The sequence below is a fragment of the Mesorhizobium sp. B2-5-3 genome, from assembly GCF_006441005.1.
Lineage (GTDB): Bacteria > Pseudomonadota > Alphaproteobacteria > Rhizobiales > Rhizobiaceae > Mesorhizobium.
Genome location: NZ_VFUS01000004.1, coordinates 454,044 through 509,197 on the forward strand (window position 1 = coordinate 454,044; position 55,154 = coordinate 509,197).

The window sequence follows — 55,154 nt, forward strand, 5'->3', positions numbered from 1 at the left end:
CACGAGCTCGGACGAGGAAAAGCCGGTCGGCGGCGGCAAGGCGGTCGCGACCTGACGCGCGACCCGAAGGGCGGATCGGCAGGGATGGCCAAAGGCATCGTCATCCGCGAGGCGCATTTCCCCGGCCGCGCCCCTATCGAGGCGTATGGCAATGGCGGCTTCCGCTTCGCCGACATGTCGCATCGCGGTTCGCTTCTGTGCCTGCCGTCGGGTATCCATGGCTGGGAGCCGGCGGACCCATCTGCGCTGACGGTGGCGGATTTCGAACGGCTGCTGGCCCAGGCCGAGAAGATCGAAATCCTGCTGGTCGGCACGGGCAAGGATTTACGACCCTTGCCGGCGGGGCTTCGCGCCGCCTTGAAGACCGCGGGCATAGCCGCCGACCCGATGGCGACCGGTGCAGCGGTGCGGACATATAATGTCCTGCTCGCAGAGGATCGCGCGGTAGCCGCCGCGCTGATCGCCGTCGACTGACGTGGACCAAAAGGGCGAAATCGTCATGGGCGCCGTGCGCGCCGCCGACCATGACCGCTATCTCAGCGCGCTCTACGCGCCGACGGACAAGCGCGAAGCGCTGTTTTCGCTCTACGCCTTCAATGCCGAAATCGCGGGCATTCGGGATCGCATCCGCGAGGCCTTGCCGGGCGAGGTGCGGTTGCAATGGTGGCGCGATGTCATCGCAGCCGAAGGGTCCGAGACGGGCCATCCGATCGCGGATGTGCTGAAGGCCACGATTTCCAGGTACGGCCTGCCGAAACAGGCATTCGAGAATATGCTCGAGGCCCGCATCTTCGACCTCTATGACGACCCGATGCCGTCGCGAACCGATCTCGAAGGCTATTGCGGCGAAACGGCAGCCGCGCTTATTCAACTGGCGGCAATGGTGCTGGATCCAGGAGTGGCGCCACGTTTCGCCGAACTGGCCGGTAGGGCCGGTTGCGCGCAGGCGATTACGGGACTGTTGCTCCTGCTGCCGCTGCACCGCAGTCGCGGACAGTGTTTTGTTCCGGCCGATATCCTGGCCGCGGCGGGTTCGTCTCCGGAGGAATTCGTCACCGACCATGGTGGACCAGGTGCGCAGCGCGCCGTCGCCGCCATGATCGCGCTGGCGCGGGAGCATCTCTCGGCCTTCGAGAAAGGCGCATCGGATTTGCCGGCTTCGCTGCGCCCGGCCTTTCTGCCACTGGTCCTGTCACGAGCCTACCTGACGAAAATGGAACGCGGTCCGCCGCTCAACGGCACGGTGCGACTCTCGACCATGCGCCGCCACTGGCTCATGCTGCGTCGCGCCATGGTGGGCTGGCCAGCAGTTTGACGTAAACGTCAATTGTGATAAGGGATCGCTCAACCGGAACTGTTGCCAAGACAACAGGCCGGCTGGAGGAGATGCCTGTCCATGAGCCTGCCCGTGCTGGTCGTGATCGTCGTATTCGGCATCGCGTTGTCGGTCGCCGCCGTTCATTTCACCGGCGGCAGCCGCAAGGCCAGGCTGGCCGATGCAGAGCAGGCGCGAGAGCGTTTTGCCGAGGATTTTCCGGATGAACCGGCGGCCGCCATCCACCTCACATCCGATGGCCGAACCGCGTTCCTGGAACTCGGGCGAGGGCGCCTTGGCATCGTCCATGCCATCGGAGATCGTTTCCTGACGCGTATCATCACGCCGCGCGATGTATTGGCGCGGAGTGACGATGGTGCCGGGACGATTGCGCTGCGCCTTGCCGATTTCACCTGGAAAGGCGGTCACTTCACCTTCGCTAACGCTGCCGACGCGCACGCTGTGCTAAGAGTTCTTCAGCCGCAGCATCCTAGTTCGACCAAGGAGGCCGCGTGATGGGCGATTACAATTTCCCGCAGGTTACCCAGCTCGCCATCCCGTTCTTCGTTGCCGCCATCCTGATCGAGCTGTGGCTGGTGCGCACCGGCCGGGCCAAGGGCTCGTTCGAGACGCACGACACGCTGACCAGCCTGATGATGGGCACCGGCAATGTCGTCGCCGGGCTGCTGCTCGGCGTCGTCTCCTACTGGGCGCTGCTGTGGCTCTGGCAGTTCCGTTTCTTCAACCTCGGCCTGTCGATCTGGGTGTTCCTGGCGGCCTTCCTGCTCGATGATTTGCGCTACTACATCTACCACCGCATCGCGCATCGGGTGCGCTGGGTGTGGGCCGAGCACGTCAACCACCATTCCAGCCAGCACTACAATCTGTCGACGGCACTCAGGCAGAGCTGGACGGGCCTGTTCACCTTCATGTTCGTGCTGCAGGCGCCGCTGGTGCTGCTCGGCTTCCATCCGGCGGTGATTGCCTTCACCTTCGGCTTCAACCTTATCTGGCAGTTCTGGATCCACACCGAGACGATCGGCAAGATGTGGGGCTGGTTCGAATTCGTCTTCAACACGCCCTCGCACCACCGCGTCCACCACGCCACCAATCCGCGCTACCTTGACGCCAACTACGCCGGCACGTTGATCATCTGGGACCGCATGTTCGCCACCTTCGTCGAAGAGTTGGAAGAGGACCGCCCGCGCTACGGCATCGTGAAAAATCTTGGCACCTTCAATCCGCTGAAAGTGGCTTTCCACGAATGGATCGGCATGTTCAGGGATGCCTTCGCACCTGATCTGACCCTGAGCGACCGCCTGAACTACCTGATCAAGCCGCCCGGCTGGAGCCATGACGGCTCGCGCGAAACCTCCGAGAGCCTGAAAGCAGCCTATGTCAGGCGAAATCCGGGTGAGGCCGGGAAGCCCGGGCTGCGACCGGCGCGTGCCGAGCCGGCCGAGTAGTTATTTCGTAGCCCTTTCTAGGAAAGGCCACTCGATCCGCCATCTCGCATCAATGTCTCGTAGTCGCGGCCACTGTAGAAGATGTTGACGACGCGAATGATGTCGCTCTCGATTATAGGCTATGACGGCGGAGTGCTCGAACGGAACGGTTCGCAGTCCCGGCACGATGTCGTCGCGCAGGCGACCGCCACGAGGTGCGTTGCCGATGTTTTGACAATGGTCTTCAATTCGAAGCACGAATCTCAGCGCCGCGTTGGGGCTTCCGCCCGACTCAACTATGTATCTGAAAATGTTGGTAAGATCGTCTTTGGCACTTTCGCGATACTCGACCTCAAGCCGCCGAATCATCAATGCGGCTCGAATATTGCTCAGCGAATTTCTTAAGCTGGTCGCGAACCTCTTTTCCGGAAAGGTTCGGCCTTGTGTCCTCAATCGAAGATTTTACCCGCGCCCGGATCGACGCCATGCGTTCGGCATGCTCGTCCTCTTCGCGCTGGAAAGCGCGAAGTGCTGCGCGAATGACTTCGCTCGCCGAGCCGAAGGAACCGTCCTCGACTTTTTCGCGGATCATGCGCGCCATGGCGGGCGTGACGGTGACGGACAGTTTCTCGGCTGGTTCCAAGCGATGACTCCAATGATCGAGCGAGTAGGATACTATCCTACTTTCCGCGGCAAGCCAATCTGAAAGGCTATTCCGCCGCTTGAGCTTGCGCCGGCAGCCCCAGCCATTGCCGGCAATCACCCAGCGCACGCGACGTGATCGCGTGCCTTTTGGCGACCGTCTTGTCCTTGCCGCGCAGGCGCTTGCCTTCGATCTTCACCGCCTCGACAGGCGGGAACAGGCCGAAATTGACGTTCATCGGCTGGAAAGAGCGCTTTCCCGGCTCGTCGTCTGAAACAATGTGTCCGCCGGTGATGTGGTTGAGCAGCGCTCCGAACGCCGTGGTGAGTGGCGGCAGCGACGGCGCGTGGCCGAGCCGCTCGGCAGCGGCGAAGCGGCCGGCGAGCAGGCCGATGGCGGCGCTTTCAACATAGCCTTCGCAACCGGTGATCTGGCCGGCGAAACGCAGGCCCGGGCGCGACTTCAGCTGCAGCGAGGCGTCGAGCAAGGTCGGCGAGTTGATGTAGGTGTTGCGATGCAGGCCGCCGAGGCGGGCGAATTCGGCGTTCTCCAGACCAGGAATCGTGCGGAAAATGCGCACCTGCTCGGCGTGCTTCAATTTGGTCTGAAAGCCGACCATGTTGTAGAGTGTGCCCAGCGCATTGTCCTGCCGCAGTTGCACGACGGCGTAGGCCTTGACGGTTGGATTGTGCGCATTGGTCAGGCCCATCGGCTTCATCGGCCCGTAGCGCAGCGTCTCGACGCCACGCTCGGCCATGATCTCGATCGGCAGGCAGCCGTCGAAATAGGGCGTGCCTTCCCATTGCTTGAATTCTGTTTTCTGGCCGTCCACCAGTGCCTGCACGAAGGCAAGATACTGGTCCTTGTCCATGGGGCAGTTGATGTAGTCCTTGCCGGTGCCGCCGGGCCCGACCTTGTCGTAGCGCGACTGGAACCAGCAGGTGTCCATGTCGATCGTGTCGAAATGAATGATCGGCGCGATGGCGTCGAAGAAGGCGAGCGCATCGGCGCCGGTTGCCTCGGCGATCGATTGGGCAAGCGACGGTGCGGTCAGCGGGCCGGTGGCGATGATGGCCTGGTCCCATTCGACCGGCGGCAAGCCGGGAACCTCCTCGCGCTGGATGGAGATCAGCGGATGGGCCTCGATCCTGGCCGTCACCGCGTCGGAAAATCCGTCGCGGTCCACGGCCAGCGCGCCGCCGGCTGGCACCTGGTTGGCGTCACCGGCGCTCATGATCAGCGAGCCGGCCAGCCGCATTTCGGCATGCAAAAGACCGACGGCGTTGTTCTCGGCGTCGTCGGAGCGGAAAGAATTGGAGCAAACGAGTTCGGCCAAGCCGTCGGTCTTGTGCGCCTCTGTGCCGCGAACGGGCCGCATTTCGTGCAGCACAACGGGAACGCCGGCTTGGGCTGCCTGCCATGCTGCTTCGGATCCGGCGAGGCCACCGCCGATGATGTGAATAGGTTTTTTGCTCATGAGCGCCGGAATAATCGCTTGGCGGGACGATTGCAATTGCCGCACCTGGAACATGCCGCGGCGGCGAAGGCGAAGGCTGCCCTGAAAACAACAACACCCGCCGGGGGAGGAGGTCCGGCGGGTGTCGTTTTGGGGGTCGACCCTCGGGAGGAGGTGAAGGCCGACCGTATTCGTCATCGCCGGGGAGGAGGTCGGCTTTGACGAAATTCCTTTCGCCGTTTGAAAAGGGGCGAAGCCTCTGGAGCAAAATTCGTTTTGCTCCGGGGAAACAACGCCCGCCGCGGGAGGAGGTGCGGCGGGCGCCGTTTGGGTGGCCAACCTTCGGGAGGAGGTGAAGGTCGGGCCTATCCGTCATCGCCGGGGAGGAGGTCGGCTTTGACGAAATTCTTTTCGCCATTTTGAAGAGGGGCGAAGCCTCTGGAGCAAAACTCGTTTTGCTCCGAGAAACAACGCCCGCCGCGGGAGGAGGTGCGGCGGGCGCCGTTTTGGTGGTCAACCCTTGGGAGGAGGTAAGGGGTGACCGTATTCGTCAGGGTCGGGGAGGAGGTCGACCCTGGCGAAATTCCGTTGTTAGATCGCCTGGCGGGCGATGATCTTGATTTCGTCGCGGACGATGCCGAGATCGTGCAGCTGGCGGTTGGAAAGGCGACCCAGCTCGGTAACCGTCTCGCGATAAACGCGCCAGTTACGATAGTTGCGGATCAGGTTCATTGTCATGCTCTTCTCGAAACTGGTTCGGACCATTCGCGGTCCGAAGGATTAGACCGCCTTGCGAGCGACGTAAGGAATGTCGCTGCGGCTGATGCCGAGGTCGGTCAGTTCACGGTTGCTCAGGCGGCTCAGCTCGGAAACTGTGTCCCGGTAGCGGCGCCAGTTGCGGTAGTTGCGGATCAGGTTCATGGTATTTCTCGTTTCGTCTTTTCTTGCGGATCATTCCGTTTGTGTACAAACCATAAATAGGCGGGCCCATATCGATTTAAAAGCGCTATGGCTGCATGGCAGCAATGCAAATTGTGCAATGCAACATTAACAAGCCTTCGCGGACCTGACACAAAGAAGCCAGAATCAGAAAGTGCCGTGACGTCAACGGTTTGGCAGCTCCAGCTGAAAAACCGACCAAGCAGCAGGGGGAAGCATGGCGGGCTACGCGACACGGGTCAGGTCGGACATTGCGCGATGGCTTGAGGCCGGACTGATCGACGCCCCGACGGCCGATGCATTGCGGCGCGACGTCGAGATCAACGCGCGCCAGTCGTTGAGCTTCGGTTCGATCCTGGCGATGATGGCGGCGCTGCTGTTCGGCGCGGCCATCCTGATCTTCGTCGCCGCCAACTGGGAAGCCATCCCGCGGCTGGCGCGCGTTGCCGCGCTCTTTGCCGTCATCCTTGGCGGCTATGTCGGCGGTGCAGTGCTGAAAACCCGCGACCACGGGGCGATCGGCGAGGCGTTGTGGATCGTGGCGGCGGCGGCTTTCGGCGGTTCGATCGCGCTGATCGGCCAGATGTACCATCTGTCGGGCGACGAGGCCTCGGCCTTGATCACCTGGGGCGCCGGCACCGCATTGGCGGCGGTGGCGCTGCGGTCCAACCCGCTGACCGTCGCCGCGGTCGGCATCGCCGACGCCTGGCTGTTCCTGAAAGGGTTCGACTATTTCAATCGCAGCGAATTTCCGCATCTCTTCCTCGTCATGGCGGCTGTGCTGTTTGCCGTCTCGTTCTGGACCCGCAGCCAGGCGGCGCGGCACCTGATCATCCTGTCGCTGCTCTTCTATCTTGTGCTGGTCGCCGTGGATCACGAGACGCTGCCGGTGGCGATCCCGCTGGTCATCGTATCGGTATTGTTGTTCGTGGCTTCCCTCTTCGCGCCGGAACCGGTAGACCGGATCGTGCAGCTTGGCGGCCGCTTGCCGCTGCATGCTCTGCTTGGCTTCCTCACCGGACTGGCCATCATCCAGTTCGAACTGGCCGGCGAAAGCAGCTACGACAGAGGCTTCGCCATTGCTTCGGTCGTCGCGCTGGCCGGCATTGTCGCCGCCATTGTGCTCGCGGGGCGCGAGAGCCGTGGCCTGCGCTGGCTTGCCTATCTCGGCTTCGCCTTCGAACTCGCCATGATCTATGTCGTGACCCTGCAGTCGATGCTCGACACCGCCGGCTTCTTCCTTGCCGCGGCGGTGCTGCTTGGCATCCTGGCGATCGTCATCATCCGCGTGGAGAAACGCATGAAGGATCCGGCCACCGGAGGAGCCACGGCATGATGACCGGAAAGAGGCTCGTTATCTTGGCGCTGGTGCTGGCGCTCGTCCAGATCGGCTTTCTGGGTTGGATCATCGCCGGCCGGGCGGCGATCCTGCGCAGCGGCAAGGAAGTGCTGCTGAAGATCGAGCCTGTCGATCCGCGCGACCTGCTGCGCGGCGACTATATCATCCTCGGCTACGACATCTCGCGCATACCGGTGAAGATGATCGCCAACATCCCGGCCGGAAAACTTTCCAGCGACGACACCTCGATCGTCGTCCGTCTGAAGAAGAACGCCGACGGCTACTGGACGCCGAGCGCCGCGTGGTTCGGCGCGGCGCCGACACCGACCGGTGCCGACGAGGCCGATATTCGCGGTCATGTCGCCGGAGGCTGGGATCTTCGCGGCGAGGGACTGACGATCGCGCCGGATTACGGCATCGAACGGTTCTACCTGCCGGAAGGCGAGGGGATGGCAATCCAGAACGACATGCGGGTACGCCCGTTCGGGATCCGTCTTGCACTGGCCAGCGACGGCACCGCCCAGATCAAGGCGCTGGTGGACGGCGACAAGACGCTGTTTCAGGAGCCTCTATATTAAGGTGTGCAGGGGTGGGCTGCCATCCATAGCTTGAACGGGGAGGGCGGTGCGGCCTCGAAGGCTCAAGCCTTGGAAGCTTACGTCTAATCGACCTCAGGGGCGTCCTTTAGGCGCTAGCGTCTCGCCACTGGATTGTGTTGCGTGGTAGGTATATTCTCGACGCTGGCGGTGGCATTCAGAAAGATGGAAAGCCCATGGCGACCGGGTACTTGGATCACCAGTTGGAGTGTCCTTTTTGCGGCACAATAAGGCTGCGGATTCCTGCCGATGCCGAACCTTCGACGGGCATCCGGTGCGACGACTGCGGTCAGTATCTTGGCACATGGGACGAATTGCAGGATGATTTCCAGCGCCAAGGCGGTAACGATGGCATCTTCCGCCTCGACAAGGGACGTATCAAGAAGCTCGCCTAGGCAGTGTCCTGATTTCCTGCCAGCGCCTGTGCGCTAGTGGACTATCCGATGCCATGCGGCAGTGGTGCGCGTGAAGGGACTCGAACCCCCAAGCCTTGCGGCGGCAGGACCTAAACCTGCTGTGTCTACCAGTTCCACCACACGCGCCTCGGGCGGGCTGTAGCAGAGCCTCGGCGGCCTTGTCGAGGTCTTGGGAGTGAGGTGGAATACCGCATCGTCCTTTGAATATCGCGGCAGCCGCCAGCCGCGACCTGAGGGTCTGGCAATTCCGTCACGCCCGCACGGTCTGGCGATCCCATTAGCCATCATTCTGTCAATGTCAGGGCCGAAATGATGGTTGTTCGCCTAAACGCGAAGATGGTTGAAAATTGGCCTCGCCTGTGACAAAAGGCGTGTCGAATGTGACGGGACGCGACGATCCGCTTCTGCAAAATGTGATAAGAAGTAGGAAAAACAAAGACTTATTCACATTTTGGAACGCAGTTTGGAAGAGTTTGAGCCGTATTTCAGGTCAAATCGCCAGGTTCCGTACCAAAAGCCATTCCCGGCAAGATTATACCGGCAGGCTGTGAACGGCAGAGAGCCGTTTGGCAGCCTCATTGGTGAAAACAAAGGTTTTACGATGCAGGTCACCGAAACACTCAATTCCGGTCTCAAGCGCGAGATCAAGATCACCGTGCCGGCTGGTGACATGGAAGCCAAGCTGATGGCGCGGCTGACGGACGCCAGGAATAAGGTTCGCATCAACGGCTTCCGTCCCGGCAAGGTGCCGGTGCAGCACCTGCGCAAGGTCTATGGCAAGTCGTTCATGGCCGAAGTGGTCAACGAGATCCTCAACGATTCGACCCGGTCGATCATTTCGGGCCGCGGCGAAAAAGCCGCCATGCAGCCCGAAGTCATCATGACCGAGGACGAGAAGGAAGCCGAGAAGATCCTGGCCGGCGGCGCCGACTTCGAATTCCGCCTTAACTACGAGATCATCCCGCCCATCGAGATCAAGGATTTTTCCGACATCAAGGTGACGCGCCAGGTGTTCGACGTCCCTGACGCGGAGATCGACGAGCAGGTCAAGCGCGTCGCCGAATCGGCGCGCAGCTACGAGCCGAAGACCGGCAAGGCGGCCGAAGGCGACCGCGTCACAATCGACTATGTCGGCAAGATCGACGGCGAGGCCTTTGCCGGCGGCGCCGGCACGGATCAGCCGCTGGTGCTTGGCTCCAAGGAATTCATTCCGGGCTTCGAGGATCAGCTCATCGGCGCCAAAGCCGGCGATGAAAAGCAGGTCACCGTGACCTTCCCGGAAAACTACCAGGCGGCGCATCTGGCCGGCAAGGAAGCGACTTTCGACGTCACGGTCAAAGAAGTGTCCAAGCCGGGCGAACTCGAAATCAACGATGAGACCGCCAAGAACCTCGGCCTGGAATCGCTGGAGCGCCTGCGCGATGTGGTGCGTGGCCAGATCGAGAGCCAGTTCGGCTCGATGACGCGCCAGAAGGTCAAGCGCCAGCTGCTCGACCAGCTTGACGCGGCTTATTCGTTCGAGGCGCCTTCGAGGCTTGTCGAGGCCGAGTTCAACAACATCTGGGCGCAGGTCAACCGCGATCTGGAAGCGGCCGGCCGCACCTTCGCCGATGAAGAGACGACCGAGGAAGAAGCGCGCGCCGAATATATGCGGCTCGCCGAGCGCCGCGTGCGCCTTGGCCTCGTGCTGGCCGAGATCGGCGAGAAGGCCGGGGTCACCGTGTCGGACGAGGAATTGCAGCGCGGCCTGTTCGAGCAGGTTCGTCGCTTCCCGGCCAACCAGCAGCAGGAAGCCTTCGAGTTCTACCGCAACAATCCCGAGGCGCTGAACGCGCTGCGCGCGCCAATGTTCGAGGAGAAGGTGGTCGATCACCTGCTCGGGCAGATCTCGGTTACCGACGTCAAGGTCAGCAAGGAAGAGCTGATGGCCGACGACGAGGAAGCCGAGACGGCGACCAAGGCAAAGCCGGCGAAGAAGGCCGCGTCGAAGAAGACTGAAGACAAGAAGAGCGACGACGCGGAAGAGCCGAAGAAGAAGGCAGCGCCGAAGAAAAAGGCCGCCAAGGACGCCGAGTAAATCCCGAGTTGATGGAACTGACGAAGGCCGCCCCTCGAGGCGGCCTTTTTCGTTGCGAAACTGCAACAGCCAATCCGTTTCGCGGACGGTGACCATTGTCGATACCAAGCATTGATCACTATCTGCGCTCCTGCTGCAAACCACAGGGTTGTTGGAGGGGCGGTTGAGCCTATTCTTCGAAACGCGACGCGTCGTCGCCTTGGCGATCGTCCTGGCCCTTGCCTGCGATTTCGCCCAGGCCGATGCCGGCACCTGGCGCATCGGCACGGACGATGACGGCCTTGTCACGGCTTCGGTCCATGCCACCAACAAGCTGATCACCGGCGGTGGCGCCCTGAGCTATAGCCCGATCCTGACCATCGCCTGCCGCCCGGAAAGCCAACCGCGCTGGACCGAATGGCTGCAATTGAACGACACCGTCTCGGCCAATCGCAAGATCACCATGTCGGTCACCGTCGACGGCGACAACAAGTTCGACGAGAGCTGGTTGGTCGGCCCGCGCGGCCGCATGCTGGTGCGCGATGGCGCCGACGGGATAAAGCGCCTTGCCGCCGCGAACCGGCTCCAGCTTTCGTGGCGCTTCGGGCTGCTGTCGGGGCGGGGCCACGCCGATTTCGATCTGACCGGATTTGATGAAGCGGTCAGCCAGCTCGCCGGCAGCTGCAACACTGCTATGCCTTGATCCGCTGCGGACAACCTAAACCTTTGTAGGTCGACCTCTTCTACCTGCCGGCCAGATTCCGTGGTATATAGAGGCCGCAATTTCATATGGGAGAAGTGGACAATCTGTTCTGCCGTACAAGGCGCTTCGCTGGCGATGCTGGCTTATACCAGATCGTCTCAGGCGCATTTGACGATCAGGGAGGAAAAAGTCATGCGCTTAGCCGCATTTTTCGCCGTCGTGTTTGTTGCAACCTTCGTCGCCAATCCATCGCAGGCTCAGGATACTGCGGCTGGCGAGAAGGTCTTCACCAAATGCAAGGCCTGCCACATTGCGGACGAGGACAAGAACAAGATCGGTCCATCGCTGCACGGCGTCATCGGCCGCACTGCCGGTACGCATCCCGGTTTCAAATATTCCGACGCCATGATTGCGGCCGGCAAATCCGGCGTCAAATGGGACGAACCAACACTGATGACCTATCTTCACGATCCCAAGGCTATGGTCAAAGGCACCAAGATGGCGTTTCCCGGCCTCAAGAACGATGCAGACGTGACCAACGTCATCGCCTATTTGAAAACGTTCTCCAAGTGACTTTCTCCTCCGCCATGCGTCTATCCTCTCGTTCGCCGTGATCTCGTCCGAACCCGAAGGGGCCGCGTAAGCAAAAACCGGGTTTCAATTTCGCTCACGCGTGCCTTCGGTTCGGGATCATGGCCTAGGTTTCTTGCTTCCATCGGTCTGAGATGTCGACTAGGGAAAGCCGCCTCAAGGATATCGTCATCCGCCTTCCGGAAGCGACGGCGGGTGATTTCTTCGCGCTTTTAAAACCGCGGGTCATGGCGCTTGCCGTATTCACTGCTTTCGTGGGCCTAATGACGGCGCCTGGCCCGACGAATCCGGTCATCGCGGTGATCGCCATCAGTGCGATTGCGATGGGAGCAGGCGCGGCCGGGGCGCTCAACATGTGGTACGACGCGGACATAGATGCGTTGATGTCTCGCACGTCCAACCGGCCAATCCCGTCGGGCCGCGTCGCGCCAGGCGAAGCCCTCGGCTTCGGTCTGGTGCTTTCCGCACTTTCGGTGACGGTGCTCGGCGTGCTGGTGGGGTGGCTTGCCGCATCGCTGCTGGCATTCACCATCTTCTTCTACGTCGTCATCTATACGATCTGGCTGAAACGCTCGACACCGCAGAACATCGTCATAGGTGGCGCGGCAGGCGCTCTTCCTCCGGTGATCGGGTGGGCTGCTGCCACCGGCGCCATCGGCATTGAAAGCATCATTCTGTTCCTGATCATTTTCCTCTGGACACCACCGCATTTCTGGGCGCTAGCCCTGTTCAAGGTCGGAGAGTACGCCGCGGCGGGCATCCCCATGATGCCGAACGTGGCTGGCCAACCCTCGACCAGAAAGCAAATCTTGGCCTATTCGCTGGTTCTGGCGCCAATCGGCGTGCTTCCCTGGGCCTTTGGATTCGCGAGCGGATATTACGGGACTGTCTCGACCGTCTTGGGTGCGGGATTCGTCTGGCGCGCCTGCAAGGTGCTCACCATCCCCGACAAGGAGATGAAGCAAGCAAAGGCGTTGTTTTCTTATTCGATTTTCTACCTGTTCGCGATCTTTGCAACGTTACTTGCCGACACTACTGTAATGCGTACGATCGCATCAGCCGGCCGTTGACGCCGGCGCAAAACATTACGTCGGCAGTGCGCAAAAACCCAGCAGCAGCAGAACAACGACGCCAAGGCCGAGTATGAGAACTGTCCTTCCGTCCATGACCCTTCACCTTCGACTTGAGGAGAATATCGAAGAAAGGCGTCCAGAGCTAGACAGGCGACCGGGCCTTCTTACCCAACCTTCTTACAAAGCGCGACAAGTCGCTCGCATGAGAGTATATTGATCCTGGTGCAGGTCGCGGTTTGCGTGGCCAGTCATGCAGAACGGCAGCACCGTGAAACCGCGGCCTTACCAGACCTGTCTGGAGGAATGGTCATGGCAAGCTTTCACGTCATAGCAGGCGCCAGCGAGACGCTGGAGCACACCAGAATTCGCAAGATCGGTGTCACCGACCTTTTCGATGCGCTCAGGCGCGGCGTCGACGATTTCATGGTCAAACCGTCGCACATCATTTTTCTCTGCCTGATCTACCCGCTTGCGGGGGTCGTGCTTGCAGTCTGGACATCAGGCAATAACACGCTCCCATTGTTGTTTCCGCTCGTGTCCGGATTTGCGCTAATTGGTCCATTCGCCGCAATCGGCCTCTATGAGATCAGCCGGCGACGGGAAGCCGGGCTAGACGCCTCATGGAGGGCCGCCTTCGAGGTCAGGAATTCTCCGGCGCTGCCAGCCATCGCCGCGGTTGCGATCATGCTGCTTGCAATCTTCATCGCCTGGCTTTTGACTGCGCAGGCGTTTTACCAACACCTGTTCGGCCCCGCCCCACCGCAATCCTTCTCCAGCTTCATCAATGACATATTCGCCACAGGACGCGGCTGGACGCTCATCATCCTGGGGCACGCCATCGGCTTCGTCTTCGCTGCGATCGTGCTGTGCACGACGGTCGTCGCCTTCCCGTTGTTGCTCGAGCGAGATGTCGGCGCCTATGAAGCCATCCACACCTCGGTGCGCGTGGTGCTGGCGAACCCGATCGTGATGGCGGTATGGGGCCTGATTGTCGCCGTCGCCCTGATCATCGGCACGCTGCCAGTATTCGCGGGGTTGGCGGTCGTGCTGCCGATCCTCGGTCACGCTACCTGGCATGTCTACCGCAAGGTCGTGGAACCGCCGCCGACGGCCGGACCGGCGCCTCGATGAACTCCCTGCCGCGCCGGCAAGAGGACCGGTGCGTGCAGGTTGATCAGAGCCCTTTCCCGCTTCAGTAAGCCGGATGGCTGAAGCGGGCCTGGTGGGCGCCCATAGTCAGGTTACAGAAATCCTTGCCGCTGACACGCACCAGCGTCCTGTGATCGCCGCCCTCGAAATAGATATCGGCGGCACTGCCAAGGCTTTCGTCAAGGACTACCGGCACATCGTAGGCCGCGCCGATCGGCGGAATGGCGCCGGTATCGCAATCGTCAAAGAGCGAAACCGCTTCATCTTCGGTGGCGAGTCCAAGACTCTTGTCCATGACCTTCTGCAACGCGCCGACCTCGATCCTATGTGTGCTGGGGACCACGGCCAGCGCATAACCCAGATCGTGGTGAACGAGCACCGATTTGGCCATTATGCTGCCGGGCACGTGCGCGGCTATAGCGGCCTGCCTGCTTGTGGCCGTGCGATGATGCGCGACAGTGTCGTAGGAAATCCCTTTCCGGTCGATATAGTCCTTCAGTTTGTTTGCGATTGTCATTTTGGGCGTCCCTTGCTGAGTTCGCGACGCAGGTCAAAACGCGGCAATCATTTCGCTTCCGTCGTTTCGGTATGAATAAAGATGGCCCAACCGTCGATTGTTTCAAGGCGAGGGTGGCGGCACCGGACCGCCCGCAGCATCGTCGGAATCCTGATCGGCCATCGACAAGGTCTGAACTCCGATTTGGCGTCAGGGCCCAGCCCCGAAAAACGCCATCCGGGTGAGAAGCGTGTAATCCGCTTCAAAGACCATCATCGCCACGAATACCAACACCAGCACGGGCGGCAGGATGATTGCGTATGTCAGCGCCAGCCGTTCCCAGGCCATGTGCATGAAAATGGCGACGATGAGCCCTGCCTTGAGGATCATGAAGATCAGGATCAGCGACCATCTGAGATAGCCGTGCAGACCGAAATAATCGATCAGATAGGAGCAGGTGCTGAGAATGAACAGCCATGCCCAGACCACCAGATAAAGCTTGATCGGGTGCTCCTGATGAACTTCTGCCGGGGGGGCGCCGGTCGTCGCCGCGTCATGAGTAGCGTGCAGCGTGTGTTGCCCGAGGCCGTTTGCGGTTGCTTCAGCCATATCTGCCTCTCACCAAAGATAGAAGAACGCGAAAATGAAGACCCAGACCAGGTCGACGAAATGCCAGTAGAGTCCCATGATCTCGACGTTCTCGTAGCGGCCCCTGCGGCTGGTAAAGAAGCCGGGCCGCCCAAAGTCAAAATCTCCACGCCACACCTTTCGCGCCACGATGATCAGGAAGATCACCCCGATTGTCACATGCGTGCCGTGGAAGCCGGTGATCATGAAAAAGGTTGACCCGAACTGGGCAGCGCCCCAGGGATTGCCCCAGGGCCGCACGCCTTCGGTGATCAGCTTGGTCCATTCGAAGGCTTGCATACCGACAAAGGTCGCACCGAGTGCTGCGGTCAGAAGCATCAGGATTGCCGTTTTGCGGCGGTCGCGGCGATAGCCGAAATTGACCGCCATGGCCATGGTTCCGCTGCTTGAGATCAGCACGAAAGTCATGATGGCAATAAGGATCAGCGGAATATCCGAGCCGCCGATACGAAGCGCAAAGACCTCGCTGGGATTGGGCCACGGCACGCGTGTCGAAATGCGCGCGGTCATATAGGAGAGCAGAAAGCAGCCGAAGATGAAGGTGTCGCTGAGCAGGAAGATCCACATCATGGCCTTGCCCCATGACACGTTCTTGAACGCCCGCTGATCCGAGGACCAGTCGGCGGCGATGCCTTGCCAGCCTGCGGGCCGCGGCTCTGTCTGAGCGATATGCGTGAGTGTCTCTGCCATCCGCCCGTTCCTCCTACGTCAGTAACCCCCGGCAAATATCGATGAAAGTCGCGGCCCAGCCGGCCAGAAGCGCGAAGATGGCAAGCCAGACGAAAAGCAGGAAATGCCAATACATGGCGCACAGCTCGACGCTGAGGCGAAGCCGCGCCGGCCTTGCCCCGTTCCAAGCGCCGGCGGTTGTTCTGCCCAGGCCCACCAGTCCGCCCAGTATGTGCAGGCCATGCATTCCGGTAAGCAGGTAGAAGAAACTGTTGGCCGGATTGGAAGCCAGAAAGTAGCCATCGGCAGACAGCTCGCGCCAGGCCATAAACTGTCCAATCAGGAAGGAGAGCGCCGTGAACCCGGCGGTGGCAAGGCCGAGCCTAACCATGTCCATTTGACCCTTGCGCGCCGCGAGCGAGGCGCATTGCAGCGCAATGCTGCTGAGGACCAGCATGCCGGTGTTGAACCAGAGCAGCCGCGGCAGCGGCAGCGCCTGCCAGTCCGACAGCGCCATGCGCATGAAGTAGGCGCTGGTGATCAGCGCGAACAGACAGCCGACGACCGCCAGGAAGACGCCGAGGCCGATCTTGGCGGTCGGCAGCGCCGATCCTTCCATACCAACAAAATCCCCGGCCATACCTTGCTCGAGCCATGGCTTGGTCATCAGCCGCTGGTGGGAAAGCCACCATCCGGCAAAGCCGGCGATCACGAGCATGAAGACCAGAATGACGCTCATGCCGGCTCCTTGGAGGGACCGAAGGAGCCCGGCACGTTTTGCGGGATAAAGTCCTCCTTGGCGCCCGGTACGCTGTAGTCATAGGCCCAGCGATAGACGATCGGTAGGTCTTTGCCGAAATTGCCATGGGCCGGTGGTGTTTGCGGCGTCTGCCATTCGAGGGTCGTGGCCCGCCACGGGTTGCCGCCGGCCTCGCGGCCATGACGGATGCTCCAGATCAGATTGAACAGGAACACAATCTGGGCAAAGCCGACGATGAACGCCATGATGCTGATGAACGAGTTCAGATGGTGGGCCGATTCTGTCATCACCGTCATATCGGTCAGTTCATTGTAACGCCTGGGCACGCCCATCAGTCCGAGGTAGTGCATGGGAAAGAAAATCAGGTAGGCGCCGAGGAAGGTGACCCAGAAATGGAACCGGCCCAGCGCCTCGTTCAGCATCCGGCCGGTGACCTTCGGATACCAGTGGTAGATCGCACCGAAGATCACGATGATCGGCGCGACCCCCATGACCATATGGAAATGGGCAACGACGAACATCGTGTCCGACAGCGGGACGTCGACCACGACATTGCCAAGGAACAGCCCGGTCAACCCGCCATTGACGAAGGTGACGATGAAAGCCAGGGCAAATAGCATCGGTATGGTGAGGTGGATGTCGCCGCGCCACAACGTCAGCACCCAATTGTAGACCTTGATGGCGGTCGGAACCGCGATGATCAATGTCGTGGTGGCGAAGAAGAAACCGAAATAGGGATGCATGCCGCTGACATACATGTGGTGCGCCCAGACGACGAAGCTCAGCGCACCGATGCCGACGATGGCCCAGACCATCATGCGATAGCCAAAGATGTTCTTGCGCGCATGGGTGCTGATCAGGTCCGACACGATGCCGAAGGCCGGAAGGGCCACGATGTAGACTTCGGGATGGCCGAAGAACCAGAACAGATGCTGAAACAGGATCGGGCTGCCGCCATTATGCTGTAATTGCTCGCCCATTTCGACGATCGCCGGCATGAAGAAGCTGGTGCCGAGCGTCCGATCAAGCAGCATCATCACACAGGCGACGAATAGCGCCGGGAAGGCGAGCAGAGCCATGACGGTCGCGGTAAAGATGCCCCAGACAGTCAGCGGCAGACGCATCAGCGTCATGCCGCGCGTGCGGCCCTGCAACACCGTCACGACATAGTTCAGCCCGCCCATGGTGAAGCCGATGATGAACAGGATCAGTGAGACGAGCATCAGGATGATGCCCCAGTCCTGGCCCCCCGGTGTGCCGGTCATGATTGCCTGCGGCGGGTACAGCGTCCAGCCGGCCCCCGTCGGTCCGCCAGGCGCAAAGAAGCTCGACACCAATACCAGCACGGCAAGCAGGTAGATCCAGTAGCTCAGCATGTTGACATAGGGAAAGACCATGTCGCGAGCCCCCACCATCAATGGGATCAGGTAGTTGCCGAAACCGCCGAGGAACAGCGCCGTGAGCAGATAGATCACCATGATCATGCCGTGCATGGTGATGAACTGGTAGTAGGCTTCAGGCGTGATGAAGTCGAAGGTGCCGGGAAAGCCGAGTTGCAGCCGCATCAGCCAGGACAGCACCAGGGCGACCAGGCCAATTCCCGTTGCCGTCGCCGAATACTGGATGGCAATGACCTTGGCGTCCTGCGAGAAGACGTATTTCGTCCACCAACTGTGCGGATGATACAGTTCGACTTCCGCGACTTCGGCCGGCGGGATGGCATCTGCAGGGGTAATATCGACCATAGGAACACCTCCGTGTCCTTTTTAGCGAGACCCGACGGTTTCGAGCTTTGCTGCAATCCTCGAACTTGACACCGTCGTTGGACCCGACGCCTGGCTTGCCGAGCCCGTCTGCTGGGGCGCCGACAATTGCGCAAACGTCTGTTGCTGGCCAAGCCACGCCAGGTAATCCTCCTGCGTATCGACCATCACCACACCGTGCATCATCGGATGTCCTTGGCCGCAGAGTTCAGCGCACAGGACCTGGAAGGTTCCGGTTTTCGTTGGGGTGAACCAGAAGTAGGTGACCGAGCCCGGGATCATGTCCATTTTGGCGCGGAATTCCGGCACATAGAAATCATGCAGCACGTCGATCGAGCGAAGCAACATCTTGACCGGCTTGCCAACCGGCAGATGCAGATCGGCCGCTTCGACCACGACATCGTCCTGGCCATTGGAATCGCTGGTGATCACGCCCAACGGATTGTCAGCGGTGACGCCGCGGGTGTCGGACGTGCCGAGCTTGCCGTCCTTGCCGGGCAGGCGGAAACTCCATTGCCATTGCTGGCCGACAACTTCGACCACGGTTGCGTCGCTCGGAACGTTGACGAACCGGTTCCAGACGAACAGGCCGGGAACCAGCAAAGCCGTTACGCCGACCGCGGTGACAACCGTCAGCCAGGATTCGAGCCGCCTGTTCTCCGGTTCATACGCCGCCTGATTGCCTTCCCGATGACGGAAGCGGAAGACGCAATAGGCCATGAACAAAACCACGGCGGCAAAGACGACGCCGGTGATCCAGAAAGTTATGATGATGGTGTTGTCGATATAGTCCCAGTTCGAGGCAATCGGCGTCCACCACCATGGGCTCAGGAGGTGGAACAGCACCGAGCCCACAACTATCAAAACGAGTACAAGCGCGAAGGCCATGTCCCGTTCCTCCCGGCATTCCAGGGGCGCGAAGCCGTCTCCGGAAATGCCAAGTGCATCATAGCTTGATTTGGGGTCGCAATTCTAGAGCCGACTGTCTTGACGGGAAAAATCCCGCCTTGCCTGCGCCAACCCTTCGAGAGGAGCCGTCCATCACACACGGGGACGCGTTCGTCCGGCTGATGCGCCTGCGCCGGATCGTTTGGGCGAAGTCGACGGTGGGGTGTGCCAAGCCCGGCCGGCAGCCCGGATTTCGATCTTCGCGCCGACGAAGTTTCGTTTGTGCTATTTCAGCAGGCCGACCAGAACGTCGAAGGCGGCGTCGATGTCGGCGCGGACCGCGGCCTTGACCGCTTCCGCATCCCGGTCGCGCAACGCAGCGAACATCTCCTGATGGTGCGCATTGGCGGTCGAATAGTTTCCGGAATCGTGCAGCATGTTGAAATAAGGACTGATCTGCAGCCACAAGTTCTCGATGATGTTGAGAATGTTCTCGGAGCCGGCCGCCCGGTAGATGGAGAAATGAAAGGCGTAGTTGGCGCGCAGATAGGACTTGACGTCTCCCGCCGCATTGGCCTGTTCGAGCGCGTCCAGATGCTGGCGCAGCCGGGCGATAGCTTGGTCGTCCATACGCTCGGCCGCCCATGCGGCGGCGATCGCTTCGATCTCGAAGCGGACGTTTCTCAGATCGACGAGGCGTGTGCGGCTGAGTGCGGGAATGCCGATCGAGCGGCCTGAAACCACCATCAGCGCGTTGGCGGCGGTCAGCCGCCGCAGGGCCTCCCTGACCGGCATCGGACTGACGCCGAAAGCATCGGCAAGGCTTTGCACCGTTACCATCTCGCCCGGCACGATGCTGCCGTCGAGGATCAATTCGGTGACATGGCGATAGACCCTGTCCTGCAAGGTCTCCTTGGACAGGGGCGCGATCTCGACACCCGGCTTTCTGAACGCCGCTCCAGCCATCTCCCCTCAACCTTCCCGCGCAAGCTGCGCCATAACCCCTATCCGGAATGCAGGCTTCCGGCTGCGGCGTCAAGCGCCCGGCCGTCGCTTCGCCGCGAGCATATTTCATCATTGATCTTTGATCAAATGGTGATACGGTTGCCGATATCGGATGGCAAGGTCACGTCTCGTGCCCTTGGGAGGCATCCGATCGTTCGGATCGGGAGGAGTTTCATATGGGTATCGGATTGAAAGCCCGGCGGCTTGCGCTGCTGGCAGGCATGGCTGCCTGTGCTTTTGGCATCTCCGCGGCCGAGGCCGCCGAAAAACACAAGATTTTTCTCAGCATGAGCTTCATCGGCAATGACTGGCAGGCCGAGGCGGCGAACATGGTCAAGGCGATGGCCGCGCACAAGAGCATGGTCGACAAGATCGACCTGCAGGTCCAGGTGGCCGGACCGAACGCGCAGCGCCAGATCCAGCAGATCAACGCCATGGTGCAGGCGGGAGCGGAGGCGATCGTGATCTATCCGATCTCGCCGACGGCGCTGAACCAAGTGGTCAAGAATGCTTGCGAAAAGGGGGTCAAGGTCTTCGCCTACGACGCCGAGATCACCGAGCCCTGCGCTTACAATGTCCATATCGACCAGGAGGAGGCTGGCAGGGTGACAGCCGAATGGCTGGCCAAGAAGCTCAACGGCAAGGGCAACATCATCGCCGTGACCGGCGTTCCCGGCACCTCGGTCGACGAGCTGCGCACGAAAGCCGCCAAGGCGGTGTTCGCCAAATATCCCGACATCAAGATCGTCGGCGAAGCGGTCGGCATGTGGAGCCAGGCGGTGGCACGCACCGAACTCTCCAAGATTCTGGCCACGCGCAACTGGGACGACATTAACGGGCTGTGGATGCAGGTGGGCTGCTTCACCGCCAATTCGATGCAGCTCGAGGCGGGCAGGAAGGCCAGCCAGCTTCTGCCTTGCGCCGGCGAAGGCTCCAATGGCGGCCGCATCCAGATGCTGCCGGAAGGGACGGAGGTCGAGGGTGCTGCTTCTCCCTATGCACCGCTCGGCGCGCCGCGCATTTCTTATGCCTCGCCGCCCTATTCCGGCGCGCTCGCCTTGAAGCTCGCCATCGAGGCGATCGAGGGCAAGGATGTGCCGAAAGCGACAATCCTGCCGCTGCCGATCGTCACCAACGAGACGAGCAAGCTTTGCAACGAGGGCACCTGGGCCGAAATGAAGGCCGGATGCAACACCTTCAAACCGTCGCTGGTTTCCAACCCCGGCTGGTTCGCGTCGATCTTCTCCGACCAGACGCCCGAGATCGGCCTCAACGCGGCGCTCGTCGGCCAGCCCGAGGAGTAGGCTTCAGCAATCCGTGCGCGTGGGGCACTGTGGGCTCCACGCGCCCGCAAGCATGGCATGCCGGAACCGGGAATGATGACTTCAACAACGCATGTGCCGGCTATTGCCGTCAACGGCATACGCAAGGCGTTTGGCGCGACGGTCGCGCTTGACGACGTCTCCTTCGCGATCTCGCCTGGCAGCGTGCACGCTTTGCTGGGTGAGAACGGCGCCGGCAAGTCGACGCTGGTCAAGCTCCTATCGGGACTGGTGCGGCCCGATCAGGGCCAGATCAGCATCCTTGGCGCGCCGGCCGCGCTCGGTTCGCCGCGCGCCGCGCACGACCGCGGGGTGCAGACGGCGTTCCAGGAGATGACGCTGGTCCGCGACCTCAGCGTTCTCGACAATATGCTGCTGCCCTATGCGCCATCCGGCCCGACCGGATTGATCAGGCGGTCGGCCGCGCGCAAGGCAGTCGGCCGGCACATTGCCGATCTCGGTTTTTCGGTCGATCTCGACGCCGAGGTTGCGACGCTCGATCTCGCGGTCCGCCAGAAGATCGAGATCGCGCGCGCCGTCTACCGCAAGCCGCGCATCCTGTTGCTGGACGAGCCGACCTCGACGCTTTCGGGCGGCGACGTCGAATGGCTGGGAACAATCATCGCGCGGCTCAAGGCCGCCGGAACGACGGTCGTGTTCATCACCCACCGCATGCGTGAGGTGCGGGCCTTCTGCGATACCTTGACCATCCTTCGGAATGGCCGCCACATCATCACCGCACCGGTGGCCGACATCTCGGATGAGGATGTGATCGAGAAGATCATCGGCCGCGCCCTCGCGCAGACCTTTCCGCCAAAGCCCGAGGGCGCGGCCGTCTTCGGTCCGCCGGTGCTCGGCGTGCGCGACCTCAAGGCGGGCAGAAAACTCGACGGCGCCAGTTTCGATTTGCGCAGGGGCGAAATCCTCGGCATCGCCGGACTTCAGGGCATGGGCCAGCTAGACCTGTTCCTCGCCTGCTTCGGCATGGCCGAGATCGAACGCGGCCACGTCATGGTCGACGGCCGCAAAGTGTGGCTCGGCTCGCCGGCCGATGCGCTGAGGCCCAACATGGCGATCGGGCTGGTGCCGGAGGATCGCAAGACCGAAGGCCTGTTCCTGAAATTGTCGGGCCGGCAGAACGCGTCGCTGCCGGTGGTTGAGCGGTTCACGTGGCTCGGCTTGATCCGCGAGGAGGAGGAAGCACGCGCCGTGCAGGCGGCCTTCTCGACGGTCGAGGTGGACAAGCGTGCGCTGTGGACAAGGGCCGGCGCCTTTTCCGGCGGCAACCAGCAGAAGATCGCCATCGCCAAATGGCTGGTTGCCGAAAGCCGCATCCTGCTGCTCTTCGACCCGACCCGCGGCATCGATGTGGGCACCAAGCACGAGCTTTACGTGATGATGCGCGACTACGTGGCGGCCGGCGGCTCGATCCTGCTGCATTCGACCGAAATTCCCGAACTCGTCCATCAATGCGACCGCGTGCTCGTTCTCTATGACGGACGGCTGGTGGCCGAGCTCGCCGGCGACGAGATCACCGAGAGCGCGATCATGCGGCCGGCGCTGGGACACGACGGCAATATCCTGGAGGCGACACAGTGAGCGCGGTCGGTTCGACGGCAACCGGACAGGCCGGATCCCTGGTGCGCCTCCTGGCGCGGCATCGCGGCGCCATCATCGCGGCGATCGTCTTTGCAGTGCTGCTCGTCGTCGTCGACCTGATCAGCGCCGGGCGGCTTACCTATTTCGACATCTCGTTCCTGTCGAGCGGCGGCGCCACCTCGGCGCTGGCGGCGATGGGCCAGACCATCGTCATCCTGTCCGGCGGCTTCGACCTGTCGGCGGGCGCCGTGGTTTCGCTGGTCAATGTGGTGCTGGCCACGTCGATGGATCCGATGGCGACCGGAACGAGCGTCTGGCTGTGGACGCTGGCCGGCATTGGCGTCGGCATGCTCGTCGGGGCGTTCAACGGCTTCTTCATCGCGGTGCTGCGCATGCAGCCCATCGTCGTCACGCTGTCGACCATGTTCATCTTGCAAGGCATCACACTGCTGGTCATGGACAAGCCCGGCGGCTTCGTCTCGCCCGATCTCGGCGCCTTCTATCTCGGCGATGCGATCCCGGGCTGGTTGCCCATGCCGCTGGTCGTCATCGGCATGGTCCTGCTGGCATGGTTCTGGCTGAAAGGCACGCGGTTCGGCACGGCGCTTTACGCGGTCGGCAGCGATCCAGACGCCGCGTCCGCGGTCGGCGTGCGCGTCGCTCTCGTGCGCTTCCTCGTCTATGTCATCGCCGGCGGCTGCTACGGGCTTGCCGGCGTGTTCATCAGCGCCCAGACCGGCAGCGGCGATCCGCTGGTCGGCAATCCGCTGCTGTTGTCGATGTTCGCCGCCGTCGTGGTCGGCGGCACGCGGCTCGACGGCGGGCAGGGTGGTCCGTTCGGCACCGCCTTCGGCGCCTATATCCTGATGATGGTCGTCAACGTCCTGCTCGTGCTCAACGTCTCGGCCTATTATTCGACCATTGCCGAGGGCACCATCCTGATCCTTGCCGTGCTCGCGGGCTCGCTGTCGCATGGCTCCGTCCTCGCCTACCAAATCCGCGCCTTGCGCGCGCGGCTCGCCGCATGGCGCGCCGGCATGCTGCCGTCGCAACTCGATCCCACCGACCGCAGATTGCGCATCGCTCACAAAACGGCCGTTCCAGGACAGGCACCCGGCTTTCGCGTTCGCAATGCCGAGGCGCTGCGCTACGCGCTGCCGGCTTACGTCTGCCTGGCCGTCGTCATGATCGTCACCCAGATCTGGCTCGGCCGGGCCATCTTCAATCCCACCTACTGGAACTCGCTGTTCGTGCTGTCGAGTTTCCTTGCCGTGCTTGCGCTCGGGCAGGGCAGCGTCATACTCACCGGTGGACTCGACCTATCGGTGCCATGGACCATTGGCCTGTCGGGCATCCTCCTTGCCGGCATGGTCAACGGATCGGACGCGGCACTCGCCTATGCGCTGCCGGTGGTGCTCGCCATCGCCTGTCTTATCGGACTGGCGAACGGCATCGGTATCGTTTTCCTCGGCATCTCGCCGATCGTCATGACGCTCGCCATCAACGGCATCCTGCAAGGCTTCGCGCTTCTCTATTCGCAAGGCACGCCGGCCGGCTTCTCCTCGCCCATGCTGCGCTGGTTCATGACCGGCAAGATATGGGTGGTGACGCCGGTCGTGCCGTTCATGGTCGTCTTCGTGGCCCTTGCGGTGCTGCTGCTTGGCCGCACGGCCTTCGGCCGCAAGGTCTACGGCATCGGCAACAGCCCGCGCGCGGCCCAGCTTTCGGGCATCGCCGTCGGACGGATGCTGATCTTCGTCTATATGCTGTCGGCGCTGTGCGCGGCCATCGTCGGCGTCATGCTGACCGGCTTTTCCGGCCAGGCCAGCCTTGGCATGGGCGACGACTATCTCCTGCCGTCCATCGCCGTTGTCGTGGTCGGCGGCGCGCTGATCACCGGCGGGCGCGGTCACTATCTCGGCATGCTCGGCGGCGTGCTGCTGTTGACGGCGCTGCAGATGCTGCTGGCCGGCACGACGCTGCCTTACGCCACACGGGCGATCCTGTTCGGGCTGGTGGTGCTCGGCGCCGTCATGGCGCTGCGCGAAAGACGCATACAATGAAGGGAATGGAATCATGAGCACGAGCGCACCCAAATCGCCCGACGAATTCCTGGCGGGGCTCAAAGGGCAACGTGTCCTGGTCACGGCGGGCGCCGGCGGCATTGGCTTCGCCATTGCCGAAACGCTGTCGCGGCTCGGTGCGCGCATCGTCGTCTGCGATGTGTCCGACGAAGCCCTGGCGGCCGCCCCCAAGAAGATGGCGCTCGTCGCGGCGGTCAAGGCCGACGTGTCGCGCGACGACGATGTCGACCGGCTGTTCGAGGCGGTGGAGGAGAAACTCGGCGGCCTCGACGCGCTGATCAACAATGCCGGCATCGCCGGGCCGACCGGCGGCGTCGACGAAATCGATCCGGCCGACTGGCGGCGCTGTCTCGACATCGGCCTGACCGGCCAGTTCCTGTGCGCACGGCGCGCCGTGCCGCTCATCAAGGGGGCCGGCGGCGGTTCGATCGTCTCGATGTCGTCGGCGGCCGGCCGCCACGGCTATGCGTTCCGCACGCCCTATTCGGCGACCAAATTCGGCGTCATCGGCTTCACGCAGAGCCTTGCCAAGGAGCTCGGGCCGCACGGCATCAGGGTCAACGCCATCCTGCCGGGCATCATAGAGGGGCCGCGCATCGAGAGCGTCATCTCGGCACGCGCCAAACAGGTCGGCATCAGCCATCAGGAGATGACCGAACGCTATTTGCAGAACATCTCGTTGCGCCGCATGACCAGCCCGTATGATGTGGCTTCGATGGTCGCATTCCTGTTGTCCGACGCGGGCATCAACATTTCAGGCCAGTCGCTCGGCGTCGACGGCAACGTCGAAACGCTTTGAGGAGCAAGCCATGGCCAGGGTTGCAATTGTCGGAAGCGGGTTCATCGGACGGGCCTGGGCGATCAGCTTCGCGCGCGCCGGCCATGACGTGCGCATGTGGGACCAGTCGCCGGTCGCGGCAGGCGGCGCGCGCGACTACATAGAAGGCGTGCTCGGCGATCTCGCTTCGAACGACCTGCTGCGCGGTCAGTCCGCGCACGCGGTGCTCGAGCGCATCGTCGTCGTGGGCGATATGGACGCTGCGCTGGCCGGCGCCGTGCATATCCAGGAGAACACGCCGGAAAATCTCGAAGTGAAGCGCGAGGTGTTTTCGCGGATCGATTCCCTCTCTGATCCGCAGGCGGTGATCGCCAGCTCCACCTCGGCGCTGTTGCCGTCGAGATTCACCGATCATCTGCCGGGGCGGCACCGCTGCCTGGTCGTGCATCCGATTAACCCGCCCTATCTCATTCCGGCGGCGGAGGTGGTGCCGGCGCCGTGGACGTCCTCCGAGACGCTCGAAAGGACCCGCGCCTTCCTCATCGATGCCGGCCATGCGCCGCTGGTGATGAAGCGCGAGCTCGACGGCTTCATCATGAACCGGCTGCAAGGGGCGCTGCTCGAGGAAGCTTTCCGGCTTGTCGCCGATGGCTATGCCAGCGTCGAGGACGTCGATATCGGCATCCGCGACGGGCTGGCGCTGCGCTGGTCGTTCATGGGGCCCTTCGAAACCATCGATCTCAACGCGCCGGGCGGCGTGCGCGACTATGCCGAGCGCTACCAAGGCATCTATTCCAACATTTTTCCGCAGATGCTGCGCCGCGTCGACTGGGCGGGCGAGGTGATGGAAACCGTCGAGGCCGAGCGTAGCAGGCGCTTGCCCCGGGAGAAATTGGGTGATCGGCAGGTATGGCGGGATCGCCGGCTGATGGCGCTGGCGGCGCATAAGAAGAAATCGGATCAGGAGTTCGGACAATGAAAGAAACCAGCCGCAAGCCCGGCGCCACGGCGGCCAGGGGCAAGGTCATCATCACCTGCGCGGTGACGGGGGCGATCCACACGCCGACCATGTCGCCCTATTTGCCGATCACGCCGGACCAGATCGCCTCTGAGGCGATCGCCGCCGCGGAAGCCGGCGCCGCGATCCTGCATCTGCATGCCCGCGATCCGGAGACCGGCAAGCCCGACCAGACGCCGGAGGCCTTTGCCCGTTTCCTGCCGCGCGTCAAGCAAGGCACCAACGCCGCCATCAACATCACCACCGGCGGCAGCCCCTATATGAAGGTCGAGGAGCGGGTGCGCCCGGCCGCCCAGTTCAAGCCGGAGGTAGCCTCGCTCAATATGGGCTCGATCAATTTCGGGCTCTATCACCTCGCCGACAAATACGAGATCTTCAAGTTCGACTGGGAAAAGCCGCATCTGGAAGCGACGCGCGACCTCGTCTTCCGCAACTCGTTCAAGGACATCGAGTACATTCTCGCGACTTGCTACGACAACGGCACGCGGTTCGAGTTCGAGTGCTATGACATTGCGCATCTCTACAATCTCTCCCACTTCGCCGACCGTGGGCTGGTGAAACCGCCCTTCTTCGTGCAGTCGGTGTTCGGCCTGCTGGGCGGCATCGGCACGCATCCGGAGGATGTCGCGCATATGAAGCGCACAGCGGACCGGCTGTTCGGGGATCAGTTCCGCTGGTCGGTGCTCGGCGCCGGCGCCAGTCAGTTACGCATCGCCGCGCAATCGGCAGCACTCGGCGGCAACATCCGGGTCGGGCTGGAGGACAGCCTGTGGGCCGGCAGGGGCAAGCTTGCCAAGTCGAATGCCGAGCAGGTCGTGCTGGCGCGCAAGATCATCGAGGGGCTCGGCATGGAGGTGGCGACGCCGGACGAAGCGCGCGAGATCCTGTCGCTGAAGGGCGGCGACAAGGTCGCTTTCTGACGCAGCCAATCGCCGCGCGAGCAAAGAGGAGGACGGCATGAAGATCGAAGTCGTGGTGGACGTGAAGACGACGCTGGGCGAGGGACCGCTCTGGGACGTCGAGCAGGAGCGTCTCTACTGGATCGACAGTTTCGACGGGCGCGTCTTCCGCGCGACCGCCGACGGGCGCGAGATCCGCTCCTGGAACGTGCCGATGAAGATAGGCTCGATGGCGCTGCGCAAGGATGGCGGCGGCGCTGTCGTCTCGTTGCAGCGCGGTTTCCATCTGCTCGATTTCGCCACCGGCGAGGTGACGCTGATCCACGATCCGGAGCCGGACAAGCCGATGAACCGTCTCAACGACGGCAAGGTCGACCGGCGCGGCCGCTTCTTCGCCGGCTCGATGGACACGATGGAGGAGGGGCCTTCCGGCGGTCTCTATCGGCTTGATCCGGATTTCTCCGTCACCAGGATCGATTCCGGCATCATCTGCTCCAACGGTCCATGCTGGAGCCCCGACGACCGCACCTTCTATTTCGCCGATACCTGGACCGGCGAGATCTGGGCCTATGATTACGACATCGAGACCGGTGCGGCCAGCAACCGCCGCACCTTCGTTCGCGTCGATACCAGCCGCGGTGGTGCCGCCGACGGCTCGACCGTCGATGCCGAAGGCTGTCTGTGGAATGCGCTGGTCTATGACGGCCGCCTGGTGCGCTACGCGCCGGACGGCAGCATAGACCGTATCATCGACATGCCGGTGAAGAAGATCACCAGCGCCATGTTCGGCGGACCGAAGCTCGACACGCTCTACGTCACCTCGATGGCCAAGCCGCCGCTGCCGCGTTTTCCCGGCGATGGCGTGCTGCGCGGCAGCCTGTTCGCCATCACCGGCCTTGGCGTGACCGGAGTTCCCGAGCCGAGGTTTGGTGGCTGACGGGCGGCCGCTTAGAGCAGTTCACCGTTTCATGGAAACGGCGAACCGCTCTATCTCTTTGTTTTTGCGCAATTCCGTAGGGAAAGCGCTACGCGCTTTTCCCGGGAAAACCGTACACATTTTTCGTGGAATTGCTCTCGCCGCTCCTCCCGGACGTCTTCCGCAAACTTCCTGCCGCTCGCAATCAGCTAAAAACTATCGGCACCATTTCTCCACCGCTAAGGCGATGGCCTTCGTGCAGTCGACGAGATCGCGCACCGAAACGCGCTCGTTCGGCTGATGCGCCTGCGCCGGATCGCCAGGACCGAAGTTGACGGTCGGGGTGTTGCCTAGGCCGGTCGGCAGGCCGATGTCGCTGTGTGCACCGAAGCCGCTCAGGGCCGGCGACAGGTCGGCTGCTTTGACGGCCTCCTGGAACAGGCCGACAAAGGGGTTGTCCGACGGGATCTCGGCGCAATCGGCATCGAGGATCCATTCGACACGGGCAGGGTGCTTTCGCAGATAAGGATCCGCCTGGCAGACATTGGCGATGTGCTCTTCGATTTCGCGTTTGACATTGCCGCCCAGCCTGAACTCGTCATGCTCGCTCGGCAGATACTGTGCGTCGATGATGATCTCGCCGCGTCCTGCCATGGAGGATGGATGTTCGCCGGCATTGATCTGGGTGACGATGATCTGGTTGGGCAGGTCCATCAGCGGGTGGTTCTTCCTGGGATCGAACATCCATCGCCGGTTGAGGATGTCGATGCCGTCAAGGATCTGCCGGCAAAGCTGGACGGCGTCGACCGGGCCGCTCGAATACCAGGCGTTCGGCGTCAGTTCGGCATGGCCGCCTATGCCGTCGATGATGATCTTGCCCCACAGAATGCCGTGACAAAGCGGTGCGATCCTGTTCGCCGTCGGTTCCGTCATGATGCCGGCGTCGGCGCGAAAGCCGCGATCAACCATGGCGAGCGACCCCATGCCGCCGATTTCCTCGTCGACGACGGTGGTGAAGACGACGTCGCCGGAGAGGGAAACGTCGAGTTCCTTCAGGATTTCGACCGCCATCAGCATGCAGGCGACGCCGCCCTTCATGTCGACCGTGCCGCGACCGTGCAGGAATCCATCCTTCAGGACAGGCTGGAAGGGATCGGTGGTCCAGTGCCCGGCGGCACCCGGCGGCACGACGTCGATATGGCCGGTCAGCATGATGGACCGCCCGCCGCCGGTACCTTTCAAAACGCCGCCGAGATTAGGCCGGCCCTCGAACGTTCTGCCCTTGTTGGCGCCGGCACGTCCCTTGTATTTTTCGTAGAGCGCCGGTCCGTCCGGATCCCAGAGATCGGTCGAGAAGCCGAGCGCCTCAAGGCGCTTTTGCAGGTAGAGCTGGCAATCGCGCTCGCCCGGGCCGGCCTCCTTCGGATTCGATTTCACGATCGAGGGGAAGGCGACGAGATCGCTCAGCGTCTTGACGATGCGCTCGGCGGCTGCCTCGACGCGCGCGGCGATGGTCTCTTCCATGGAAGGCATTGTTATCTCCAACGTTGGGAAAGTCGGTCGGCGAGAAGGACGAAAACCAGAAGGGCGCCGACAATCCCCACCTGCCAGACCGTGTTGATGTTCAATTGCAGAAGGCCGGTCTTCAGCGTGACCAGCAGCAGGACGGCCGCGAACACGCCGCCGACGCCACCGCGCCCGCCAGTGATGACGATGCCTCCCAGCATGGCCGCGGTCAGCGATTCCAGTTCGAGGTTCTGGCCGATATTGGGCCTGCCGCTGCCGAGCCAGGCGAGAGAGACGAGGCCGGCCGCACCGGCAAGCGCGCCGCTCAGCACATAAAGGATGAAGCGCACGCGATCGACCGGAATGCCGACCAGTTTGGCCGAGCGTTCATTGAAGCCCATGGCGTAGATCCAGCGTCCCCAGGCTGTCGAGAGCAGCACGAGACCGGCAAGCGCGAAGCAGGGGATGGCGAGCGTAAGGAAAGGCACGGGGATGCCCATGATCGCACCGCGCCCCCAAACGAGCAGCCAGGCAGGCACGCCGGACTGGGCCGCGCCGCCGGTGACCGCAAGCGCCAGGCCGGAATACACGAAAAATGTTCCCAGCGTCGCGATGAAGGGGAGAAGGGCGAGCCCGTTCACCAGCCATCCGTTCAAGGCGCCGAGCATAGCGCCAGCCAGGATGCAGACGACCGGCAACAGAAGGGGTGGCAACCCCAGCTTCAGGGAAAGCATGGCAACGATCGCCGAGAGCGAAACGGCGCCGCCAACGGACAGGTCGATGCCCGCGCCCCCGGCCAGGACGACCAGCGCCTGTCCAAGGCCGACCAGGGCCAGGATCGTCGAAAATTGCAAAATCGTGGTGACGGTGCCGAGATTGAAGACCGAAGGCTTGAGCGCCAGCAGGCCGACAATAACGACCAGCCAAAGGCCGCACAGCAGAGCCAAAGTGAGGGCGGGGCCCTGCAGGTTCCGGATCCTGTTCATGCGCGGGCTCGCAGGAATTGGGCAAGCGGCAGCCGGTTGGAGACGGCTTCGAAGCCAAGCACGCCGATGATGAGAACGCCGGTAACCACAGGCTGCCAAAGCGAGGGGACGCCGATCAGGAGCAATCCATTCTGGAGAATTCTCAGAAGCAGTACGCCGAAGACCGTGCCGATCAAGCTGCATCTGCCGCCCAATATGCTCGTGCCGCCGAGAATGACCGCGGCGATCGCATCGAGCGCCAGCGTGCTGCCGATCGTCATCTCCACATTGCGGTAGGTGGCGACGTAAAACGTGGCGGCAATGCCAGTCAGGACGCCACTGATGACGAAGGTCATGAAGCGTACCTTGACCACGGGGATTCCGGACAGCCGGGCCTTTTCCTCGGAATTGCCGATCGCGAGCAGATGCGGCCCGTAGGGGGTTCGCCGCAACGCCAGCCAGACGACCAGATAGGCGATGGCAATGACGATGGCTGGGACTGGAATGCCGAGTACGGTGGTTGCCAGAACATTGGTAAGGCTCGAGGGCAGGCCCGAGAGCCACTGCCCGCCGAGAAGGACAAAGACGGCGGTGCGGTAGACGCCAAGCAGGCCGAGCGTTCCCACGATTGCCGGAACGCGACCGAGGACGACGACGGTGGCCGTCACGCAGCCGAGCAGCGCACCGACCGCCGGGCCAGCGATGAGCGCCAGCAGCGGACTGCCGTCGGCGCTGAGCACGCGGCCGATGGCAATGGCCGCGAGGCCCATGATGATGCCGATCGACACGTCGATGCCGCCCATGGCAAGCAGCAATGTCATGCCAAGGCCGATCAGCAGCAGTTCGACGCTGTTGCGCAGGACGGTCGCCGCATTGCCTGGCGTCGCGTAGTGGGGCGATGCGACAGAAAAGATGACGATCGCCAGGAGACAGGCGGCAAGCAAGGACCACTCCCGCCCGTTCATGGCCAAAACGCCGTTTCCAAACTGTCGCACCCTGTTCATCCCAAGGCTCAGAAGTTGAACTTGTCGACATTGTCCTTCGTGAAGACCGCCGGCGGTCCGAGCAGCAGGATGCCCTTGGCGGCATCATAGGTGGCGGGCTTTTCGAGGCCGGCGATCTTGTTTTCCGCTTCGAAGCTCTTGCCGTCGATCAACTGCTTGCCGGCCCAGACCGTGAGATAGCCCAGCTGTTCGGGATCCCACAGCACGGTGAAGCCGAAGGCGCCGCTCTTCAGGTAGGATCGCGCCGTGTTCGGGCTGCAATAGCCCGTGCCGATGACGGAGCCGATCTTGCCGGCGGTTTCGATGGCCTGGGCGACGCCCGGGCAGGTCGAGGATGCGACGGCGATGATGGCCTTGATGTCGGGATTGGCGGCCATGAGATCGCCTGATATCTGCGCGGCGCGCTCGGCCGTGCCGCCGGCGAATTGCGGAGCCAGCAGTTTCAGCTTCGGATATTTGGCGGTGGCCTCTTTCTGCATGAAGCCGATCCAGGCGTTGAGATTGGACGCCGTCGCCTCGCCGGAGACGATGCCGATCGTGGCGTCCTCGCCGACGCGCTTCACCAACTCATCGATGATCGTCGTGCCGAGCCCTTCGTCGGTCGCCTGCGCCACATAGACGGCACGGCCGCTGTCGGGTGCATCGCTGTCGCTGGTGAAAAGCTTGATGCCCTTGGCCTTGGCGCTCTCGACGACGGGCGCGATGCTGGACGCATCCAGCACGCTGACCGAGATCGCCTGGACACCCTGGTCGATCAGGTTCTGCACGATCTGCAACTGATCGACCGGGTTGGTGTCGACGGGGCCGGAATAGATGAAATCGACGCCCAGGTCCTTCGCGGCGCGATTCCCGCCGGCTTCCATGGCATTGAAATAGGGTATGCCGATCAATTGCGGGACGAAGGCGACCTTGGGCTTGTCGGCGGCATCCGCCGCCGTGGCGACCACGAGTGACAGCACGGAAACGGCGAGCGCTTTTTTGAGTTGAGAAAGCATTGGTTTATCCTCTCTGGAATGGACGTGCATTTCAGTTTGATTTTTCAAGCGCCCGCACGTCGGGATGAGCGCCTGTTATGAGCGAAACGACTTCCTCGTGATTGGTCTCGGCCGCCAGCCGTTCGGCCACCTTGCGGCCGCGCCGGAACACCACGATGCGGTCGGCAACCTCGAACACTTCGGAAATGTTGTGGCTGATGAGGACGACGGCACAACCGCGCGCGGCAAGCCGCCGCGTCAGTGCCAGGACCTTGCGGGTTTCGGCGACGGCAAGGGCCGCCGTCGGCTCGTCCATGATGACCAGCCTGGCATTCAGATTGAGGGCCCGGCAGATGGCCACGGCCTGGCGCTGACCGCCGGACAGGCTGCCGACGGGTGCTTCCGGATCGGAAATATGCGCGTCGAGCTCTTTCAGCAGGCCGTCGACGCGCTGGCGCATTTCCTTGCGCTTCAGGAAGGGAATACCCAAAATGGAGCGTTTCAATTCGCGGCCGAGAAAGACGTTTTCGGCAATCGACAGGTTTTCCGAGAGCGCCAGTTCCTGAAAGATCGTCGCGATCCCCGACGACGCCGCATCCTTGGGCGAGGAGAAAGCCACCGGATTGCCCTCGATGAGAAGCTTTCCATCGCTGGGCGGATGGGCGCCCGCCAGGATCTTGATGAAGGTGGATTTGCCGGCGCCGTTGTCGCCGAGAAGCGCCAGCACCTCGCCGGAGCGGATTTCCAGGTCGACATCGGCAAGCGCAGTCAGAGCGCCGAAGCGCTTTGCGATATTTCTGGCGACAAGAAACGGTTCTGTCATGGCGGTTCCCCGGCGGTTGCTGGTCGGCTAGACGGCCTTGCTGACCCAGCGCAGCACGTTGGTCCAAAGACGCGCATAGCCCGGCCATTCCACGAAGCTGTTGGGCAGCCAATGCGGGCCGATATCCGACGTCCAGGCCAGCGTGCGGCCCTGGCCATGGCGGCCGGTGACCAGCAGCGGATGACCGCCGTGATCCTGCGGCAACCGTGCGAGGATTTCGACGTCATCGCGATCGCGAGCGACGACCTCGTTGGCGCCGAGCAGCAGCGGCCATTCGCCTTCGATGCCGGCAAAGATCGGGTGATCCTTGGGACCGGTGATTTCAGGCCGGAACCCTTCGGGAATCTCGAGCCGGTCGTCATAGGGGAGGCAGGTTACCGGCAGCGCCTCCTCGACGGCCGTGCGGTGCCAGCGCGCCTTGCCGTCGATGCCCTGGAAAGAGAAATAGCCGCCGATCATGACCATGCCACCACCGGCCTGCGTCCAGTCGCGCAGAAGCTTGAGCCGGTTGGGCACTGTCTTGCCGTGCAGCCAGACATCGGGGTGAAGCAGCAGCGAGTTCGCGCCGATGTCGGAGAGGATGATGGCCTTGTATTGCGACAGGCCCTCCGTGGTGAAAGGCAGCTTTTCGACGGCTTCATGGGCCGGCATGTAGTCGAGGTCGAATTCGCTGCTCTTCAAGGCATCGACCAGCGGCGTCGCGCCCAGGTGAAAGGTGACGCTGCCGAACTGATCGAACCCCTTGTAGTGGGTCGCCGAACTCATCCAGCTCTCGCCGACCAGAAGCACTCTTGTTTTCGCCATGACCAATACTCTCCTGGGTTCCCGTAAGTTGTTGGTTCAGCTTGCCAACATGGCGTTGTTCGCCAAAGCGGCAGCCTTCAAAGTCGCGAAATCCGCGATGTAGCCCTGTGCGCCTTCGACCGTGGTCGTCAGGCTCGCGCCGATCGCCGCATGGCGGGCGGCGTCGTCCAGCGACGCACCATGCAGCCAGAGGCTTAGGAATATGCCGGCGAAGCTGTCGCCGGCGCCCGTCGCATCCACGCGGTCGACAGGCAGTGCCGGCACCTCGATCTGCGGTCCGCCATTCGCCGGAAAGACGACCGCGCCAAACTCGCCGAGAGTGAGCACGACCGTTCCGCGCGGCTTGATGCGCGCCAGCATCAGCCGCACCTCTTCGATCATCGTCGCCATCCTGGAGCGAAAGTCGAAAATCTCCCGCATCATCACATCGTTGATGAAGGTCAGGTCGATGTGCCGGACCATCTGCGTGAAGGTTTCAGGCGTGCGTGCGCTCTTGGGCAGGCCGGCCGAATGCAGGCTCACCCTCCAGCCGGCCTGATGAAAGCGCGCGATGGAAGCGGTCATCGTTTCGTAGTGGAAGCCTTCGATGTGAAGACAGGCCGGGCGCGGCTCGGGCTGGATGTCCAGATTGGCGGTCAGATCGATCTCGCCGAGTTCGAACGGTTCACTGATGATCGTGCGGCTACCATTGCGCTCGATGATCACGATGGCTTGCGAAAGGCGGTTGTTGGGCGTGTTGCGGATCGGCAATGCGTGGACGCCCAGTTTGGAAAGCGCGCCGAGCGCCCAGTCACTCTCCGGGTCTTCACCGACCGCCGTCGCCAGTTCCACGTCGAGAGCGTAGGGCGCCCCAACACCGGCGGCGGCAACCGCGAGATTGGCCGCGGGCCCGCCCAGCGCCTTCTCGATATGGCTGGCTGTGATGCGGTCGTCGCGATGCGGCAGGACGTCGACGCGGCAGAGAAAGTCGACACTGACCCGGCCCGCGACCAGGAGCCTCGGCAGATGATCGAGATTCTTCGGCCTGTGGGGCGCGCGGCCCGGCAGCGAGCGCGCAAACGAACTCGGCCGGTACATCAGCGTGGCGATCGCCTTTTCGATGCGTTCGCGCGTGGCCTCCTTCAGGCCGGCAGTCCCGTTGATGAAGTTCGACACCGTTCCGATGGAGACACCGGCCGCGCGTGCGACATCCGCTATGGTTGGGCGCTTGCGTTGCAATGGTTGGCTCCGATTGAAGCGTTTCAAACGGTATCAACGGAAATGCCGCCCCTCAACGGAATTATCTTCTAAAAAGGTCTGGAATTTGCAGAGAAACTTGGAAAACTATGGCGATGTGGCCCCAATTGCGGGTCATTCGTTCCAGAATTGAACGTTTTTCAATTCTTAAGCCGAAAGACTGCGTCGGCGAATTGCCTGCTTTCATTCGGATAGCTTCGCCGAGCCGATGATCTAGATCAGCAGCAAGCCCTTCATGCTGGAATAGCCCTTGCGACCGATGATGATGTGGTCATGCACGGAAATGCCCAGCCGCTTGGCCGCGTCGATGATCTCCTTGGTCATCTCGATATCGGCACGCGATGGCGTCGGATCGCCCGACGGGTGGTTGTGCACCAGGATGATTGCCGTCGCCGACAGTTCGAGAGCGCGCTTGACCACCTCACGCGGATAGACGGGCGTATGGTCAACAGTGCCGGTCTGCTGCACCTCGTCGGCAATCAGCGTGTTCTTCTTGTCGAGGAACAGGATGCGGAACTGCTCGCGCGCCTCGAAGGCCATGGCTGACCGGCAATAGTCGAGAAGCTGCTGCCAAGAGGAGAGGATTTCGCGGCCATGGACCTCGCTGCGCGCCATGCGCTGGGCCGTCGCCGCAATGACCTTCAGGTCGAGCGCTACCACCGGGCCCACGCCCTTGACCTCCTGGAGGAGGCCGACGGGCGCGCCAAGCACCTCGGCCAGGGTACCGAAGCGGGAGAGCAGCGCCTTGGCGACCGGCTTGGTGTCGGCGCGCGGGATCAAGCGGAAGAGCAGGAGTTCCAGAAGCTCATAGTCGGGCAGGGCGTCCGGACCTGCCGAGGCGAAGCGTTCGCGCAAACGGTCGCGATGGCCGAGATAATGCGGCTTCTCCTCGATCCTCCTGGCCTTCGCAGGAGGCCGGGCTGTCCCAGGAGAGTGCATGGTCGCGGAAAGCTGCGCAGGCTTTTCTGCAAAGAAACTGCGCTCGTCGTCGTCACCTGACATCTCGTCTGCCCCCCAGCTCCCCGACCGCGAGCGCCGGGAGAACGAAACATTAGGCTGGCAGGCCGGGGCGGTCGAGCTTTTTGGGGGAGAGCGTGAAGATCTCGCAGCCGGTGTCGGTCACGCCGATCGTGTGTTCGTATTGCGCCGACAGCGAGCGGTCGCGTGTCACCGCGGTCCAGCCGTCCGACAGGACTTTCACATGCGGCCGGCCGAGGTTGATCATCGGCTCGACGGTGAAGATCATGCCGGGCCGCATCTCGACGCCCTCATTGGCGCTGCCATAATGCAGGATATTGGGCGCGTCGTGGAACAACTGGCCGACGCCGTGGCCGCAGAAGTCGCGCACCACCGAGCAGCGCTCGCCCTCGGCATAGCTCTGGATGGCCGCGCCAATGGCGCCGGTGCGGGCGCCAGGCCTGATCGCGGCAATGCCGCGCATCAGGCATTCGTGGGTGACTTCGAGCAGGCGTTCCGCCGCGCGTTTTATGGTGCCGACGGGGTACATGCGCGAGGAATCGCCGTGCCAGCCGTCGAGGATGTAGGTGACGTCGATGTTGACGATGTCGCCATCCTTCAGCGGCTTGTTGTCGGGGATGCCATGGCAGACGACATGATTGATCGAGGTGCAGGAAGACTTGGTGTAGCCGCGGTAGTTGAGCGTCGCCGGCAGCGCGCCATGATCCATGCCGAACTCGAAAACGAAACGATCTATGGTGTCGGTGGTGACGCCGGGCGCAACCATCGGCACCAGTTCGTCGAGGCAGCGCGCCGTGAGGTCGCATGCCTTGCGCATGCCGGCAAAACCTTCCTCGCCATAGAGGCGGATCTGGCCGGTGTTTCTGAGCGGTGCCGTGGCGGCGTCGAGATAAGTGACCATTGGTGTCCGTCTTGCCGGTGTGGCTCTGCAAGGGAGCCGGCGTGAAAATCTCCCCAGATTTGGCACTTGAGGGCAAAAGGTTCAAGGAAGAACTGCCCGGACACGACCAAGCGGCAGGGATATTCGGCGCGCCGGTGTCCTTGACGCCCTTGTTCCTTCCCTTTCAGTCGACCGTGCGGTAGGGCGAGGGAGGTTTTTGGAGATTTCATGAGCGTCGAGCACGCCAGATTGCCTGAAGCGCCGTTGAAGGCGGCCTGCTCATTGCTGATGAGCCTTGTGCTGCTGGCGATGCTGTCGCTTGGCCGGGCGGAGGTGCCCGTCTTTGCCGGAGCAGCCTCCGGTGTCGCCAGCGCCGGCGTGGAGCGGTCCGGCGAAGCGGCGGCGCTGCTGCGCATCACCGGCAAGGGGCAGGCGCTGGAAGTTCGTTCCGGCCGGCCGGCCCTGGTTAAGTTCGCCGGCGGCCATCCGGTCCTGCCGGCTCGGGACACCGTCTTTTCCTGGTTTGTTTCGGTTCCGCCGGCAGAGGTCGTCGCCGCCGACAGGGACGCCCGCACACCGTGGGCGACTGCCAATCAGCCGCGCGCGCCGCCATCGGTTCCGGCCTGAGCGGTTTCAACCGCTCCTTCACTCAAACCACTTCCTGTTCGCGCCTCGATCCGCGCGGCGGCTTCGGTCGCGCAGCGGTGCGTAGCGCGTCATTTCCGGATTGTTTCCATGCAACGTATCAAGACACTCAAGAGCCTTTCGCGCGCGGCCTGCGCCGCCATTTTCCTTTCCGTCCAGGCGCTCATCTGTATCGGAACCGTCTACTGGGCGCTGACGGAGACGCTCGGCCTTTCGGCGACAGGGGCACTTGTCCCTGGCGGGATTTTCGCTGTGCCGTCTGCTCTCGTGCTGCTTACGGCGGTGCGCATGGCCTTCGATGCGGAGACCGATCCCGCCAACCAGTAGCCGGACCGCCAAGGCGCCCGCGCTCGACAAGGCCGGGCGCCTTGGCGCTTGCTTGCGGCGGCTGCGGCAAAACGTCCATGACCGCGGAGACGCCACATTCCTGCGGTAGCGACCGGCCAGAGCAACTTTTTACGACGGATGGCGTTGCCGCTGGTGACGACAGTTCGGGAGATGGCGGATGGACAGACTGCAATTCGAGGTGCCGGTGCGTATCGCGCCCGGACCCGGCCTGCCTGTCGAGGAGATCTACAGCGTCGAACAGGCCCTTGATTTTCTCCAGGCCTGGCCGCTGCGCCGGCAAGGCCCGATTTACCAGAAGGCCTTCAACGCCTGCTTCGGCGCCACCGTGGACGTGGTCAAGACCGAGGATGCCTGCCGGGCGTTCATGGCGTTCTGCCGGGTGACCGGGCTGATGGCCCGGGACATGATGGCGCCGCGCAAGCGCGGTGGCCAGGCGAGAGGGCTGCAAGCCTGAGGTACGCTGCGCTCTTCGTTCTCCTGGCCGAACGAAGCATCGATGCCGATGCCATTAAGCTTCCGTTTCCACTTTCGCGGCTACGCCATGCTTGTTCGGCAATGGTTGATTCGTTGCGTCAGTCTCGTGGTTCGGAAGATGTCCCCAGAAAAAATCCGTGCATTCCCGATCGACCGTCAGGCATTCCTGGTTCGGGAGGTGGCTGCCAGGCTCGACAGTTTGCATGGCGACAGCGCCACCTCGTTCTGGAGGGCCAAGGCGACGGAGTTGTTCGATCTCGTCGTCAGGTCAGGCAGGGACAGGGCGGCGGCCAGCGACGAGGTGCGCAGGTTCTTCTTCGCCGTGCAAAAAGAGATATCGGCCGGCGCGGCCACTGAGCCGATGCCAATTCTTTCCGCCTGAAGTGCTCCGCAAGGCGTCCCACAGCCGGTCCATGCCACCGCTAGCGGAACAGATATTTTGAAACTTCGGGGTTGCCGCGTCGCCACATGACGTTGTCAAGGAAGTAGTGGTGCACGTTGATGAAGATCAGCACTATGAAGAAGAACAGCGACGAACCCAGGACTTCCTTGTCGTAAGGGATCAAGGCAGTCAGTGCCGCCGGGATCAGCCAGAAACCGAGACCGCCGAGGACCCCGCCGGCGACGACGAACCCCAGGACTCGCGTCCTGTAGATCGGACCAAGAACGGACAGGATTCTGGAGTCCGGAACCTTTTGTGCATCGGGACCGTCACGCTCGACATTGCTTTGATAGCGCCAGACCACGGCCAGGTACTGCAGCGAATGGAGAGCCGGCACCACGAGCAGCCACAGCGGGTTTATTCTCACGACCAGGATCCAAAGATATAGGGACGCGATATAAGCGACGACGCCGTTATACGGCAGGCTGCCGCCATTTTTACTCCAGCGATTGATCAGCATCACGACGGTGGCGGCCGTGGAAGCGGCCGCGGCCGACAGCGCAATCGTGTTGAGCCACGCAGGCGTGGCAAACGTATAATATTCCAAGCCGTAATATTTTGCTTGGCTGACCGCCGTGTTCGTCTGAAGCCATGCGAACAGCCATACGGCATAGCTGTTGACCAGCAAGATTTTCTTGTCCGGATTGGTGAAGAACCTGCGCTTCAACACGGCGTCCACCATCAACATGCCGTAGCCTTGCTTGACGTAGTGCCAGCCCACGAAAAAGAACATCGCGTTGGCTGCGTTTCCGAGCAGCCGGGCGTTCGCCGTTATCGAGCCGTAAGCAAAAAACCCGACCATGAGCAGGGGAACGACAATGCCGGCGAAAATGTAGCGGATCTGGAGGCCCCTGTCGTATCCCTCGCCGCGCACCTTGCTTCCAAAATTGCGATAGAAGAGTTGGTAAGAGTGGGCGAAATGCGGATAGTTTATCAAGTAGGCCAGGAAAAACATCGCCGCCGCAACAAGGCTGTCGTATTTGGTAGGCACGAAGAACAGGGCCGGCAAAATCAGGAATGCGCTGCCGCCAAGCATGAGGAAGTCGGCCAGCGGGCCAAAGAGATATCTTTGTGGCGGCGTCGCCGCAGGAGCTCGAGCATCCGCCGAAAGGTGAACTGCCATATTAGCATCCCCCTGGGAAAGCCGATTTAACCATCGAGCCTTGCCCTCGACAAGGTCGAGGCGGCGGAATGGTCAACACGTAAAATGACGTTTCGGAAGGGGGTGTTACCCTGTCCGGCGCAATAGCTCTTGACGCCGAAAGGAGCGGAGGGGACATCGAGTGAAGCTGGTACGCCCAAGGGGAATCGAACCCCTGTTACCGCCGTGAAAGGGCGGTGTCCTGACCGCTAGACGATGGGCGCGCTCAGATGAAAGCGGCTTATACTGGCGTTGTGCGCAACCGGCAACCCGTCAGGTGCCGGCTTGGACAACTTTTTTCCCGCCTGCCGAAGCGAGTGATTCACGCAGCGCCAGCGGCAATTTTTCTGGCGGCCGTCACCAGCCGCTGCGTGGATTTCCGGGCACTTTTCAGACGATTGCGGAAGCGGCCCGATGCAAATGCATGTCGCTCAAAAGTGAGCTCCGTTTCAGCGCGACGCGCTTTGGCGCGTCCAGCCGAACCGGCCCTGGTCAGCCTTCGCCACCGCTGCGCCGGCGGCAGCGCCAGTTCCAGTCGCGCTCGGGGCCGACGTCGACATGGACCGATTCGGTGTGGCAGTAGGTGCCGACGCCGCCGCGGCCGGGCATCGTCCTGACGTAGCTCGCCAGCTCCCATTTCGAGACACCCGGCACCTGGATGTCGGCGGCGGCGCAATACATGTGCAGCGAATTCTTGGCGCCGTTGGCACGGCGGTTGCGGGCGGGGTCGCGATAGCCGGAGGTGACGACCATCTTGCGGCCGTAGTGGCCTTCGATCGTCTTGAGCACGCGCACCAGCGAGGGCTTGAGGCACGCCACGTCGACGCTCTCGTTCTGCTTCAAGAGGCCGTTAGGCGCGAGGCGCGCCATGCCGGCGGCGGAGGCTACCTGGTAGAGGCCGCCCGAACCTTCATCCTCGTTGAGGTCGACGTCGCTTTCGTCGTCGAGGCCGGATTTGCGCTTGATCTCGAACAGCGCCGTCTGGCGGACGCCCGGCAGGGCATCGCTGCCGGTGATGTGACCTGAGTCGTCCCCGAGCGAAGCCAGCTGCACCGGTTTCGCCGTGGAATCGGCCGAGGCCAGTGTAATGATCGGCTTTGCCGCCGCCGGGGCGGGCTTGGCCTGCACAGCCGGCTGTTCGCCTGCGCGCGTGTTGACCAGTGGAGCGGGCTTCGCCGAAGCCGGCGTGGCGCCAAACATCGAGGCCAGGAAACCCCTTTTCTTCGGCGCCTCCGCTTGCTGCGCCTCGCCAGCGGTCACATAGACCGGATTGTTCATCGCCGGTGTGGCGGCCTGCTTCGGCGCCGTCACGGCCGCGTCGGCGGCGGCGATCTTCTGCGCCGCCGCATCGGTCTGCTGCGCCGTCTGCGGCTGCTGCTCCAGCGATTGCGGCGTGTTTCCGGCAATCGTTTCAGCTTCAGCCGGCGCGGTGAGCGGGAAGGCCGCCTGCGGCTTGGTAATCGGCACGTAGGCGACCGTCTCGGGCAGCGCTGTGTCGCCTTCCGCCATCACTGTGGTCTGCGTGGTCGCCGTCTGCGACGACGAATCGCCGGCCACGATCGGCTTGTTTGTCGAGGCTGCGTTGATGTCCGACGCGGAGGCATTGTAGCCGGGCATGCCAACCGACATTGTGGGGTCGCCGGCCGAGGTGCAGGAGGCCAGGAGCACGGAGCAGAGCGCCGCCGCAATGGTGCGGCGTTCTCCCTTCGCGAGGCTCCACCCTGCTGATTTCAAAGTCAAATTCCCCCTCGATATCCGATCGGTATATCCTTGGCGCGGCGTCCGAACGGCTGCGTCGAGGTGCCCCTTGTCTCCGATCCGGAAACGAGACCTGTGTCAAATCAGCAAGCCTGGAAGTATTTTTGCGGCAATTGCCGAATTTAGGCGGCAAGATGGTTGACGACACCATTTCGCCCGCTTTTACGGGTCCGTCAACTCACCAGACATTACAGTCGGTTACACACGCACCTTGACATAGGTGCCGGGGGCATCACCAAAAGTTTTCATATGCTTGCCTGCTTTGCGGGCAGGCACGCGATTATTGTCCTTAGCCTCTATCCAGCTCTGCCAGTGCGGCCACCAGGAGCCAGGATGGTCGGTGGCCCTTGCGATCCACTCGCCGAAGTCGCCCTCCGGCTTGCCGCCGGTCCAGTACTGGTACTTGCCCGATGCGGGCGGGTTGACGACGCCGGCGATATGACCGGAGCCCGACATCACGTATTCGACCTCGCCACCGAAATATTTCGAGCCGAGGAAGACGGACAGCGCGGGAGCGATGTGGTCTTCCCTGGAGGCGAGGTTGTAGACGGGGATCTTGATGTCGGCGAGCGAAACGGTGCGTCCGGCAAGTTCCATCCTGCCGCGCGAGAGGTTGTTCTCGAGATAGCAGTTGCGCAAATAGAAGGAGTGGTTGGCCGCCGCCATGCGTGTCGAATCGGCATTCCAGTAAAGCAGGTCGAAGGGCAGGGGATCCTTGCCGCGCATGTAGTTGTTGACGACATAGGGCCAGATCAGGTCGCCCGAGCGCAGCATGTTGAAGGCGGTCGCCATCTTGGTGCCGTCGAGATAGCCCTTTTCGTTCATCGCCTTTTCCACCGCCGCGACCTGTTCCTCGTCGACGAACACTTTGAGATCGCCGGCATGGGTGAAATCGACCTGGGTGGTGAAGAAGGTCGCCGATTTGATGCGATCGTCACCCTCCTGCGCCAGCAGGGCAAGTGCCGCCGCCAGCAACGTGCCGCCGACGCAGTAGCCGATAGCGTTGACCTCTTTCTCGCCTGTGGCCTTCTCGATAGTGTCGAGGCCGTATTGCAGCCCCTCTCTTGTATAAGCCTCCCAGTTCTTCATGCCGTGGCGTTCATCAGGGTTGATCCAGGAGATGACGAACACGGTGTGGCCCTGTTCGATCGCCCAGCGGATGAAGGATTTCTGCGGGTTGAGGTCGAGTATGTAGAACTTGTTGATCCAGGGCGGGCAGATCAGCAGCGGCCGTTTCAGCACCGTCTCGGTGGCGGGATCGTATTGAATGATCTCGGCGACGTCGCTGCGGCCGACCACCTTGCCGGGGGTGGTGGCGATGTTGCGGCCGATCTCGAAGGGCGAGTAGTCGGCCTGACGCAGCTTCAGGTCGCCCTTGCCGGCCGCGATGTCCTCGGCCAGCATCTTCATGCCGCGCACAAGATTTTCGCCGTTCGAGGCGATGGTTTCGCGAAACAGTTCCGGATTGGTCAGGATGAAATTCGACGGCGAGATGGCGTTGGACACCTGCTTGACGTAGAAGCTCGCCTTGTGGCGGGTGTGGTCATCCAGGCCTTCGGCGTGCTCGACAAGATCAGCCGCCCAGCGCGAGGTGACGAGATAGGCCTGTTTCAAGAAATCGAAGAAGGCGTTGCGGCCCCATTCCGGATCCTGGAAACGCTTGTCGCCGCGCTCCGGCTTGACCGCGTCCTCGGTTCGCTCGGCATCGGCGCTGACGCGCTGGATGGCGTTCGCCCAAACCGTCATATAGCCGGCGAACAGCCGCGTCTGCGCTTCGAGCGCGCGTTGTGGGTCGGCAAGCCAGTATTCGCTGAGCTTGGAGAAGGTCTTCACCATGTCGACGACCGGTTCGGCGACATGGTCGCGCACTTCGCCCTTCTCGCGCGGCTCGGCCCAGGCGGAAGCCGCCTTGCCGGCCTGCTCGATCATGCGCGCCATGTTCAGGGCGAAGCGTTCCGGGTCCTTCACCAGATATTGCTCGACCGTCGAAGGTCCGCCATCTTCCGCTTTGCCCGAATCGGGTGTTTTGGACATGGTGCGCGGGGTTCCTCCCGAAGCGTTTTCTTGACATATTACCATGGGACATCCGACTGGGTCCAACCTCGCTCTACCCCGGCTGCCAAGGAAACAATATGACGATTAACATTGGCGAGACTGTTTTTTTCGGCGCCGGTCGTTTTTGCCGCATCGGTGCGGCAATTGCCCTGCTGTGCCTTGGGGCCTGCTCGAGCACCAATACCAGCGGCCCGGTGCCCATCGCCACATCAGCGGGACCGAAGGATACCGGCACCTTTCCGAACCTGAACATCCCGCCGAAAGTAGCGGCCAAACAGTTCACCGATGCCGAGAGGAATGCCAGGCTCGCGGAATTGAAGGGGGACGAAAGCGCGCAGGCAGCCAATGGCGGCGCCCCCAACGTCACCAATCAGGCGGCGCTGACGGACCTGGCCAGCAAGCATGGCGCGCAGACGCTGAAGCAGATCGAAGGCAAATGCGACCCCACCCTCGACCCTACCTGCAAATAAGTATATAGCGCGCGCCCAAGGCACTTGCCGACACGGTGCGCCTTGCCAAACGCCAAGTGATGTCTGGAACTGCCATGGAAGAGTTTCACAAGGTCCGCCGGCTTCCGCCCTATGTCTTCGAGCAGGTCAACCGGCTCAAGGCCAGCGCCCGCTCGCGCGGCGCCGACATCATCGACCTCGGCATGGGCAATCCGGACCTGCCGACGCCCAAGGCAATCGTCGACAAGTTGTGCGAAGTGGTGCGCGATCCGCGCACCCATCGCTATTCCTCCTCGCGCGGCATTCCGGGCCTGCGCCGCGCCCAGGCCGCTTACTATCAGCGCCGCTTCGGCGTGAAGCTTGATCCCGATACGCAAGTGGTGGCAACGCTGGGTTCGAAAGAGGGCTTCGCCAACATGGCGCAGGCGATCACCGCCCCTGGCGACGTGATCCTGTGCCCGAATCCAACCTACCCGATCCATGCTTTCGGCTTCATCATGTCGGGCGGCGTCATCCGGTCGCTGCAGGTGGAACCCGATGACGGTTTCATCCCGGCGGTCGAGCGCGGCATCCGCCATTCGATTCCGAAGCCGCTGGCGCTGATCCTCAACTACCCGTCGAACCCGACGGCGCTGGTCGCCTCGCTCGATTTTTACAAGGACGTGGTGGCGTTCGCGAAGAAGAACGACATCATCATCCTGTCGGACCTTGCCTATTCGGAGATCTATTTCGACGGCAATCCGCCGCCTTCGGTGCTGCAGGTGCCGGGCGCGATCGACGTTTGCGTCGAGTTCACCTCCATGTCGAAGACCTTCTCCATGCCCGGCTGGCGCATGGGCTTTGCGGTCGGCAACGAGCGGCTTATCTCGGCGCTGACCCGGGTGAAATCCTATCTCGATTACGGTGCGTTCACCCCGATCCAGGTGGCGGCCGCGCACGCGCTCAACGGCGACGGCGCCGACATCGCCGAAGTGCGCGACATCTACCACAAGCGGCGCGACGTGATGGTCGATGCTTTCGGCCGCGCGGGCTGGACCATTCCGGCTCCGGCTGCGTCCATGTTCGCCTGGGCTCCGATTCCGGAGCCGTTCCGCCATCTCGGCTCGCTCGAATTCTCCAAGCTGCTCATCGAACATGCCGACGTTGCGGTGGCGCCAGGCGTCGGCTTCGGCGAACATGGCGATGATTTCGTGCGTGTCGCGCTGGTCGAGAACGAGCACCGGATCCGGCAGGCGGCGCGCAACATCAAGCGCTTCCTGGCGACCAGCGCCAAGCAACCCAACAATGTCGTGCCGCTTTCCGCCCATCGGTAAGCTTTCCGCACACAATTTCGTTTGATCTTTCGGGGGACATCGCCGGCCATGGCTGAAGCTCTGCGTGTTGGAATTGCCGGCCTCGGCACGGTCGGCGCGTCAGTGGCGCGCGTGCTGCGCGACAAGGCGGCGGAACTGACACGGCAGTGTGGGCGCGACATCGTCGTGTCGGCGGTTTCGGCGCGTGATCCCAAGCGCGACCGCGGGGTCGATCTCAATGCCGCGAAATGGTTCGACGATCCTGTCAAGATGGCGCAGGCCGCCGAGATCGACGTTTTCGTCGAGCTGATCGGCGGCGACGAGGGGCCAGCGTTTGCGGCTGTGAAGACGGCGCTCGAGGCCGGCCGTCATGTCGTTACGGCGAACAAGGCGCTGCTGGCCAAACATGGTGTCGCACTGGCCGAGATCGCCGAGAAGAAGGGCGTGCTGCTCAACTACGAGGCCGCGGTGGCGGGCGGCATTCCCGTTATCAAGACCATGCGAGAGGCGATGGCCGGCAACTCGGTCACCCGCGTCTTCGGTATTCTCAACGGCACCTGCAACTATATCCTGACCCGTATGGAGGCCGAAGGGATCTCGTTCGATGCCTGCCTCAAGGACGCGCAGCGGCTGGGCTATGCCGAGGCCGACCCGACCTTCGACATCGAGGGCCATGACACCGCGCACAAGCTGTCGATCCTGACCAGCCTGGCCTTCGGCACCAAGATCGCCGCCAACGACATCTACATGGAAGGCATCTCCAACATCACCCAGGCCGATATCCGTGCGGCCGGCGATCTCGGCTACCGGATCAAGCTGCTTGGCGTTGCCCAGCGCACCGACAGCGGCATCGAGCAGCGCGTGCATCCAACCATGGTGCCGACAGCCTCGGTGATCGCGCAGGTCCACGGCGTCATCAATGCGGTGGCGATCGAGACCGACATCCTCGGCGAACTGCTGCTCTCCGGCCCCGGCGCCGGCGGCAATGCCACCGCCTCGGCCGTCATCGGCGACATCGCCGATATCGCAAAGAGCCGTCCCGGCTTCCAGCACGGCCCGGTCTTCGGCAGGCCGGCGAGGGAATTGAAGCCTTACAAGAAGGCGCAGATGCGCAGCCATGCCGGCGGCTATTTCATCCGGCTGACCGTGCATGACCGCATTGGCGTGTTCGCGGCCATCGCCAAGCGCATGGCCGACAACGATATCTCGCTGGAATCGATCGTCCAGCACGCGATCAGCGGCGAAGCGGCGGCGCAAAAGACGGTGATCCTCGTCACCCACGAGACCACCGAAGCCGCGGTGCGCAAGGCCGTGGACGGTATCACCAAGGATGGCCACCTGACCGACAAGCCGCAGGTCATCCGGATCGAACGGGCAGGATAGATATTTCCTTCCGTCGCCTACCACTGGATTGCTGCGACGATACTGTTGCGGCCGATGCCGCTGCCTGGCTCGCCGGAACCAATCCCGGCCAGCGCCGTTCTCCCGAGGTGCAAACCGAGGGAATGCCAATGGCCGAAACATCGAAATCCGACACCCCCCAGATCGACGACATCCAAAAGACGCTCGAAAAGCAGATCGCCGATCTGCGCAAGGAGATCACCAGGATCAACAAGAGCCTTTCGGAGCGAGGTGCGGAACTGGTTGACGAGGCCTCGGCTCAGGCATCCGATGTCTACGACAGCGCGGCGAGCCGTGCGTCGCGAACGGCTCAGCAGTTGCGCAGCAAGGCGCAGGCGGTCTCGGAGGTCGCGCGGGAAAATCCGGGCACGACGACGGCTGTGGTCGGCGTCATCGGGCTGCTGGGTTTTCTGGCCGGCCTCGCCGTTGGCCAATCGATGAATGACACCCAGCGCCGCTGGTATTGATCCGGTAACGACCGAACCGGGTTTGCCGGCTTACCTGTCTATCGAGCAATTGCCAGGGGAGCACCATGGCTTCTTCCGTCCTGATCGGTATTCTGATCACGTTCCTCGTGATCATTCTGGTGCTTTATCTCATTCAGCGATTGCCGCTGGATGCCAGGATGCGGCAGATCGCGCAGATCATCGTCATCATCATCGGCATCGTTTCGCTATTGAAATATCTGGCCGTGTTTTAGATCTCGATACCTACTTTGAAAGCGGCCCAGGTTCGCCGGAATCGTGCTATCCATAATTTAATCGGTTGATATTGCAGGCTTTTCGAGAAAACCTTCGAGAGGTCTTGCCGTTGTCATGCTCGTTTGACACAAGAGGCGCGCCTCCGGCGGGAGGCGGCATGCGAACGAGGATCGACCTGATGAACGTGGCCCACAACATTATCGCCGGACTTGACCGGATACTCACCATGGAACTGGTGCGCGTCACCGAACGCGCCGCCGTCGCGGCCGCCAGGCTGCGCGGACGCGGTGACGAAAAGGCCGCCGACCAGGTCGCGGTGGACGCCATGCGCCAGGAGCTCAATCGCCTCGCCATCAAGGGCACGGTGGTGATCGGCGAAGGCGAGCGGGACGAGGCGCCGATGCTCTATATCGGAGAGGAGGTCGGCACCGGCAAAGGCCCGGCGGTCGACATTGCGCTCGACCCGCTTGAAGGCACCACGATCTGCGCCAAGAACCTGCCCAACGCGCTGGCCGTCATCGCCATCGCCGAGAAGGGCAGCCTGCTGTTCGCGCCCGACGTCTACATGGACAAGATCGCCATCGGCCCGGGCTATGCCGAGGGCGTCATCGACATCGATGCCTCGCCGGCCGAAAACATAGCCAGCCTGGCAAAGGCCAAGGGCGTCGCGGTGTCCGACGTTACCGCTTGCATCCTCGACCGTCCGCGCCATGGCAAGCTGATCGACGCCGTGCGCGCCACCGGGGCGGCAATCCGGCTGATCGGCGATGGCGACGTCGCCGGTGTCATCCACACCACCGATCCCGAGGAAACCGGCATCGACATCTATCTCGGCATTGGCGGCGCGCCGGAGGGCGTGCTGGCCGCGGCGGCGCTGCGCTGCACGGGTGGCCAGATGCAGGGCCGCTTGATCCTCGATACGCCCGAAAAGGTCGCCCGCGCCGGCAAGATGGGTATTGCCGACCCGAAGCGGGTCTACCGGGCCGAGGACATGGCGCGCGGCGATGTGTTGTTCGCGGCCACCGGCGTCACCGACGGCAACATGCTGGCAGGGGTCAAGTTCGGCCGCAACTACATCACAACGCACACGATCGTGCTGCGCTCGTCGTCGCGCACCGTGCGCGAGATCAAGGCCCGGCATCAGGACCTGGAAAAGTTTTGATGCATTCCTGACTGGCCGTCGCATATTGTGGGCAATGATCATCCGCAAACGTCGCCTCGCATGACGGGCGAGAGACGCCTTTTTCTCGATGTCCGACAGTCGGCCACCGGTGTTTCCTGGGAACATCGGCTGACCGAGCGGCAGGACATGGTCGCGCTTGCCATCGCACAGGGGCACGGCGTGCCCGATATCGTCGCGCGCGTGCTTGCCGGACGTGGCGTGACGGCGGAACAGGCGGAGCGCTTTCTCGACCCGACGATCCGCGACCTGCTGCCGGACCCGGCTTCGCTGACCGACATGGACAAGGCGGCCATTCGAATAGCCGCCGCGGTGATGGCCCGGGAGAAGGTGGCGATCTTCGGCGACTACGATGTCGATGGCGCCGCCTCGTCGGCCTTGCTCAAACGCTTCCTCGCGCATTTCTCGATATCGTCGGAAATCTACATTCCCGATCGTATCTTCGAGGGTTACGGTCCCAATCCCGAAGCCATGCGCGAGCTCATCTCGCGCGGCGCGACGCTGATCGTCACCGTCGATTGCGGCACCAACAGCGCGGCTTCCATCGACGCGGCCAATGCCGCCGGTGCCGATGTCGTGGTGCTCGACCATCATCAGGTCGGCGGCGCCTTGCCGGCGGCACACGCGGTGGTCAACCCCAACCGCGACGACGACCTTTCCGGGCAGGGCCATCTCTGCGCCGCCGGAGTGGTTTTTCTCGCGCTGGTGCAGACGGCCAAGGTCCTGCGCGGCCGGCTGGCCGACGCCACGCCGCCGGACCTGCTCTCGCTGCTCGATCTCGTGGCGCTGGCCACGGTCTGCGATGTGGTGCCGCTCACCGGCGTCAACCGTGCCTTCGTCGTCAAGGGCTTGCAAGTGGCGCGCCAGCAGAAGAACGAGGGAATGTCTGCGCTGGCGCGGGTCTCGCGCGTCGGCGAGCCGCTCAGCACCTTCCATCTGGCCTACCTGATCGGACCGCGCATAAACGCCGGCGGGCGCATCGGCGACGCCGCCCTCGGCAGCCGGCTGCTTGCGACCGACGATCCGGTCGAGGCCCGCACCATCGCCGAGACGCTCGATCGGCTCAACCAGGAGCGGCAGCTGATGGAACACGAGATGCTGGCCGCGGCGCGTGCCGAGGCCGATGCCGAGCTTGCCGGCGGCAGCGGGCCGGCCATCGTCGTTACCGCTAGCACCAACTGGCATCCCGGCATCGTCGGCCTGCTTGCCTCCAGGCTCAAGGACCATGCCCGACGGCCGGCCTTCGCCATCGCCTTCAACGCCACCGGCACCGGCACCGGTTCAGGTCGCTCGGTGTCGGGCTTCGATCTCGGCCGGCTGGTGCGCGAAGCCGCAGATGCCGGGCTGATCGTCAAGGGCGGCGGCCATGGCATGGCAGCCGGCATTACCGTCGAGCGCACGCGGCTCGGCGAGCTCAGGGCATTTTTCGAGGAGCGCGCAGCAGCCGACGTGTTCCGATTGCAAGACGAGGAAAGCCTGGCGATCGACGGCGCGCTTGCCGCCGAGGGTGCGACGCTGGCCTTGCTGGATGCGCTGGAAAAGGCCGGCCCGTTCGGTGCAGGGCATGTCGCGCCTGTTTTCGCGCTGCCTCGCCATCGGCTGGCCGACGCCCGGCTGGTCGGCACCAACCACATCCGCGCCGACCTCCAGTCGGGCAGTGGCGGTCGCATCCAGGCGATCGCCTTTCGTGCCGTCGACACGGTGCTCGGCGACTTCCTGTTCAAGAACCGTGGTAAGACGATCCACGTCGCCGGCTCATTGTCGGGCAATTACTGGAACGGCAATCGCAGCGTGCAGTTCCGCATCGTCGACGCGGCACGCGCCTGATGCGTCTTTGATCAGGCGAGAACCGTCTGAAGCCGGGTCAGTTCGCCGATCTGTGCCATCGTCGCCCTATAGCCGATCTGGATCGCCTCGTCGGCGCGGTGGAATTCGGTCAGGCCGATGTGGCTGAGCTTGGGCTGCAGCGACATGTCGGGCGGATCGCCGGCAAGCCTGGCGCGCGAGATTCGATCCTGGATGATGTTGAAGGCCTCGACCATGACGCCGGTGATGCCAAGCCGCGTCTGATGTGCCCGGTGCTCAGGGTCGAATTGGCCACTGCGCGGCGCATCGTTCTCGACGACCAGTTCGCCGGCGCTATGCTTGATGACGGCGGCACGGCCGAACAGGTCGTAATGAAGGTTGACCGCGACAACCAGCGGCTGCTCATAGGCACGGCAGACCGACACCGGCACCGGATTGACCAAAGCTCCGTCGACCAGCACGCGACCATTGCAAGTCACCGGCTCGAACACGCCGGGCAAGGCATAGGAAGCGCGCATGGCTGTTATCAGCGAACCGTTCGACAGCCAAATCTCATGGCCGGTGCGGATTTCGGAAGCGACCGCGACGAACGGCTTGGACAAATCCTCAAAGCGAATGCCGGCCACATGCTCACGCAGGCGAGCATCCAGCTTCATGCCGCCGAACAGACCGCTGCCGCGCAGGTTTAGATCGAGCAGGCCGAAGATGCGCCGCCTGGTCAGGCTGCGGGCGAACTCTTCCAACTCGTCCAGTTTTCCGGCGAGGTAACAGCCGCCGACCAGCGCGCCGATCGAGGTGCCGGCAATCATCGAAACCTCGATGCCGGCTTCATCGAGCGCGCGCAGCACGCCGATATGCGCCCAGCCTCTTGCGCAACCGCCGCCCAGTGCAAGCGAGATGCCAGTTTTCTTTGGTGATGTTGTTTCGGACGCGCCGCCGGACGAAGCGGGACCATTCGCCTCTCGTACGTCCGCTCTGTTACGCAATGACGCCCACTCGAGCATCATGATCTCCCTTGTCCCACAGCTAATATATAGGCGGGCCGTATCGAAATGGTGAATCTATGTGGTTGGCTGCGGGCAAAAGGTTCAAGCTGGTCATTCACGGGAGCTTCCGATACGTTTTTTCCGCATCGAACAAGGGCTCGCTGCCATCGTCGGCAAGCATCGCCTTGCCGTCGATCAGCCCCACCGTCCGATAGAAGCAGGAACGCCGGCCTGTGTGACAAGTTGCGTCGTGGCCTAGCACTTTGACGCGCAACCATATGGCGTCCTGGTCACAATCCGTGAGCACCTCGATGACATGCTGGAGATTGCCTGACGTTTCGCCCTTCTTCCACAGCGCATTGCGCGAACGCGACCAGTAGTGGGCGATACCTGTTTCAAGCGTCAACGCCAGAGCCTGCGCATTCATGTGCGCGACCATCAAAAGCATGCCGTCTGCCGCATCGGTGACGACGACGGTGACCAGGCCGGCGGCATCGAAGCGCGGTGAAAACACCGCGCCTTCTTCCAGCGCTTTCTTGTCTGAGGGAGCCTTCGGAAATTCCAGTGCCGACATCGCCGGGCTATCTTCCTGTTTGACCATGATTATCCGAAAACCGGTAGCCACTTTCGGAATCATGGTCCGGCGATGCCGGGCGAGGCGGCTTACACCCCACCGCCACGCACCATGGTGACGAAACGAACCTGTTCTTCGGGAGTATCCTTGAACACGCCGGTGAAGGTCGAGGTCAGCGTCGTGGAGCCCTGCTTGCGGATGCCGCGCATGGCCATGCACATGTGCTCGGCCTCGATCATCACGGCAACGCCGCGCGGATTGAGCACATCCTGAATGACGCCGGCGATCTGCGCGGTCATGGCTTCCTGGGTCTGCAGGCGATGGGCGAAGATATCGACCACGCGCGCGATCTTGGACAGGCCGACGACCTTGCCGTCCGGCAGATAGCCGACATGGGCCTTGCCGATGATCGGCACCATGTGATGTTCGCAATGCGAATGGAACTGGATGTCCTTGACGATGACAAGGTCGTCGTAACCAGCCACTTCCTCGAAGGTGCGGCCAAGCTCTTCGGCCGGGCACATGTCATAGCCGCCGAACATTTCCCGATAGGCCTTGGCTACCCGCTTGGGCGTGTCGACCAGCCCTTCGCGATCGGGGTTGTCGCCGGTCCAGCGCAAAAGCGTGCGTACCGCAGCCTCGACGTCGGCCTCGCTCGGCCGGTCGGTGACGGGCTTTTCCATGTAGGCCGACTGGGGCATGAACTTCTTGATAACGGCATCCATAAAGGCGTCTCCCGTAGTCCCTCTCTCAGGAGGAACGAGTTGAACGGACCACGACCTTTCGGCGTCGGAAACTCGCCCGGTTTCCAGCCCCGTAAGCGGCGTGAGCAAACTGCGGCAAAGACGTGGGCTTTTCGTCGCCTTGTCGATACCGGACTGCCATCATTATATATGGTCATGACGAGCGAAAGAAAGACGCGTCAGCGGCAAACGCTGTTCGCTTGGCGGCGACGGACTGGAAAATAATGATCAACGACGTCTACAATGCGAAAATTCTCGGTTTTGCCGGAAATATCACACGGATCGGCCGGCTCGATCATCCCGACGCCAGCGCGAGGGCACATTCCAAATTGTGCGGCTCTACCGTTACCGTCGATCTCAATATGGCGGACGGCGTGGTTACCGATTTCGCACATGACGTGAAGGCCTGCGCGCTCGGCCAGGCCTCGTCCTCCATCATGGCGCAGCATGTGGTTGGCGCTACGGCCGACGAATTGCGCGCGGTGCGCGAGACCATGCTGAAAATGCTGAAAGAGAACGGAGCGCCGCCGGAAGGCCGCTTCGCCGATCTCAAATATCTGGAACCGGTGCGCGACTACAAGGCGCGCCATGCCTCGACCATGTTGACCTTCGACGCGGTGGTCGACGCGATCGGTCAGATCGAGAAGAAGCGCGCCGAAGAAGCCGCCTGATAGCCCATTTGGCGGCCTATTGGAGCCGTCTGCTTTCGGCGAATTCGCTTCTCACCCAGTCGGCGAACGCGGCGGCTGGCTCGGGGAGATCGCGCAGGCTTCTGGCCACCAGCCAATAGGCGCCGGACGCGACGTCGATGTCGAACGGCTTGACCAACGTGCCGGAGGCGAGCTCTTCGCCGATCTGCAGGAGATCGCCCAGCGCCACGCCGTGTCCGAGCAGGGCGGCCTGCTTCGAAAGCGATGCATCCGCCAGCATGGGACCGCGCGCGGGCACGGCGTCGGCAGGCACACCAGCCGCCTCAAACCAGCGCGCCCAACCCTGTCGGTTTTCCTCATGCAACAGCGTATAGCGGCCAAGGTCGGCCGGCTTGTCGAGGGGAGGCCCCGCGGCAAGCAGCGCCGGCGACAGAACCGGTGAATCGACCGTCGAGGCAAGCTGCTCGGCCTCGCTGCGCGGCCACGAGGCAGCATGCGCACTGAAGCGTAACGCAAGTTCAGGCTGGTCGCCGCGAAACTCAATCAGCCTTGGATCGACTTCGAGCGCGACGTCGATGTCGGGCCGCAATTGGCGAAAACGGTTGAGCCGCGGCACCAGCCATACCGATGCCAGAGACGGCTCGACGCTGACGCGAACCACTGTCTGCGCGGGAGCCGCCACCAACTCGGAAAGCAGGGCGTCGATGGCGTCGAAACTCCTGACCAGCTGACTGAGCAGCCGGCGGCCCGCATCGGTCAGTTCGACGCGGCGA

At 62.6% G+C, this 55,154-nt stretch carries 60 protein-coding genes and 2 tRNA genes (2 of these 62 cut by a window edge); 32 read left to right on the forward strand and 30 right to left on the reverse strand.

The window, feature by feature from the left end; genetic code table 11:
* The 5 genes from secDF to FJ867_RS12505 all read left to right on the forward strand — a co-directional run.
* Window positions 1-55: the 3' end of a protein translocase subunit SecDF gene (secDF, locus tag FJ867_RS12485; RefSeq protein WP_140495775.1), read on the forward strand. The gene continues 2,498 nt to the left of window position 1, outside the view; the window shows 55 of its 2,553 coding nt (coding positions 2,499-2,553); the start codon falls outside the window, past its left edge; its stop codon occupies window positions 53-55.
* Between the two features lie 29 nt (window positions 56-84).
* Entirely contained in the window at window positions 85-474 is a 390-nt protein-coding gene (locus tag FJ867_RS12490) for an Mth938-like domain-containing protein (RefSeq protein ID WP_140495776.1), read from the forward strand.
* 25 nt (window positions 475-499) lie between these two features.
* Window positions 500-1,315: a phytoene/squalene synthase family protein gene (locus FJ867_RS12495; protein ID WP_140623388.1), complete on the forward strand. Its 816-nt coding sequence runs from the start codon at window positions 500-502 to the stop codon at window positions 1,313-1,315.
* An 81-nt stretch (window positions 1,316-1,396) separates the two neighbouring features.
* On the forward strand, window positions 1,397-1,831 hold the full coding sequence (locus FJ867_RS12500; RefSeq protein ID WP_140521028.1) for a type II secretion system protein: 435 nt from the start codon (window positions 1,397-1,399) through the stop codon (window positions 1,829-1,831).
* Window positions 1,831-2,781, forward strand: coding sequence for a sterol desaturase family protein (locus FJ867_RS12505; RefSeq protein ID WP_181167636.1), 951 nt, complete (start codon window positions 1,831-1,833; stop codon window positions 2,779-2,781). The genes FJ867_RS12500 and FJ867_RS12505 overlap by 1 nt, the downstream gene beginning before the upstream one ends.
* Here the strand turns inward: FJ867_RS12505 and FJ867_RS12510 are convergent, their stop codons facing one another.
* From FJ867_RS12510 to FJ867_RS12530, 5 genes are all read right to left on the reverse strand, one after another.
* Complete coding sequence (locus FJ867_RS12510; RefSeq protein WP_318013603.1) at window positions 2,782-3,129, reverse strand: type II toxin-antitoxin system RelE/ParE family toxin; 348 nt, start codon at window positions 3,127-3,129, stop codon at window positions 2,782-2,784.
* A complete protein-coding gene (locus FJ867_RS12515) occupies window positions 3,113-3,403 on the reverse strand; it encodes a type II toxin-antitoxin system ParD family antitoxin (protein ID WP_140517110.1) in 291 nt (96 codons plus the stop codon). Before FJ867_RS12515 ends, FJ867_RS12510 begins: the two co-directional genes overlap by 17 nt.
* A 67-nt stretch (window positions 3,404-3,470) precedes the next feature.
* Window positions 3,471-4,880, reverse strand: a complete 1,410-nt coding sequence (trmFO, locus tag FJ867_RS12520) for a methylenetetrahydrofolate--tRNA-(uracil(54)-C(5))-methyltransferase (FADH(2)-oxidizing) TrmFO (RefSeq protein ID WP_140648853.1) — start codon at window positions 4,878-4,880, stop codon at window positions 3,471-3,473.
* A gap of 570 nt (window positions 4,881-5,450) precedes the next feature.
* Window positions 5,451-5,591 (reverse strand): DUF1127 domain-containing protein, encoded by a 141-nt coding sequence (locus FJ867_RS12525; protein ID WP_013531314.1) that lies wholly within the window; start codon window positions 5,589-5,591, stop codon window positions 5,451-5,453.
* Between the two features lie 48 nt (window positions 5,592-5,639).
* Complete coding sequence (locus FJ867_RS12530; protein ID WP_013531315.1) at window positions 5,640-5,780, reverse strand: DUF1127 domain-containing protein; 141 nt, start codon at window positions 5,778-5,780, stop codon at window positions 5,640-5,642.
* 235 nt (window positions 5,781-6,015) lie between these two features.
* Here FJ867_RS12530 and FJ867_RS12535 point away from each other — a divergent pair, with 235 nt between their 5' ends.
* From FJ867_RS12535 to FJ867_RS12545, 3 genes are all read left to right on the forward strand, one after another.
* Window positions 6,016-7,134, forward strand: coding sequence for a DUF2157 domain-containing protein (locus FJ867_RS12535; RefSeq protein ID WP_140817523.1), 1,119 nt, complete (start codon window positions 6,016-6,018; stop codon window positions 7,132-7,134).
* The gene (locus FJ867_RS12540) at window positions 7,131-7,715 is read left to right on the forward strand and encodes a GDYXXLXY domain-containing protein (RefSeq protein WP_140495783.1); all 585 of its coding nucleotides are present in this window, start codon (window positions 7,131-7,133) and stop codon (window positions 7,713-7,715) included. The genes FJ867_RS12535 and FJ867_RS12540 overlap by 4 nt, the downstream gene beginning before the upstream one ends.
* Window positions 7,716-7,909: 194 nt before the next feature.
* Complete coding sequence (locus FJ867_RS12545; RefSeq protein ID WP_140495784.1) at window positions 7,910-8,128, forward strand: hypothetical protein; 219 nt, start codon at window positions 7,910-7,912, stop codon at window positions 8,126-8,128.
* 62 nt (window positions 8,129-8,190) lie between these two features.
* Here the strand turns inward: FJ867_RS12545 and FJ867_RS12550 are convergent.
* A tRNA-Leu gene (locus FJ867_RS12550) sits at window positions 8,191-8,275 on the reverse strand.
* Window positions 8,276-8,750: 475 nt separating this feature from the next.
* Between FJ867_RS12550 and tig the strand changes: the two genes are divergently transcribed.
* The 5 genes from tig (at window position 8,751) to FJ867_RS12575 (ending at window position 13,703) form a co-directional block, all read left to right on the forward strand.
* Window positions 8,751-10,226 (forward strand): trigger factor, encoded by a 1,476-nt coding sequence (tig, locus tag FJ867_RS12555; RefSeq protein WP_140495785.1) that lies wholly within the window; start codon window positions 8,751-8,753, stop codon window positions 10,224-10,226.
* A 163-nt stretch (window positions 10,227-10,389) separates the two neighbouring features.
* The gene (locus FJ867_RS12560) at window positions 10,390-10,908 is read left to right on the forward strand and encodes a hypothetical protein (protein ID WP_140817525.1); all 519 of its coding nucleotides are present in this window, start codon (window positions 10,390-10,392) and stop codon (window positions 10,906-10,908) included.
* 192 nt (window positions 10,909-11,100) lie between these two features.
* On the forward strand, window positions 11,101-11,481 hold the full coding sequence (locus FJ867_RS12565) for a cytochrome c family protein (protein WP_140495787.1): 381 nt from the start codon (window positions 11,101-11,103) through the stop codon (window positions 11,479-11,481).
* A gap of 152 nt (window positions 11,482-11,633) precedes the next feature.
* On the forward strand, window positions 11,634-12,569 hold the full coding sequence (locus tag FJ867_RS12570; protein ID WP_140633586.1) for a heme o synthase: 936 nt from the start codon (window positions 11,634-11,636) through the stop codon (window positions 12,567-12,569).
* A 312-nt stretch (window positions 12,570-12,881) separates the two neighbouring features.
* Window positions 12,882-13,703 (forward strand): DUF2189 domain-containing protein, encoded by an 822-nt coding sequence (locus FJ867_RS12575; RefSeq protein ID WP_140517100.1) that lies wholly within the window; start codon window positions 12,882-12,884, stop codon window positions 13,701-13,703.
* A gap of 61 nt (window positions 13,704-13,764) precedes the next feature.
* On the opposite strand, the gene FJ867_RS12580 is transcribed toward FJ867_RS12575, so the two are convergent.
* From FJ867_RS12580 to FJ867_RS12610, 7 genes are all read right to left on the reverse strand, one after another.
* Entirely contained in the window at window positions 13,765-14,238 is a 474-nt protein-coding gene (locus FJ867_RS12580; RefSeq protein ID WP_140517098.1) for an aminoacyl-tRNA deacylase, read from the reverse strand.
* A 189-nt stretch (window positions 14,239-14,427) separates the two neighbouring features.
* Window positions 14,428-14,826 carry a cytochrome C oxidase subunit IV family protein gene (locus FJ867_RS12585; protein ID WP_140495791.1) on the reverse strand — a complete coding sequence of 133 codons (399 nt, stop codon included), beginning with the start codon at window positions 14,824-14,826 and terminating at the stop codon, window positions 14,428-14,430.
* 9 nt (window positions 14,827-14,835) lie between these two features.
* Window positions 14,836-15,555 carry a heme-copper oxidase subunit III family protein gene (locus FJ867_RS12590; RefSeq protein WP_140495792.1) on the reverse strand — a complete coding sequence of 240 codons (720 nt, stop codon included), beginning with the start codon at window positions 15,553-15,555 and terminating at the stop codon, window positions 14,836-14,838.
* A 13-nt stretch (window positions 15,556-15,568) separates the two neighbouring features.
* Window positions 15,569-16,273 (reverse strand): cytochrome c oxidase subunit 3, encoded by a 705-nt coding sequence (locus tag FJ867_RS12595; RefSeq protein WP_140817527.1) that lies wholly within the window; start codon window positions 16,271-16,273, stop codon window positions 15,569-15,571.
* Entirely contained in the window at window positions 16,270-18,039 is a 1,770-nt protein-coding gene (gene ctaD / locus FJ867_RS12600) for a cytochrome c oxidase subunit I (protein WP_140495794.1), read from the reverse strand. Before ctaD ends, FJ867_RS12595 begins: the two co-directional genes overlap by 4 nt.
* A 21-nt stretch (window positions 18,040-18,060) precedes the next feature.
* Entirely contained in the window at window positions 18,061-18,945 is an 885-nt protein-coding gene (gene coxB / locus FJ867_RS12605; RefSeq protein ID WP_140495795.1) for a cytochrome c oxidase subunit II, read from the reverse strand.
* 285 nt (window positions 18,946-19,230) lie between these two features.
* Complete coding sequence (locus tag FJ867_RS12610; protein WP_140495796.1) at window positions 19,231-19,911, reverse strand: GntR family transcriptional regulator; 681 nt, start codon at window positions 19,909-19,911, stop codon at window positions 19,231-19,233.
* 215 nt (window positions 19,912-20,126) lie between these two features.
* On the opposite strand from FJ867_RS12610, the gene FJ867_RS12615 reads away from it, so the two are divergent.
* From FJ867_RS12615 to FJ867_RS12645, 7 genes are all read left to right on the forward strand, one after another.
* Window positions 20,127-21,254 carry a sugar ABC transporter substrate-binding protein gene (locus FJ867_RS12615; protein ID WP_140517096.1) on the forward strand — a complete coding sequence of 376 codons (1,128 nt, stop codon included), beginning with the start codon at window positions 20,127-20,129 and terminating at the stop codon, window positions 21,252-21,254.
* A 75-nt stretch (window positions 21,255-21,329) separates the two neighbouring features.
* Window positions 21,330-22,871 carry a sugar ABC transporter ATP-binding protein gene (locus FJ867_RS12620; protein ID WP_140817568.1) on the forward strand — a complete coding sequence of 514 codons (1,542 nt, stop codon included), beginning with the start codon at window positions 21,330-21,332 and terminating at the stop codon, window positions 22,869-22,871.
* Complete coding sequence (locus FJ867_RS12625) at window positions 22,868-24,934, forward strand: ABC transporter permease (protein WP_140817529.1); 2,067 nt, start codon at window positions 22,868-22,870, stop codon at window positions 24,932-24,934. Before FJ867_RS12620 ends, FJ867_RS12625 begins: the two co-directional genes overlap by 4 nt.
* A gap of 13 nt (window positions 24,935-24,947) precedes the next feature.
* Window positions 24,948-25,754 (forward strand): SDR family oxidoreductase, encoded by an 807-nt coding sequence (locus FJ867_RS12630; protein ID WP_140817531.1) that lies wholly within the window; start codon window positions 24,948-24,950, stop codon window positions 25,752-25,754.
* Between the two features lie 10 nt (window positions 25,755-25,764).
* Window positions 25,765-26,712, forward strand: coding sequence for a 3-hydroxyacyl-CoA dehydrogenase (locus FJ867_RS12635; RefSeq protein ID WP_140817533.1), 948 nt, complete (start codon window positions 25,765-25,767; stop codon window positions 26,710-26,712).
* A complete protein-coding gene (locus FJ867_RS12640; RefSeq protein ID WP_140817534.1) occupies window positions 26,709-27,671 on the forward strand; it encodes a 3-keto-5-aminohexanoate cleavage protein in 963 nt (320 codons plus the stop codon). The genes FJ867_RS12635 and FJ867_RS12640 overlap by 4 nt, the downstream gene beginning before the upstream one ends.
* Window positions 27,672-27,708: 37 nt before the next feature.
* The gene (locus FJ867_RS12645; RefSeq protein WP_140817536.1) at window positions 27,709-28,587 is read left to right on the forward strand and encodes an SMP-30/gluconolactonase/LRE family protein; all 879 of its coding nucleotides are present in this window, start codon (window positions 27,709-27,711) and stop codon (window positions 28,585-28,587) included.
* Between the two features lie 195 nt (window positions 28,588-28,782).
* Here the strand turns inward: FJ867_RS12645 and FJ867_RS12650 are convergent, their stop codons facing one another.
* The 9 genes from FJ867_RS12650 to map form a co-directional block, all read right to left on the reverse strand.
* Window positions 28,783-30,099 carry an ArgE/DapE family deacylase gene (locus FJ867_RS12650; protein ID WP_140521014.1) on the reverse strand — a complete coding sequence of 439 codons (1,317 nt, stop codon included), beginning with the start codon at window positions 30,097-30,099 and terminating at the stop codon, window positions 28,783-28,785.
* A 2-nt stretch (window positions 30,100-30,101) separates the two neighbouring features.
* Entirely contained in the window at window positions 30,102-31,058 is a 957-nt protein-coding gene (locus tag FJ867_RS12655) for an ABC transporter permease (RefSeq protein WP_140817538.1), read from the reverse strand.
* Complete coding sequence (locus FJ867_RS12660) at window positions 31,055-31,981, reverse strand: ABC transporter permease (protein WP_224681046.1); 927 nt, start codon at window positions 31,979-31,981, stop codon at window positions 31,055-31,057. Before FJ867_RS12660 ends, FJ867_RS12655 begins: the two co-directional genes overlap by 4 nt.
* A gap of 68 nt (window positions 31,982-32,049) precedes the next feature.
* Window positions 32,050-33,036: an autoinducer 2 ABC transporter substrate-binding protein gene (locus FJ867_RS12665; protein WP_140817540.1), complete on the reverse strand. Its 987-nt coding sequence runs from the start codon at window positions 33,034-33,036 to the stop codon at window positions 32,050-32,052.
* A gap of 31 nt (window positions 33,037-33,067) precedes the next feature.
* The gene (locus FJ867_RS12670; RefSeq protein ID WP_140495806.1) at window positions 33,068-33,838 is read right to left on the reverse strand and encodes an ATP-binding cassette domain-containing protein; all 771 of its coding nucleotides are present in this window, start codon (window positions 33,836-33,838) and stop codon (window positions 33,068-33,070) included.
* Window positions 33,839-33,865: 27 nt separating this feature from the next.
* Complete coding sequence (locus FJ867_RS12675) at window positions 33,866-34,642, reverse strand: glutamine amidotransferase (RefSeq protein WP_140495807.1); 777 nt, start codon at window positions 34,640-34,642, stop codon at window positions 33,866-33,868.
* Between the two features lie 36 nt (window positions 34,643-34,678).
* A complete protein-coding gene (locus tag FJ867_RS12680; protein WP_140521013.1) occupies window positions 34,679-35,860 on the reverse strand; it encodes a PfkB family carbohydrate kinase in 1,182 nt (393 codons plus the stop codon).
* 231 nt (window positions 35,861-36,091) lie between these two features.
* Window positions 36,092-36,880: a DNA repair protein RadC gene (gene radC, locus FJ867_RS12685; RefSeq protein ID WP_140521012.1), complete on the reverse strand. Its 789-nt coding sequence runs from the start codon at window positions 36,878-36,880 to the stop codon at window positions 36,092-36,094.
* 49 nt (window positions 36,881-36,929) lie between these two features.
* Entirely contained in the window at window positions 36,930-37,757 is an 828-nt protein-coding gene (gene map, locus FJ867_RS12690; protein ID WP_140517079.1) for a type I methionyl aminopeptidase, read from the reverse strand.
* Window positions 37,758-37,964: 207 nt separating this feature from the next.
* Here map and FJ867_RS12695 point away from each other — a divergent pair, with 207 nt between their 5' ends.
* From FJ867_RS12695 to FJ867_RS12710, 4 genes are all read left to right on the forward strand, one after another.
* The gene (locus FJ867_RS12695; protein ID WP_140817542.1) at window positions 37,965-38,363 is read left to right on the forward strand and encodes a hypothetical protein; all 399 of its coding nucleotides are present in this window, start codon (window positions 37,965-37,967) and stop codon (window positions 38,361-38,363) included.
* 108 nt (window positions 38,364-38,471) lie between these two features.
* Complete coding sequence (locus tag FJ867_RS12700) at window positions 38,472-38,708, forward strand: hypothetical protein (RefSeq protein ID WP_140521010.1); 237 nt, start codon at window positions 38,472-38,474, stop codon at window positions 38,706-38,708.
* A 178-nt stretch (window positions 38,709-38,886) separates the two neighbouring features.
* Entirely contained in the window at window positions 38,887-39,183 is a 297-nt protein-coding gene (locus FJ867_RS12705; protein ID WP_140517077.1) for a DUF982 domain-containing protein, read from the forward strand.
* Window positions 39,184-39,321: 138 nt separating this feature from the next.
* Window positions 39,322-39,585, forward strand: a complete 264-nt coding sequence (locus tag FJ867_RS12710) for a DUF6074 family protein (RefSeq protein WP_140495883.1) — start codon at window positions 39,322-39,324, stop codon at window positions 39,583-39,585.
* A 40-nt stretch (window positions 39,586-39,625) separates the two neighbouring features.
* On the opposite strand, the gene FJ867_RS12715 is transcribed toward FJ867_RS12710, so the two are convergent.
* The 4 genes from FJ867_RS12715 to phaC form a co-directional block, all read right to left on the reverse strand.
* Complete coding sequence (locus tag FJ867_RS12715; protein ID WP_140685929.1) at window positions 39,626-40,768, reverse strand: hypothetical protein; 1,143 nt, start codon at window positions 40,766-40,768, stop codon at window positions 39,626-39,628.
* 167 nt (window positions 40,769-40,935) lie between these two features.
* Window positions 40,936-41,010: transfer RNA gene (locus FJ867_RS12720), tRNA-Glu, on the reverse strand.
* Between the two features lie 268 nt (window positions 41,011-41,278).
* Window positions 41,279-42,526 carry a YcbK family protein gene (locus tag FJ867_RS12725; protein ID WP_140495817.1) on the reverse strand — a complete coding sequence of 416 codons (1,248 nt, stop codon included), beginning with the start codon at window positions 42,524-42,526 and terminating at the stop codon, window positions 41,279-41,281.
* A 216-nt stretch (window positions 42,527-42,742) separates the two neighbouring features.
* Window positions 42,743-44,578 (reverse strand): class I poly(R)-hydroxyalkanoic acid synthase, encoded by a 1,836-nt coding sequence (phaC, locus tag FJ867_RS12730; RefSeq protein ID WP_140817544.1) that lies wholly within the window; start codon window positions 44,576-44,578, stop codon window positions 42,743-42,745.
* A gap of 98 nt (window positions 44,579-44,676) precedes the next feature.
* On the opposite strand from phaC, the gene FJ867_RS12735 reads away from it, so the two are divergent.
* The 7 genes from FJ867_RS12735 to recJ all read left to right on the forward strand — a co-directional run bounded on the left by FJ867_RS12735 (window position 44,677) and on the right by recJ (window position 51,449).
* Window positions 44,677-45,069 (forward strand): hypothetical protein, encoded by a 393-nt coding sequence (locus FJ867_RS12735; RefSeq protein WP_140495819.1) that lies wholly within the window; start codon window positions 44,677-44,679, stop codon window positions 45,067-45,069.
* A gap of 74 nt (window positions 45,070-45,143) precedes the next feature.
* Window positions 45,144-46,361 carry an LL-diaminopimelate aminotransferase gene (locus FJ867_RS12740; protein WP_140495820.1) on the forward strand — a complete coding sequence of 406 codons (1,218 nt, stop codon included), beginning with the start codon at window positions 45,144-45,146 and terminating at the stop codon, window positions 46,359-46,361.
* Window positions 46,362-46,409: 48 nt separating this feature from the next.
* A complete protein-coding gene (locus FJ867_RS12745) occupies window positions 46,410-47,723 on the forward strand; it encodes a homoserine dehydrogenase (protein ID WP_140817546.1) in 1,314 nt (437 codons plus the stop codon).
* 128 nt (window positions 47,724-47,851) lie between these two features.
* Complete coding sequence (locus FJ867_RS12750; RefSeq protein WP_140817548.1) at window positions 47,852-48,208, forward strand: hypothetical protein; 357 nt, start codon at window positions 47,852-47,854, stop codon at window positions 48,206-48,208.
* 65 nt (window positions 48,209-48,273) lie between these two features.
* The gene (locus FJ867_RS12755) at window positions 48,274-48,441 is read left to right on the forward strand and encodes a Thivi_2564 family membrane protein (RefSeq protein WP_140495823.1); all 168 of its coding nucleotides are present in this window, start codon (window positions 48,274-48,276) and stop codon (window positions 48,439-48,441) included.
* A gap of 179 nt (window positions 48,442-48,620) precedes the next feature.
* Complete coding sequence (gene glpX, locus FJ867_RS12760) at window positions 48,621-49,604, forward strand: class II fructose-bisphosphatase (protein WP_140495884.1); 984 nt, start codon at window positions 48,621-48,623, stop codon at window positions 49,602-49,604.
* 60 nt (window positions 49,605-49,664) lie between these two features.
* Window positions 49,665-51,449, forward strand: a complete 1,785-nt coding sequence (gene recJ, locus FJ867_RS12765; RefSeq protein WP_140495824.1) for a single-stranded-DNA-specific exonuclease RecJ — start codon at window positions 49,665-49,667, stop codon at window positions 51,447-51,449.
* Between the two features lie 11 nt (window positions 51,450-51,460).
* Here recJ and FJ867_RS12770 read toward each other — a convergent pair whose 3' ends face one another.
* From FJ867_RS12770 to folE, 3 genes are all read right to left on the reverse strand, one after another.
* Window positions 51,461-52,432 carry a patatin family protein gene (locus FJ867_RS12770; RefSeq protein WP_140517059.1) on the reverse strand — a complete coding sequence of 324 codons (972 nt, stop codon included), beginning with the start codon at window positions 52,430-52,432 and terminating at the stop codon, window positions 51,461-51,463.
* Window positions 52,433-52,529: 97 nt separating this feature from the next.
* Entirely contained in the window at window positions 52,530-52,988 is a 459-nt protein-coding gene (gene hisI, locus FJ867_RS12775; protein ID WP_140675987.1) for a phosphoribosyl-AMP cyclohydrolase, read from the reverse strand.
* Between the two features lie 89 nt (window positions 52,989-53,077).
* Entirely contained in the window at window positions 53,078-53,713 is a 636-nt protein-coding gene (folE, locus tag FJ867_RS12780) for a GTP cyclohydrolase I FolE (protein WP_140564056.1), read from the reverse strand.
* Window positions 53,714-53,955: 242 nt separating this feature from the next.
* Between folE and FJ867_RS12785 the strand changes: the two genes are divergently transcribed.
* Entirely contained in the window at window positions 53,956-54,402 is a 447-nt protein-coding gene (locus tag FJ867_RS12785; RefSeq protein ID WP_140495827.1) for an iron-sulfur cluster assembly scaffold protein, read from the forward strand.
* Window positions 54,403-54,418: 16 nt separating this feature from the next.
* Here FJ867_RS12785 and FJ867_RS12790 read toward each other — a convergent pair whose 3' ends face one another.
* Window positions 54,419-55,154 carry the 3' portion of a LysR substrate-binding domain-containing protein gene (locus FJ867_RS12790; protein ID WP_140495828.1) on the reverse strand. It continues 170 nt past the right edge of the window, so 736 of the gene's 906 nt are visible here — the last part of the coding sequence; the start codon falls outside the window, past its right edge — the gene reads right to left on this strand; its stop codon occupies window positions 54,419-54,421.

Bases quoted from the DNA above. Each gene is read 5' to 3' on its own strand.
- FJ867_RS12670 (WP_140495806.1), bottom strand. From the start codon at position 33,838: ATGACAGAACCGTTTCTTGTCGCCAGAAATATCGCAAAGCGCTTCGGC.
- FJ867_RS12700 (WP_140521010.1), top strand. From the start codon at position 38,472: ATGCAACGTATCAAGACACTCAAGAGCCTTTCGCGCGCGGCCTGCGCC.
- FJ867_RS12630 (WP_140817531.1), top strand. From the start codon at position 24,948: ATGAGCACGAGCGCACCCAAATCGCCCGACGAATTCCTGGCGGGGCTC.
- FJ867_RS12540 (WP_140495783.1), top strand. From the start codon at position 7,131: ATGATGACCGGAAAGAGGCTCGTTATCTTGGCGCTGGTGCTGGCGCTC.
- trmFO (WP_140648853.1), bottom strand. From the start codon at position 4,880: ATGAGCAAAAAACCTATTCACATCATCGGCGGTGGCCTCGCCGGATCC.
- FJ867_RS12745 (WP_140817546.1), top strand. From the start codon at position 46,410: ATGGCTGAAGCTCTGCGTGTTGGAATTGCCGGCCTCGGCACGGTCGGC.
- FJ867_RS12645 (WP_140817536.1), top strand. From the start codon at position 27,709: ATGAAGATCGAAGTCGTGGTGGACGTGAAGACGACGCTGGGCGAGGGA.
- FJ867_RS12675 (WP_140495807.1), bottom strand. From the start codon at position 34,642: ATGGCGAAAACAAGAGTGCTTCTGGTCGGCGAGAGCTGGATGAGTTCG.
- FJ867_RS12565 (WP_140495787.1), top strand. From the start codon at position 11,101: ATGCGCTTAGCCGCATTTTTCGCCGTCGTGTTTGTTGCAACCTTCGTC.
- FJ867_RS12510 (WP_318013603.1), bottom strand. From the start codon at position 3,129: ATGATTCGGCGGCTTGAGGTCGAGTATCGCGAAAGTGCCAAAGACGAT.
- recJ (WP_140495824.1), top strand. From the start codon at position 49,665: ATGACGGGCGAGAGACGCCTTTTTCTCGATGTCCGACAGTCGGCCACC.
- FJ867_RS12770 (WP_140517059.1), bottom strand. From the start codon at position 52,432: ATGCTCGAGTGGGCGTCATTGCGTAACAGAGCGGACGTACGAGAGGCG.
- FJ867_RS12590 (WP_140495792.1), bottom strand. From the start codon at position 15,555: ATGGCAGAGACACTCACGCATATCGCTCAGACAGAGCCGCGGCCCGCA.
- coxB (WP_140495795.1), bottom strand. From the start codon at position 18,945: ATGGCCTTCGCGCTTGTACTCGTTTTGATAGTTGTGGGCTCGGTGCTG.
- FJ867_RS12755 (WP_140495823.1), top strand. From the start codon at position 48,274: ATGGCTTCTTCCGTCCTGATCGGTATTCTGATCACGTTCCTCGTGATC.
- FJ867_RS12545 (WP_140495784.1), top strand. From the start codon at position 7,910: ATGGCGACCGGGTACTTGGATCACCAGTTGGAGTGTCCTTTTTGCGGC.
- FJ867_RS12715 (WP_140685929.1), bottom strand. From the start codon at position 40,768: ATGGCAGTTCACCTTTCGGCGGATGCTCGAGCTCCTGCGGCGACGCCG.
- FJ867_RS12785 (WP_140495827.1), top strand. From the start codon at position 53,956: ATGATCAACGACGTCTACAATGCGAAAATTCTCGGTTTTGCCGGAAAT.
- FJ867_RS12640 (WP_140817534.1), top strand. From the start codon at position 26,709: ATGAAAGAAACCAGCCGCAAGCCCGGCGCCACGGCGGCCAGGGGCAAG.
- FJ867_RS12705 (WP_140517077.1), top strand. From the start codon at position 38,887: ATGGACAGACTGCAATTCGAGGTGCCGGTGCGTATCGCGCCCGGACCC.
- FJ867_RS12655 (WP_140817538.1), bottom strand. From the start codon at position 31,058: ATGAACAGGATCCGGAACCTGCAGGGCCCCGCCCTCACTTTGGCTCTG.
- FJ867_RS12620 (WP_140817568.1), top strand. From the start codon at position 21,330: ATGACTTCAACAACGCATGTGCCGGCTATTGCCGTCAACGGCATACGC.
- FJ867_RS12570 (WP_140633586.1), top strand. From the start codon at position 11,634: ATGTCGACTAGGGAAAGCCGCCTCAAGGATATCGTCATCCGCCTTCCG.
- ctaD (WP_140495794.1), bottom strand. From the start codon at position 18,039: ATGGTCGATATTACCCCTGCAGATGCCATCCCGCCGGCCGAAGTCGCG.
- FJ867_RS12500 (WP_140521028.1), top strand. From the start codon at position 1,397: ATGAGCCTGCCCGTGCTGGTCGTGATCGTCGTATTCGGCATCGCGTTG.
- FJ867_RS12615 (WP_140517096.1), top strand. From the start codon at position 20,127: ATGGGTATCGGATTGAAAGCCCGGCGGCTTGCGCTGCTGGCAGGCATG.
- FJ867_RS12525 (WP_013531314.1), bottom strand. From the start codon at position 5,591: ATGAACCTGATCCGCAACTATCGTAACTGGCGCGTTTATCGCGAGACG.
- FJ867_RS12665 (WP_140817540.1), bottom strand. From the start codon at position 33,036: ATGCTTTCTCAACTCAAAAAAGCGCTCGCCGTTTCCGTGCTGTCACTC.
- FJ867_RS12635 (WP_140817533.1), top strand. From the start codon at position 25,765: ATGGCCAGGGTTGCAATTGTCGGAAGCGGGTTCATCGGACGGGCCTGG.
- FJ867_RS12735 (WP_140495819.1), top strand. From the start codon at position 44,677: ATGACGATTAACATTGGCGAGACTGTTTTTTTCGGCGCCGGTCGTTTT.
- FJ867_RS12530 (WP_013531315.1), bottom strand. From the start codon at position 5,780: ATGAACCTGATCCGCAACTACCGCAACTGGCGCCGCTACCGGGACACA.
- FJ867_RS12490 (WP_140495776.1), top strand. From the start codon at position 85: ATGGCCAAAGGCATCGTCATCCGCGAGGCGCATTTCCCCGGCCGCGCC.
- FJ867_RS12610 (WP_140495796.1), bottom strand. From the start codon at position 19,911: ATGGCTGGAGCGGCGTTCAGAAAGCCGGGTGTCGAGATCGCGCCCCTG.
- FJ867_RS12595 (WP_140817527.1), bottom strand. From the start codon at position 16,273: ATGAGCGTCATTCTGGTCTTCATGCTCGTGATCGCCGGCTTTGCCGGA.
- map (WP_140517079.1), bottom strand. From the start codon at position 37,757: ATGGTCACTTATCTCGACGCCGCCACGGCACCGCTCAGAAACACCGGC.
- folE (WP_140564056.1), bottom strand. From the start codon at position 53,713: ATGGATGCCGTTATCAAGAAGTTCATGCCCCAGTCGGCCTACATGGAA.
- FJ867_RS12535 (WP_140817523.1), top strand. From the start codon at position 6,016: ATGGCGGGCTACGCGACACGGGTCAGGTCGGACATTGCGCGATGGCTT.
- FJ867_RS12585 (WP_140495791.1), bottom strand. From the start codon at position 14,826: ATGGCTGAAGCAACCGCAAACGGCCTCGGGCAACACACGCTGCACGCT.
- hisI (WP_140675987.1), bottom strand. From the start codon at position 52,988: ATGTCGGCACTGGAATTTCCGAAGGCTCCCTCAGACAAGAAAGCGCTG.
- FJ867_RS12710 (WP_140495883.1), top strand. From the start codon at position 39,322: ATGTCCCCAGAAAAAATCCGTGCATTCCCGATCGACCGTCAGGCATTC.
- FJ867_RS12695 (WP_140817542.1), top strand. From the start codon at position 37,965: ATGAGCGTCGAGCACGCCAGATTGCCTGAAGCGCCGTTGAAGGCGGCC.
- FJ867_RS12505 (WP_181167636.1), top strand. From the start codon at position 1,831: ATGGGCGATTACAATTTCCCGCAGGTTACCCAGCTCGCCATCCCGTTC.
- FJ867_RS12575 (WP_140517100.1), top strand. From the start codon at position 12,882: ATGGCAAGCTTTCACGTCATAGCAGGCGCCAGCGAGACGCTGGAGCAC.
- glpX (WP_140495884.1), top strand. From the start codon at position 48,621: ATGAACGTGGCCCACAACATTATCGCCGGACTTGACCGGATACTCACC.
- FJ867_RS12740 (WP_140495820.1), top strand. From the start codon at position 45,144: ATGGAAGAGTTTCACAAGGTCCGCCGGCTTCCGCCCTATGTCTTCGAG.
- radC (WP_140521012.1), bottom strand. From the start codon at position 36,880: ATGTCAGGTGACGACGACGAGCGCAGTTTCTTTGCAGAAAAGCCTGCG.
- FJ867_RS12495 (WP_140623388.1), top strand. From the start codon at position 500: ATGGGCGCCGTGCGCGCCGCCGACCATGACCGCTATCTCAGCGCGCTC.
- FJ867_RS12750 (WP_140817548.1), top strand. From the start codon at position 47,852: ATGGCCGAAACATCGAAATCCGACACCCCCCAGATCGACGACATCCAA.
- phaC (WP_140817544.1), bottom strand. From the start codon at position 44,578: ATGTCCAAAACACCCGATTCGGGCAAAGCGGAAGATGGCGGACCTTCG.
- FJ867_RS12580 (WP_140517098.1), bottom strand. From the start codon at position 14,238: ATGACAATCGCAAACAAACTGAAGGACTATATCGACCGGAAAGGGATT.
- tig (WP_140495785.1), top strand. From the start codon at position 8,751: ATGCAGGTCACCGAAACACTCAATTCCGGTCTCAAGCGCGAGATCAAG.
- FJ867_RS12650 (WP_140521014.1), bottom strand. From the start codon at position 30,099: ATGCCTTCCATGGAAGAGACCATCGCCGCGCGCGTCGAGGCAGCCGCC.